A 57,671-nucleotide genomic window follows, 5' to 3' on the forward strand; every position below is an offset into this window, starting at 1 on the left:
GAATCCCGATGAGCTTACTCAAGTAAGTGATTCGGGTGAGCGAGAGCAGCCAACACACCTGCAAATCGAAGTATGAAGGGCACGCGGAGGTGGATTGTGAGTGCAGGACTGATCGTCGGAGTAGTGCTGGTATTCATGCTGTTGGGCTATTTAATTTATGCCCTGATCAATGCGGAGGCATTCTGATGGCCGCCTCCGCATTTTTACTGATCGCCAGTTTCTTGCTGGTGCTTTTTGCGCTGGCGAAACCGTTGGGAAGCGTGCTGGCGCGCTTAATTGATGGCGAACCGTTGCCCGTTGTCGGGAAAATGGATTCGCTGCTGCTGAATGTTTTGGGAACCGAAACCACCCAGGAAATGAGCTGGAAGCGTTATCTGGCCGCGATCCTGGCTTTTAACGGGTTAGGTTTATTGCTGCTGTTCGTCATCTTATTAACGCAAGGGAGTTTGCCGCTTAACCCGCAACAGCTACCGGGCCTTTCCTGGCATCTGGCGTTAAACACCGCCGTGAGTTTTGTTTCTAACACGAACTGGCAGTCTTATAGCGGCGAAACCACGCTGAGCTATTTCAGCCAGATGGTCGGTTTGACGGTGCAAAACTTCTTGTCTGCGGCAACCGGTATTGCGGTGGTATTTGCATTGATTCGCGCATTTTCCCGTCACAGCGCGACCACATTGGGGAACGCCTGGGTCGATTTAACACGCATCACGCTTTACATCCTGCTGCCGATTTCCCTGCTGATTGCGCTGTTCTTCATCAGCCAGGGCACATTGCAGAACGTCGCGGCGTATCAGCCATTTACCTCGCTTGAAGGCGTGCATCAAATGTTGCCGATGGGGCCGGTCGCTTCGCAAGAGGCGATCAAAATGCTCGGCACCAACGGCGGCGGCTTCTTTAATGCCAACTCCTCTCACCCGTTCGAGAACCCGACTGCGCTGACCAACTTTGTGCAGATGCTGGCGATCTTTTTGATCCCCACCGCGCTGTGTTTTGCGTTCGGTGAAACCGTCAGCGACAAGCGCCAGGGCCGCGCCATTTTATGGGCGATGGGCGTGATTTTTGTTATCTGCGTGGTCGTTGTGATGTGGGCTGAAACCAGCGGAAACCCGCATTTCATGCAGCTTGGCGCTGACAGCAATATCAATATGGAAGGCAAAGAGAGCCGCTTCGGCATTCTGGTCAGCAGCCTGTTTTCGGTGATTACTACCGCCGCATCTTGTGGTGCGGTCAACGCGATGCATGACTCCTTTACCGCACTCGGCGGCATGATCCCAATGTGGCTGATGCAGATTGGTGAAGTGGTATTCGGCGGCGTGGGTTCTGGCCTGTACGGCATGCTGCTGTTCGTGTTGCTGACGGTGTTTATCGCCGGGTTGATGATTGGCCGCACGCCGGAATATCTCGGTAAAAAAATCGACGTGGCGGAAATGAAAATGACCGCGATGGCGATTCTGGTGACGCCAACGCTGGTGCTGCTCGGCACCGCGCTGGCAATGATGACCGAGGCGGGTCGCAGCGGAATGCTTAACCCTGGCATTCACGGCTTTAGCGAAGTGCTTTATGCCGTGTCGTCTGCCGCCAATAACAACGGCAGCGCGTTCGCCGGGTTAAGCGCCAATACCCCTTTCTGGAACGTGCTGCTGGCGGTGTGTATGTGGTTCGGACGCTTTGCGGTGATTATCCCGGTGATGGCGATTGCTGGCTCGCTGGTCACTAAAAAATCACAGGCCGCAGGCGTCGGTACGTTGCCCACTCACGGCCCGCTGTTTATCGGCTTGCTGATTGGCACCGTGCTGTTAGTCGGCGCGCTGACCTTTATTCCCGCCCTCGCTTTAGGCCCGGTTGCGGAACACCTTTCCTTTGTGAATTTGTGATTAAGAGGCTTCCATGAGTCGCAAGCAACAGGCGCTATTTGAACCGTCGCTAATTCGTCAGGCGTTAATAGATTCCTTTAAAAAACTCACACCACAAGTGCAATGGCGCAACCCGGTGATGTTTATCGTGTGGGTCGGCAGTGTGATGACCACCGCGTTGGCGATTGCCATGTTTCACGGTTCTTTGCCGGGCGATGCGCCATTCACCGCCGCCATCAGCGTGTGGTTATGGTTTACGGTGCTGTTCGCCAACTTTGCCGAAGCGCTGGCTGAAGGCCGCAGCAAAGCGCAAGCCAACAGCTTGAAAGGCGTGAAGAAAACCAGTTTTGCACGCAAGTTACGCGCCCCGCATCACGACGCACAAATCGACCACATCCCCGCCGCCGATTTGCGTAAAGGCGACATCGTGCTGGTCGAAGCGGGGGATATCATCCCGTGCGATGGCGAAGTGCTGGAAGGCGGCGCGTCGGTAGATGAAAGCGCGATTACCGGCGAATCCGCGCCGGTGATTCGCGAGTCCGGCGGCGACTTTGCTTCCGTCACGGGCGGTACTCGTATTCTTTCCGACTGGCTGGTGATTCAGTGCAGCGTCAACCCAGGTGAGACGTTCCTTGACCGCATGATTGCGATGGTCGAAAGCGCGCAGCGCCGTAAAACACCGAACGAAATCGCGCTGACGATTTTACTGGTGGCGCTGACCATCGTGTTTTTACTGGCAACCACCACGCTGTGGCCGTTCTCGCAGTATGGCGGCGTGGCGGTGAGCGTCACGGTGCTGATTGCCCTGCTGGTTTGCTTGATTCCGACCACAATTGGCGGGCTGCTTTCAGCCATTGGCGTGGCGGGCATGAGCCGCATGTTGGGTGCAAACGTGATTGCCACCAGCGGCCGTGCCGTCGAAGCGGCTGGCGACGTGGATGTTTTGCTGCTGGATAAAACCGGCACCATCACGCTTGGCAACCGCCAGGCATCCGATTTCCTGCCAGCGCCCGGTATTGATGAAAAAACCCTGGCCGATGCGGCGCAGCTTTCGTCGCTTGCCGATGAAACGCCAGAAGGCCGCAGCATTGTGGTGCTGGCGAAACAGCGCTTTAACTTGCGCGAACGTGATGTGCAAAACCTGCATGCCACTTTTGTGCCGTTTACCGCGCAAACGCGTATGAGCGGCATCGATATCCAGGATCGTATGATTCGCAAAGGATCGGTGGATGCGATTCGCCGCCACGTTGAAGCCAACGGCGGCCATTTCCCGCCACAGGTTGATACGCTCGTTGAAGGCGTTGCCCGGTCTGGCGGCACGCCGCTGGTGGTCGCGGAGGGCGCGAATGTGCTCGGCGTGATTGCGCTGAAAGACATCGTAAAAGGCGGCATCAAAGAACGTTTCGCCCAGTTGCGCCAGATGGGGATTAAAACGGTGATGATCACCGGCGACAACCGCCTGACCGCTGCCGCGATTGCCGCTGAAGCGGGCGTTGATGATTTTCTGGCAGAAGCGACACCGGAAGCCAAACTGGCGCTCATTCGCCAGTATCAGGCCGAGGGGCGCTTAGTGGCGATGACCGGCGATGGCACCAACGATGCGCCGGCTTTAGCGCAAGCCGACGTAGCGGTGGCAATGAACTCGGGGACGCAAGCCGCGAAAGAAGCGGGCAACATGGTGGATTTAGACTCCAACCCGACCAAGCTGATTGAAGTGGTGCATATCGGCAAACAGATGCTGATGACCCGTGGCTCGCTGACCACATTCAGTATTGCCAACGATGTGGCGAAGTATTTCGCCATTATCCCCGCCGCCTTTGCCGCGACGTATCCGCAGTTGAATGCGTTGAATGTGATGCATCTGCACTCCCCTGCTTCGGCGATTTTAAGTGCGGTGATTTTCAACGCGCTGATCATCATCTTTTTGATTCCGCTGGCATTACGCGGCGTGAGCTACAAACCGCTGAGCGCCGCCGCCATGTTGCGCCGCAACCTGTGGATTTACGGCCTCGGCGGTTTAATCGTGCCGTTCATTGGTATTAAAGCTATCGATCTGTTCTTAACGGTTTGCGGACTGGTTTAAGAGGAAAAACAAATGACTACTTTACGCCCCGCTATACTTTTACTGATTTTACTGACTCTGATTACGGGCGGACTTTACCCGTTTTTGACCACGCTTTTGGGCCAATGGTGGTTCCCGGCGCAAGCCAACGGCTCGCTGATTTTTAAAGACAAAGTGGTGATCGGCTCAAGCCTGATTGGGCAGAATTTTACCGATGCGAAGTATTTGCAGGGCCGCCCTTCTGCCACCGCCGAAACACCTTATAATCCAATGGCCTCTGGCGGCAGCAATTTAGCCGGGAGCAATCCTGAGTTGGATAAACAAATTACCGAACGGGTGGCGGCATTGCGAGCGGCGAATCCGCAAGCCAACCCGGCGGTTCCCGTTGAACTGTTGACCACCTCAGCCAGCGGCCTGGACGGGCAAATTTCACCGGAAGCCGCAGCGTGGCAAATTCCGCGCATTGCCCAGGTGCGCAATTTGCCCGTTGAACAAGTGGCGCGTTTGGTCGCTGAAAATACCACGCAGCCGTTGGTCGGTTTTATCGGGAAACCAGTGGTGAATGTATTGCGGGTTAACCTGGCGCTGGATGCTCTCCAGGCGCCATAAAAAATGTCGGATGACGCTGCTGTACGACCTACAACTGCATTTCGTCGCATGAAAAAGGAGCTGTTATGTCGCAGGAACCGCTGCGCCCCAATCCAGATAAATTGCTGGAGCAGGTCAACCGCCCGTCGCGCGGCAAGTTAAAGATTTTCTTCGGCGCGTGTGCAGGCGTGGGGAAAACTTTCGCCATGCTTCAGGAGGCGCAGCGCCTGCGGGCGCAGGGGCTGAATATCCTGACTGGCGTAGTAGAAACGCACGGTCGTAAAGAGACAGCCGTGTTGCTGGATGGGCTGAATATTCTGCCTGCAAAGCGGATTCATCATCGTGGGCGTTGGGTGCAGGAATTTGACCTCGACGCGGCGCTGGCCCGCAATCCGGCACTGATTTTGATGGACGAACTAGCGCACAGTAACGCGCCCGGTTCACGCCACCCGAAACGCTGGCAAGATGTGGAAGAGTTGCTCGACGCCGGAATCGACGTGTTTACCACCGTCAACGTGCAGCATCTTGAAAGCCTGAACGATATTGTTGGCGGCGTAACCGGGATCCAGGTGCGGGAAACGGTGCCCGACCCGATTTTTGATGCCGCCGATGAAATCGTGCTGGTCGACCTGCCGCCGGATGATTTACGCCAGCGCCTGCACGAAGGGAAAGTGTATATCGCCGGCCAGGCCGAACGCGCCATCGAACACTTTTTCCGTAAAGGGAATTTGATTGCCCTGCGCGAACTGGCGCTGCGCCGCACCGCCGACCGCGTGGACGACCAAATGCGCGCCTGGCGCGATAACCAGGGCGAGGAAAAAGTCTGGCACACGCGAGACGCCATTTTGCTGTGCATCGGCCACAGTTCCGGCAACGAAAAGCTGGTGCGCACCGCCGCCCGGCTGGCGGCAAAATTAGGCAGCGTCTGGCATGCGGTTTATGTCGAAACGCCTCAACTGCACCGCTTACCGGAACATCAACGCCGGGCGATTTTAGCCTCGCTTCGTCTGGCGCAAGAACTGGGTGCAGAAACCACCACGCTTGCCGACCCGGCGGAAGATAAAGCGATTTTGCGTTACGCTCGCGAGCATAATCTCGGGAAGATTATTATCGGTCGCCGTAGCCATAAACGCTGGTTCAGCCGTGAATCTTTTGCCGACAAACTCGCCCGCCGCGCCCCAGACCTGGATTTGGTGATTGTGGCGCTGGACGACAAACCCGTCGCAGTTTCTTCCTCCGCACAAGACACCCGTAGCTTTGGCGAAAAATGGCGTGTGCAGCTTCGCGGCTGCGGTGTCGCCGTCGCGCTTTGTGCGGTGACAACGTTTATCGCTAATCAATGGCTAATGGGTTTTGATGCCGCCAACCTCGTCATGCTCTATTTATTGGGCGTGGTGATTGTGGCGCTGTTTTACGGTCGCTGGCCTTCGGTGCTGGCGACGGTGATTAGCGTGCTGAGTTTTGATTTATTCTTTATTGCTCCGCACGGCACGCTAGCGGTTTCGGATATTCAGTATTTGCTCACCTTCGCGGTGATGCTGACCGTTGGGCTGGTTATCGGGAATTTAACGGCGGGCGTGCGCTATCAGGCGCGCATCGCCCGTTATCGCGAGCAACGCACGCGCCATCTTTATGAGATGTCGAAAGCCCTCGCCGCCGAACGCACGCCAAAGGATATTGCCGCCACCAGCGAGCTGTTTATCAAAAACGGTTTTCACGCCCGTGCACAGCTTTTGCTGCCCGATGAGAGTGGCGTTTTGACCCGCGCCAACGGGCAAAGTGAGCCACAAAACTGGGACGAAGCCATTGCCCGCTGGAGTTTTGATAAAGGCCAACCCGCCGGGGCCGGGACGGATACCTTGCCCGGCGTGCCGTATCAAATTCTGCCGCTGAAAACGCCGGAAAAAACACTGGGGTTGTTAATCGTCGAGCCGAATAATTTGCGCCAGTTAATGATTCCCGAGCAGCAACGCTTGCTGGAAACCTTCACGCTGCTGACGGCTACGGCGCTGGAAAGATTGTTGCTGACAGCCAGCGAAGAACAGGCGCGGCTTTCCAGCGAACGTGAGCAAATTCGTAACTCGCTGCTCGCCGCCCTTTCGCATGATTTGCGCACGCCGCTAACGGTGCTATTTGGACAGGCAGAAATTCTTACGCTCGATCTGGCTTCCGAAGGGTCGAAACACGCCCCGCAGGCCAACGACATTCGCCAACATGTGCTGAATACCACGCGCCTGGTGAATAATTTGCTGGATATGGCGCGGATTCAGTCTGGCGGATTTAACCTGCGCAAAGAGTGGCTGACGCTGGAAGAAGTAGTCGGCAGCGCGTTAAAAATGCTGGAGCCAGGACTCGGTGGGCGGCATATTGCTTTGGCGTTGCCAGACCCGCTGTTGCTGATTCATGTTGATGGCCCTCTGTTTGAGCGAGTGCTGATAAACCTGCTGGAGAATGCCGTGAAATACGCCGGGTTTAAGGCGGAGATTGGCATTCGCGCGCAGGCTTCGGCTGATAAACTGGATCTGGAAGTCTGGGACAGCGGCCCCGGAATTCCTGCGGGCCAGGAACAAAAGATTTTTGATAAATTTTCACGGGGTAATAAAGAGTCGGCCATTCCTGGCGTGGGTTTAGGATTGGCAATTTGCCAGGCGATTGTTGAAGTCCACGACGGTAAAATTATTGCGGCTAATCGAGCGGAGGGCGGCGCCAGTTTCCATGTTATTTTACCTCTTCCCCCACCGCCTGAACTGGCTGAAATGAACGAGGCATTGTGATATCGGTTCTGATCGTTGAAGACGAAAAAGAGATTCGCCGTTTCTTGCGCACCGCGCTGGAAGCGGAATCGTTACGCGTGCATGAAGCGGAAACGCTGCAACGCGGCTTGCTTGAAGCCGCCACTCGCAAACCGGATTTAGTGATTCTCGACCTCGGTTTGCCCGATGGCGACGGGATTGATTTTATCCGTGATTTCCGCCAGTGGAGCCAGACGCCGATTGTGGTGCTTTCCGCGCGCAGTGATGAACAAGTTAAGATTGACGCGCTGGATGCCGGAGCCGATGACTATCTCAGCAAGCCGTTTGGCATTGGCGAGCTGCAAGCGCGTTTGCGCGTGGTTTTGCGCCGCCATGCAAGCCTTGCACAACCCGATCCGGTTTATCAGTTTTCAAATATCAGTGTGGATCTGGCGAGCCGCCGTATTACCCGCGATGGTGCGGAGATTCATCTCACGCCGATTGAGTTTCGCCTGCTCGCTACGCTTATCAATAACCATGGAAAAGTGCTGACCCAGCGTCAGTTGCTGAACCAGGTTTGGGGGCCGAATGCGGTGGAACACAGCCATTATTTGCGGATTTATATGGGGCATTTGCGGCAGAAGTTGGAAAACGATCCGGCGCGCCCGGCGCATTTGTTGACAGAAACGGGGATTGGTTATCGGTTTATGTTGTAGATCCGACACATAAAAAAAGCGCCTTGCGGCGCTTTTTCACTTTTGCGAATTACTTCGCGTTTTTCAGCACTTCGCTGACAATCTCTACCGCTTCTTTCTCAATTTGCTGGCGATGCTCAGCGCCTAAGAAACTTTCGCAATAGATTTTGTACGCATCTTCCGTACCGGAAGGACGCGCCGCAAACCAGCCGTTTTCAGTCATCACTTTCAGGCCGCCGATGGATGCGCCATTGCCCGGTGCCGCTGTTAAACGAGCGGTAATCGGGTCGCCCGCCAGAGTGCTGGCGCTCACCATTTCTGGGGAGAGTTTAGACAGCGCCGCTTTCTGCGCAGAAGTAGCAGAAGCTTGCAGACGGTTGTAGCTTGGTGCGCCGAAACGGGCAGCCAGTTCGTCATAATGCTGCTGCGGGTTTTTACCGGTTACTGCGGTAATTTCTGCGGCCAGCAGGCACATGATGATGCCGTCTTTATCGGTGGACCACGGTGTGCCGTCGAAACGCAGGAACGATGCCCCGGCGCTCTCTTCGCCGCCAAAACCGAAGCTGCCGTCAAACAGACCATCAACAAACCATTTGAAACCGACCGGGACTTCGACCAGTTTGCGGCCCAAATCGTTGACCACGCGGTCAATCATCGCGGATGACACCAGAGTTTTACCGACCGCAACATCTTTGCCCCACTGCGGGCGATGCTGGAACAGGTAGTTAATCGCGACGGCAAGGTAATGGTTCGGGTTCATCAGGCCCGCTGGCGTGACGATACCGTGGCGGTCGTAATCCGGGTCATTGGCAAACGCCAGGTCGAATTTGTCACGCAGCGCCAGCAATCCGCCCATCGCACATTCGGAGGAGCAATCCATACGGATCGCGCCGTCTTTGTCGAGATGCATAAAGCGGAAGGTTTGATCGACGTGATCGTTAACGATGGTCAGATCAAGGTTGTAATGTTTGGCGATGCGCTGCCAGTATTCGATGCCGGAGCCACCGAGCGGATCAACGCCCAGTTTCAGGCCTGATTTCTGGATGGCGGCCATATCAACGATATCCACCAGCCCTTCAATAAACGGCTGCACCAGATCTTGTTGCTGGATGTGGCCGCTGACCCATGCTTGATCAAGAGACAGACGTTTGACTTCTTTCAGGCCCGCAGCCAACAGCGCGTTGGCACGATCTTCAACTACTTTGGTGACGTTGGTATCAGCCGGGCCACCATTTGGTGGATTGTATTTGATACCGCCGTCATCTGGCGGGTTGTGCGAAGGCGTGATGACGATACCATCGGCCTGTGCGCCACCTGTTTTGTTATGCGTCAGAATCGCGTGGGAAATGGCAGGCGTTGGCGTGTAGCCATTCGCTTCCTGCACAATGACATCCACACCGTTTGCAGCAAGAACTTCCAGCACGGAGATAAACGCAGGTTCAGATAACGCGTGGGTATCTTTGCCAACGTAGCACGGTCCGGTAATGCCATTTTTTGCACGTTCTTCAGCAATCGCCTGAGCAATCGCCAGAATGTGAGGTTCGTTGAAACTATGACGTGCCGCACCGCCACGGTGGCCGGATGTACCGAATTTCACCGCGTGTTCGCTATTCCCCACTTCTGGCTTCAGCACGTAATACTGAGCTGTCAGTTGGGCTACGTTAATCAAATCGCTCTGTTGTGCTGGTTGTCCTGCACGAGGGTGGTTAGCCATTGGCCTTTCCTTCTGACGCGAGGTGTTAGATTGTGCCGCAAACCTTTTCAATCAATTCCGCCGGGAATTGCATTGATTGCATGATGTGTTCGATCATGCTGCATTTACGACCCGTATTGGTGTTGGTAATGACCCAGTATGGCGTTCCTGGAACATGCTTCGGTTTGGTCTGGTTGCCGTTTTGCAGCAGCGTTTGCTCGTTACCTGCAAAATAGACACGGGTGCGACCGTGCAGCGATTCGGTCGCTTCACCAAAAGCATGAGCATCTAAGGTATACAGAGTGGAAAGCACCATCATGAAACGGTTAACCGCTTTCTTTTGCTCTGCATATTCATCGGATAGCAGCAACTCACGCACCGCACGAACACGGTCACGCGCTTTGTTGGCGGGTTTAGCTTCCGGAGCCGCAGCAGCAGGAGCTGTCTGGCCGGTAGTTGCTGAGGTAGCAGGAGTTTGACCGGCGGTAAATTTCAACATGCGCCGTAAAATGTCGGACGCGCTCTCACCAATGTGCTGCGTGTGGCTGGCAATATAGCGATAGAGCTCGTCATCAACTTCAATTGTTTTCATCTTAATCCAGTGCGATATCTTTTCTGAATACAAGTTGTTGGGATTATATGGAAAAATCCCAACCTCGGGTAGCGCCAAACTTTTGTTACACCACAAAGTCAGACTAGACTGAATGTTTGCGGCACTGCGGGAGAATGCCGACTGTGGCAGAATGCCGTTATAATACCCTAACCCTACGAAGTAAAAAAAAAAGAACTTTGCCATGAAATTGAATGCACGCCTGCAAACTGCGCAACAATTGACTAGTTATTCCCCCATCGTCCTTATTCACGGTCTTTTTGGTAGCCTTGATAACCTCGGCGTACTCGCCCGGGATCTTGGGCAGGATCATGATCTGCTGCAAATCGATCTTCGCAACCACGGCTTATCGCCGCGAAGTGATGAGATGAATTACGCTGCGATGGCGCAAGACGTCGTCGAAACGCTCGATGAGTATGGTTTTCAGAAAGCTATTATTATCGGCCACTCTATGGGTGGAAAAGTGGCAATGGCGTTGACGGCTATTGCTCCTGAACGTATCGATAAACTGGTGTTGATTGATATCGCGCCGGTGGATTATCAAGTGCGTCGTCACGATGAGATTTTCGCCGCGATAAATGCAGTGAGCGCCGCAAATGCGAAAACGCGCCAACAAGCCGCAGTGATTATGCGCGAGCATTTAAATGAAGAAGGCGTGATTCAGTTCTTGTTGAAATCCTTTGCCGATGGAGAATGGAAATTCAACGTGCCGGTGCTGTGGGAGCAATATGAGAATATTGTCGGCTGGGAAAACATCCCGGCGTGGAACGAGCCTGCACTGTTTATCCGTGGCGGCGCGTCGCCTTATGTTGATGAATCACACCGCGAACAGCTACTTTCCCAGTTCCCGCAAGCGCGTGCGCACGTGGTGGCCGGTGCCGGTCACTGGGTTCATGCCGAAAAACCTGATGCTGTTTTGCGCGCTATCCATCGTTTTATCGACGAATCCACAGCAAACTGATTAAAAACAAACCGACTGGCCGCAAGTTGCGGCTAACGCGTTGGCGCGCAAGCCATGCTGATGTATGATTGCGCGCTAAATTGCGCCAGAGCACCCCGCTCCGTGCCACCTGAATTCCCTGTCAGTAGTCTAATCATGGCAAAAGAACAAACGGACCGTACTACATTAGATCTGTTCGCGGACGAGCGTCGCCCGGGGCGACCAAAAACAAATCCGCTAACGCGTGATGAGCAGTTGCGTATCAACAAACGCAATCAGCTTAAGCGCGATAAAGTACGCGGCCTGAAGCGAGTGGAGCTAAAGCTCAATAATGAGGCGGTAGATGCTCTCAACCAACTGGCTGAAGCGCGCAATATCAGTCGTAGTGAGCTGATTGAAGAGATACTACTCGCACAACTAAAGCAGCATCTTAGTTAGTTTTAGCGCTATGCCCTGTTATGCGATGTTGCAGTCTGTGCACACCGGGGCGATAGCAGTTTCCGCACCACGAAGTGTTCTGCTATGATTGCCCTATCTGTGGCCAAATAGCAGCCACCATACCATTAAGTATCAAGAGGTTATTTTACTCATGGCAATCGTAGGCATTTTTTTCGGCAGCGACACTGGTAACACCGAAAACATCGCGAAAATGATTCAAAAACAGCTCGGTAAGGAAGTTGCTGAGGTGCATGACATTGCTAAGAGCAGCAAAGAAGACCTGGAAGGCTTCGATATTCTGCTTCTCGGCATCCCAACGTGGTACTACGGCGAAGCACAGTGCGACTGGGATGATTTCTTCCCGACGCTGGAAGAAGTTGATTTTAATGGCAAACTGGTTGCGCTGTTCGGTTGTGGCGACCAGGAAGATTACGCTGAATACTTCTGTGACGCATTAGGCACAATCCGCGACATTATCGAACCACGCGGTGCGGCAATCGTCGGCCATTGGCCAACGGCGGGCTACCATTTTGAAGCCTCTAAAGGCCTGGCAGACGACGACCACTTTGTCGGCCTGGCAATTGATGAAGATCGCCAGCCAGAACTGACCGCTGAACGTGTTCAGAAATGGGTCAAACAAGTTTCTGATGAACTGAATCTGGCTGACATTATCAACGCCTGATTCTTGATGTGACGCAGCTGTTAAATGAGTTGCGTCACATTGATAGTTATTTCCGATTAAAATAATTGCTACAAATTTTTAACTTTTCAGTTTGTCCCTGTACAATGAACTCCTGATCAAATAGCTAGCAAGGCAAACAAATCGCGACTCAGCCGCCATTTTTTAGCTTGATTATGCATAATACTTGCGGTTCCCATTTAGAAGTGGCAGTTCTATAATGAGACGCATTCATCTTAACGCTCACCCTGAGTCCGAGCGAATCGTTAAGCAACAGGACAATTTCCGCATGACTGACAATAATACCGCATTAAAGAAGGCCGGCCTGAAAGTCACGCTTCCGCGATTAAAAATCCTTGAAGTGTTGCAGGGGCCGGTGAATCACCACGTCAGTGCGGAAGACCTCTATAAACGTCTGATTGATATGGGCGAAGAGATTGGTCTCGCCACCGTTTATCGTGTACTGAACCAGTTTGATGATGCAGGCATTGTGACTCGTCATAACTTCGAAGGCGGCAAATCCGTGTTCGAACTGACGCAGCAGCATCACCATGACCACCTGATTTGTCTGGACTGCGGCAAAGTTATTGAATTCAGTGATGATTCAATCGAAGCCCGCCAGCGCGAAATCGCATCACGTCATGGCATTCGTCTGACTAACCACAGCCTGTACCTTTACGGTCATTGCGCTGAAGGTGATTGCCGTACCGACGAAAACGCACACGAAATCAGCGAAAGGTAATCCGCATCTTTTGGCATCTGATTCAGGTGCCAGATGTAAAAAAAACCGGTGAAGAAGTTCACCGGTTTTTTTATTGCCTGAACACTAAGACTATTTGTTGTTAGCACGAATCTCTTGCCAGATTTTATCGCACTTGGCTTTGACCGCCTGGTCATTACCCGTACGAGTTGCCTGGATGCAGTTCTGGTAATCCAGGGTGCGCACCGTTTCTTTCTTGGCAAATTCCTGGTGCTCTTTTTCCTGGCCTAACACATTTAACACACTCTGGCAGGCCTGGATTTTATCCGGGTTGCCTTCTGCGGTGTTAATACAAGCGCTATATGCTTGTTTTAATTTAGTATCTTCCGGAGCCGTTTTAGGTTGTTGTTGTGCACAGGCACTTAAACCTAACGCCATCACCGTAATCAGAACGACCTTTTTCATGTTTGATATCCTTAAGAAAACCGGGCGTGTTTAGCGCCCGGAATCAAATCAGAAGATGGTGAATGGTGCGATAACGATGAATTTCACGTCACGCTCATCCTGGAAGATGTTGCCGTAACCACCGCCCCAGCTTGGGATGTCGGAATGGTTGTCGTATTGAGTGAAGTGCAGTTTGAACAAAGTACCTTTCGCACGGCCATCCTGAACGGTGTACAACGCATCAAGGCTATACGCAGACTCTTTCAGGCGGTTATCCGCATCGTAGTAACCGTCGGTAGTTGGCTTAGAGCTTGGTTTAGCATCCCATGCATAAACATAAGAAGCACCCACTGCCCAACCTGCCAGATTCCAGTTGCTCAGGTCATACATCGCACCTGCGAATACGGCTTTTTCGCCGTTGGCGTTGAAGTCAGAGCGGTTATCCCACCACACATCAAGACGACCGTTTGACGATGCGTAAGTTGGGGTCATACGTTGCAGGAAGTAACCCTGTTGGCCATCAGCCTTAACCATGGTTCCTTCAAGGCGCAGGTCAACCTGGCCGACTCTGTAACCCAGCGTTAATGCCTGCAACCATGCGGTGCCGTCATACAGATCGTTTACGCTGCCGTCGGAGACTTTGTCACGCGTGCCGTAGAACTGGTAGCTGGTAGTTAACGGGCTGCCAGCGATATCGAATTTATAGCTCGCTTTGGTGAAGTACTGGTCAACATAACCTTCGGCCTGGCCGAATGCGGCTTCGAGAACCAGGTCATTTTTAAAGTCATATTTCGCGCCAAGTGAATGTAAGTATTCAACTTTGGTGTTTTTATCGTTCTGATAGAACTTGTCCATTTCCAGGTGCCACGGAGCTTTATACTCGTTGGTCCACATGTAGGAGAAGCTCAGCGCGCCAGAATCGCCGTAGTCAAAATTAGCCCCGGCTTCCGCGCCCTGGTATGTACCCGGCATGAAGCTCCAGTGTGGGGCTAACAGCGTTTGACCGGTTGGCTGAATGTAACCGCCACGCGCCCAAACCGGGCCGTATTTGAATTTAGCGGCTGCTTTATAAAGGCTGATACCGCTCTTATCGCCGGAGTAGTCTTCGTCGTAAGCTTTGTTAGAAGAGGAAAATGCGATTTCGTTCGGGTGACCACTGTCGCCGTTTTCTGCCATTTCGATAGCAGTAAAGGCCGCAACGTCTAAACCAAACATGTCAGCGGCATAACCGGACTGGAAGTCCAGGTTTGCGTTCCAGGTGGAGTGCGCAAGGTTAGTTTCGTATTTATCCGTGGTGACGTCTTTACGGTCACGCTCACGCTGCCAGTAATAAACGCCGCCGGTCAGTGTTGAATCATCAATAAAACCTGCTGCTGTTGCCTGAGGGATAACAACTAATCCTGAAAGAGCCGTAACACCTGCGATTGCAAGCGCCAGCGCACTACGTTTGCCACTAAACGTACGCATAGAAAGTTCCTCTTTGACGAATTAATAATCGCTGGACGTTAAAAGACGTCATATAGCGAAAAAAGTAAAAATGCCTAACGGCTAAAGCGGTTATGAATATTTGCCCGCATGACTGCTGCCCTTAAGACTATTTTTCGCGACGCGAATTATCAACGACTTTGTAAGAGTTCATTCCGATATTATGACAGAGAGCACATAATTTATGAGTATTTGTAACAAATCTCATTCTGAGAGTTTTCGACCAACATTTAAGAAAAATGGAATATAAAACTCCAGGTGAGAGCGCTCACATTCGTAAACCAAGAGTTTTTTATGTTCTTAGATTGACCGTGGAAAAGAGACAGAAAAGAGGGTAAATAACATTAATTCGCAACGCGAATGTGAAGAAATGTTTAAATGAATGATTATAAAGCGAAAAAAAACGCCGCGATTTGCGGCGTTTTTGTCGGATATTGACTTACTATGCAGGCGGTTATTCGCCCATTTTGGCCCACGTATCACGCAGCCCGACGGTACGGTTAAATACCAATTTATCCGCTGTTGTATAACGGCTGTCGAGGCAGAAATAACCTTCGCGCTCGAACTGATAGGCTTTGCTGATTTCAGCATTTTTCAGGCTTGGTTCGACAAAACCTTGCTTGATAATCAGTGATTCCGGGTTAATCGTTGCCAGGAAATCTTCTGCAGCCCCTGGGTTTGCCACACTGAACAGACGGTCGTAAAGACGAATTTCTACTGGCAGAGCATGTTCAGCACTCACCCAGTGGATAACGCCTTTCACTTTACGGCCATCTGCCGGGTCTTTGCTTAATGTTTCCGGATCGTATGAGCAATGCAGCACGGTGATGTTCCCTGCTTCATCTTTCTCAACACGATCGGCTTTGATCACGTAAGCATTGCGCAGGCGAACTTCTTTACCCAGCACCAGGCGTTTGTACTGTTTGTTGGCTTCTTCACGGAAGTCAGCGCGATCGATATAAATCTCACGGCTAAACGGCACCTGACGGCTACCCATTTCTGGTTTGTTCGGATGGTTAGGCATGGTGACCATTTCTACTTCGCCTTGCGGGAAGTTTTCGATGATCACTTTTACCGGATCCAGAACAGCCATCGCGCGCGGTGCGTTTTCGTTCAGGTCGTCACGGATACAAGATTCCAGTGCCGCCATTTCAACGGTGTTGTCCTGCTTCGTCACACCAATGCGCTTACAAAACTCGCGGATAGATGCCGCGGTATAACCACGACGACGCAGACCAGAAATAGTTGGCATACGTGGGTCATCCCAACCCTCTACAACCTTCTCAGTTACCAGCTGGTTCAGCTTACGCTTAGACATGATGGAGTATTCGAGATTCAGGCGAGAAAACTCGTACTGACGCGGATGCGCAGGGATCGTGATGTTATCCAACACCCAGTCGTACAGACGACGGTTGTCCTGGAATTCCAGCGTACACAGGGAGTGCGTAATGCCTTCCAGCGCATCGGAAATGCAGTGGGTGAAGTCGTACATCGGGTAGATGCACCACTTGGTGCCGGTCTGGTGGTGATCGGCAAACTTAATACGATAGATGACCGGATCGCGCATCACGATGAACGGCGACGCCATGTCGATTTTCGCACGCAGGCACGCAGTCCCTTCGGCGAATTCACCGTTACGCATTTTCTCAAACAGCGCGAGGTTTTCTTCAACGGTACGGTCACGATACGGGCTGTTTTTACCCGGAGCGGTCAATGAGCCGCGATATTCACGGATTTGTTCCGGCGTCAGCTCATCCACATATGCCAGACCTTTATTGATCAGCTCAACCGCATAGTTAAACAGCTGGTCGAAATAATCTGAGGAATAGCGCACGTTGCCCGACCAATGGAAACCTAGCCATTCAACGTCGTGCTTGATGGAGTCTACGAATTCGATGTCTTCTTTTACCGGGTTGGTGTCATCGAAACGCAGGTTGCACTGGCCTTGATAATCTTGTGCGATACCAAAGTTCAGGCAGATGGATTTTGCATGGCCGATATGCAGATAGCCGTTTGGCTCTGGCGGGAAACGGGTGCAAATGCTGGTGTGCTTACCATTGGCCAAATCTTCATCAATAATCTGGCGAATAAAGTTAGTTGGGCGGGCTTCTGCCTCACTCATCGCGGGTTCCTCTGTGCAAAAACTTTAGTTATCGGCACATGATCTTATAAGCAAGCGCCGGAAACAACCTTTAGTTGCATAAATAAGGGTATCGGCGTGGCTGTGACGGGAGGGAATAAAAAAGCGGCTGGAGAATTATTCTCCAGCCGCTAAAGGCACAATCTATGACTCAGGAGCGATTATTTGCCTTTAATTTCGTACAGAGGTGTTTGGCCTGCAACGACTGAACCTTGCGCCTGGATAACCAGACCGCTGTAGTCGTCGATGTTGCTGCAAACAACCGGGCTAATCATGGAGCGAGCATTAGCGTTCAGGAAATCAAGATCCATTTCCAGAATCGGCTGGCCTGCAACCACTTCAGCACCCTCTTCTACCAGGCGAGTAAAGCCCTGACCGTTCAGTGCAACAGTATCAATGCCCATATGGACAACGATCTCAGCGCCTTTTTCGGTTTCAAGACAGAACGCATGGTTCGTGTTGAAGATTTTTACGATAGTACCGGCAGCTGGCGCGACAACTGTTTTTTCAGTTGGCTTAACCGCAACACCATCACCTACCGCTTTGCTGGCGAAGGCTTCGTCTGGAACCTGCTCCAGAGCAACCACATCACCCGTTACTGGTGAAACCAGAGCCGCGATAGTGACCGCGTTTGGTACAGCCTGCGGTTTTGCAGCAGCAACTGGCGCAGCGCTCGCAGTGGCGGCAACTGGTGCAGCAGCAGCAACGTCGCCCGCAGTTTTCATGGAGTTCGCAATCTTCTCAGCCACGAAGCCGACGATGATTTGTACGCTGGTTTTGTTCAGACGAATAACACCGGTTGCACCCAGACGTTTAGCCAACGCTTCATTAACCAATGAAGAGTCTTTCACGTTCAGACGCAGACGAGTGATACACGCATCAATACCGGTCAGGTTAGCAGAACCGCCAACGGCTGCGATGTACTGACGAGCAAGCTCGGATACATCTTGATTCGCGTTGGTGCTGACATTCACGTCCTGGCCATCAGCTTCATCACCTGCAACAGCCAGTTCACGACCTGGAGTCAACAGATTGAATTTGTTGATAGTGAAACGGAAGACCACATAGTAAATCACGAAGAACACGAGACCTTGTGGGATCAGCATGTACCAGTGAGTCGCCAGTGGGTTACGGGTTGAAAGCACCATATCCACCAGACCCGCACTGAAGCCGAAACCAGCAATCCAGTGCATGCTCGCCGCGATGAATACGGAGATACCGGTCAGCACTGCGTGAATCAGATACAGAACTGGAGCCACGAACATGAAGGAGAATTCCAACGGTTCGGTGATACCAGTAAAGAAGGCAGCAAATGCACCCGCCATCATGATACCCAATACTTTGGCTTTATTTTCAGGACGCGCGCAGTGGTAAATTGCCAGTGCAGCACCTGGAAGGCCGAACATCATGATTGGGAAGAAACCAGCCTGATAACGACCAGTAATACCAACGATACCTGTACCTTCAGCGATAGATTTAGCACCGCCCAGGAATTTAGGAATGTCGTTGATACCAGCAACATCGAACCAGAACACGGAGTTCAGGGCGTGGTGCAGGCCAACAGGAATCAGCAAACGGTTGAAGAACGCATAAACACCTGCGCCAACGGAACCCATTTTCTGGATGTGCTCACCGAAGTTAACCAGGCCACTAAACACAACTGGCCAGATGAACATCATGATGAAGGCAACGGCAATCATCACAAAGGAAGTGATAATCGGAACCAGGCGGCGTCCGCTGAAGAAGGACAACGCTTTCGGCAACTCGACGCTGCTGAAGCGGTTGTACAACTCTGCGGAGATAATCCCCACCAGGATACCCACAAATTGGTTTTGGATTTTAGAGAACGCAAACGGAACCTGATCGACCGGAATGTGTTTGATCATGGCAACAGCCGCTGGCGAGCAGAGCGTTGTTAAAACCAGGAAACCGACAAAGCCGGTTAGTGCAGCAGCACCATCTTTATCTTTGGACATACCATAAGCCACACCAATGGCAAACAGAACGCCCATATTGTCGATAATAGCAGCACCAGATTTGATGAGTAACGCTGCTAATGCGCTATCACCACCCCAGCTAACCGGGTCAATCCAGTAGCCAACACCCATTAATATGGCTGCGGCGGGTAATGTGGCAACCGGCACCATAAGCGCGCGGCCAACCTTTTGCATGTAACCTAGAATACTCACGTTAATTCCCCCTATGAGACCCCGTTAAGGCTCGTTCAAAGCAGTTTTATTATTGTTTAACAAACCTTGAAAGCATGGCGAAGATTCACCAACCTTCTGAGTGTGTGAAAAATTAATTCGTATCGCAAATTAAACACCCTTTTTTTGTGATTAAAATCACCAAATATTGTTATTACACTCCCCTTTGGCTAGCTATCGACTAAAACTTATTTTATCATCCGAAAAATCAAGACAGATTGATCCCGTCTTCGCCAGTTTGAAACTGCGTTACCCTTAAAGGGTTCGGACATTCAATCTTTCTAATAACGTTTTCTATTAACTTATGAGGTGAATGATGAGACTGATTCCCCTGGCTACCCCAGCTCAAGTTGGCAAATGGGCAGCACGCCATATCGTTAAGCGTATCAATGCGTTTAATCCGACAGCAGATCGTCCTTTCCTGCTGGGCCTGCCAACTGGCGGTACTCCACTTGAAGCGTATAAAGCGCTGGTAGAGATGCACAAAGCGGGCCAGGTTAGCTTTAAAAACGTCGTCACCTTTAATATGGATGAATACGTTGGCCTGCCAAAAGAGCATCCAGAAAGCTATCACACCTTTATGCACCGCAATTTCTTTGACCACGTTGATATCCCAGCAGAAAACATCAACCTGCTGAATGGTAACGCCGAGGATGTTGACGCAGAATGCCGTCGTTATGAAGAAAAAATTCGCTCATACGGCAAAATTCACCTGTTCATGGGTGGAGTGGGCAACGACGGTCATATCGCATTCAACGAGCCGGCTTCTTCTCTGGCCTCTCGTACCCGTATCAAAACCCTGACTCATGACACCCGTGTTGCAAACTCCCGTTTCTTTGATGGTGATGTTTCTCAGGTTCCAAAATATGCACTGACCGTAGGCGTGGGCACGCTGCTCGACGCTGAAGAAGTGATGATTTTGGTTCTCGGTCATTTGAAAGCGCAAGCGCTGCAAGCGGCTGTGGAAGGTAACGTGAATCACATGTGGACCATTAGCTGTCTGCAACTGCACCCTAAAGCAGTGGTTGTTTGTGATGAGCCGTCCACCATGGAACTCAAAGTGAAGACGCTGAAGTACTTCAATGAGCTCGAAGCAGAAAATATCAAAGGTCTTTAAATACTAACTTATACCCTAAATAATTCGAGTTGCAGCCAACACCCCTGCAACTTGAAGTATGACGGGTATACCGGGGGTAACTATGTTTGCACTAACTCACGGTCGGATTCATACCGGCCATGAAATTCTTGATGATCACGCGATTGTTATCGCGAACGGCCTGATTGAACGCGTTTGCCCGCGCTCAGATCTCCCAGCGGGTATTGAGACTCGTGATGTGGGTGGTGCAATCATCGCCCCCGGTTTTATTGATGTGCAGTTGAATGGTTGTGGTGGTGTGCAGTTCAACGATTCAGCTGACGCGGTAACGGTTGAAACGCTGGAAATCATGCAGAAAGCCAACGAGCGTTCTGGCTGTACTAGCTACCTGCCAACACTTATCACCGCCAGCGATGACCTGATGAAGCAAGGCGTGAAAGTGATGCGCGAATACCTGGCGAAGTATCAGCACCAGGCGCTCGGTCTGCATCTTGAAGGCCCATGGCTGAACATGGTGAAAAAAGGCACGCACAACCCAAGTTACGTGCGTAAACCAGACGCTGAACTGGTCGATTTCCTGTGCGAAAATGCAGATGTAATCACTAAAGTCACTCTGGCTCCAGAAATGGTCGAGCCTGAAGTCATTACCAAACTGGTTGCGGCGGGTATTATCGTCTCTGCCGGGCACTCCAATGCCACCGTAAAAGAAGCGAAAGTTGGCTTCCGTGCGGGTATTACCTTCGCCACCCACCTGTTTAACGCGATGCCATACATTACTGGCCGCGAACCGGGTCTTGCTGGTGCAATTTTTGATGAGCCAGATGTTTACTGCGGTATCATTGCCGATGGTTTACATGTGGACTATGCCAACATTCGTACGGCGAAAAAGGTTAAAGGCGATAAGCTTTGCCTCGTGACCGATGCCACTGCTCCGGCAGGCGCAAATATCGACGAGTTCATTTTCGCTGGAAAAACAATATACTACCGCGACGGTTTATGTGTAGATGAGAACGGTACGCTGAGCGGTTCTGCCCTGACGATGATTGAAGGGGTACGTAATCTGGTTGAGCATGCTGGCATCGCATTAGACGAAGTGTTGCGCATGGCTGCGCTCTACCCTGCTCGCGCAATGGGCGTAGACCAGCATTTAGGCACTATTGAAGCAGGGAAAGTCGCCAACCTGACGACCTTTACCCGCAATTTTAAAATCACCAAGACCTTTGTTAATGGTAACGAGGTCGTAACTGAGTAATTAAGGCATGACGACTGGCGGACAGGCTCAAATTGGTAATGTCGATCTGGTAAAACAGCTGAATAGCGCGGCGGTATATCGCCTGATTGACCAACATGGGCCAATCTCTCGCATTCAAATTGCCGAGCAGAGCCAGCTAGCACCGGCCAGCGTCACGAAAATTACTCGTCAGTTAATTGAGCGCGGACTGATCAAAGAAGTGGATCAGCAGGCTTCCACCGGGGGCCGCCGCGCTATCTCAATTATCACTGAAACCCGCAATTTCAACGCTATTGGCGTGCGTCTTGGACGCCATGACGCCACCATCACCCTGTTCGATCTCAGCGCAAAACCACTTGCCGAAGAGCATTACGCTCTGCCGGAACGCACTCAGGAAACGCTCGAACACGCGTTGCTGAATGCCATTTCCCAGTTTATCGAACTGTACCAGCGCAAAATGCGTGAACTGATTGCTATCTCCGTGATTCTGCCGGGCCTGGTGGATCCTGATAGCGGCGTGATTCGCTATATGCCGCATATCGAGGTCAACAACTGGTCGTTAGTCGATAGCCTTGAAAAACAGTTCAAAGTCACCTGTTACGTCGGCCATGATATCCGCAGCCTGGCGCTTGCTGAGCACTACTTTGGTGCAACTCACGACTGCGATGACTCCATTTTGGTGCGTGTTCACCGTGGTACGGGCGCGGGAATCTTGTCCAACGGGCGCATTTTTATTGGTCGTAACGGTAACGTCGGCGAGATTGGCCATATTCAGGTCGACCCTTTAGGCGAGCGTTGCCACTGCGGGAACTTTGGCTGCCTGGAAACTATTGCAGCCAATGCCGCGATTGAACACCGTGTGCGCCACTTGCTCGAGCAGGGCTACAACAGCCGCCTGACGCTTGAAGATTGCGATATTACCGCGATTTGCAAAGCCGCTAACAAAGGCGATGCGCTGGCCTGTGAAGTCATTGAGCATGTGGGCCGTCACCTGGGCAAAGCCATCGCCATTGCGATTAACCTGTTTAACCCGCAAAAAGTGGTGATTGCCGGTGAAATCATTGAAGCCGAAAAAGTGCTGTTGCCTGCCATTGAAGGCTGCATTAATACGCAGGTATTGAAAGCGTTTCGCAAGAACTTGCCTGTGGTGCGTTCAAAATTGGATGACCGTTCAGCCATTGGCGCGTTCGCACTGGTTAAACGCTCGATGCTAAATGGTGTTCTGCTTCAACGTTTGCTGGAAAGTTAATCCAGCCAGCAGCCTTTTTACGCTATAGTTACGCCTTCCTGAAATGTGAGCAAGAGTAGTTAATGACCATTCAGAATGTAATTTGTGATATTGACGGCGTGCTGATGCACGACAACGTCGCCGTACCTGGTGCGAATGAATTCTTAGCCCGCATCATGGATAAAGGGATGCCGTTGGTACTGCTGACCAACTATCCATCGCAAACAGGGCAAGACCTGGCTAACCGTTTTGCTTCCGCCGGTATCGATGTTCCTGATAGCGTGTTTTATACCTCCGCAATGGCAACTGCCGATTTCCTGCGTCGCCAGGAAGGGAAAAAAGCCTACGTCGTCGGTGAAGGCGCATTGATTCATGAGCTGTATAAAGCAGGCTTTACCATCACAGATATTAACCCTGACTTTGTTATTGTTGGTGAGACGCGTTCCTATAACTGGGAAATGATGCACAAAGCCGCTTATTTTGTGGCGAACGGTGCACGTTTTATTGCGACCAACCCTGATACCCATGGCCGTGGCTATTATCCGGCGTGTGGTGCGCTCTGCGCGGGTATCGAGAAAATTTCTGGTCGCAAACCCTTCTGCGTTGGCAAGCCAAGCCCGTGGATTATCCGTGCGGCGCTCAATAAAATGCAGGCGCATTCCGAGCACACGGTGATTGTCGGCGATAACCTGCGCACCGATATTCTTGCAGGCTTCCAGGCGGGTTTAGAAACCATTCTGGTGCTGTCCGGCGTTTCCACGCTGAACGACATTGATGCCATGCCGTTCCGCCCTTCGTGGATTTACCCGTCTGTTGCCGAAGTCGATATTATCTAATTAATGATTCGCCCGGTTTTCGCCGGGCGTTTTGCCGATTCAACAATCTTTTTCCCCTTCTCTGAATGCCAGCCTGGCGATTTCACCAAAAATTGCAGATCCGCTAATAATTGCGCTCATTTCATCATCATTTTTCAGTAATCAACAATCACCATTGAACTATTTACCCCTTAAAGTCTAAAGGACTTGCATTCCCGTCAATGATTGAGCATTTTCATATTCATGCAACGCAACAATACAATTTAATGGCTCAAAGAAGCATTACGGAGAGAGTTCTATGTGTTCAATTTTTGGTGTTCTGGATATTAAGACCGATGCGGTCGAACTGCGTAAGAAAGCGCTCGAGTTATCTCGCCTGATGCGCCACCGTGGCCCAGATTGGTCCGGTGTTTATGCACATGAAAAAGCCATCCTTTCTCACGAACGTCTCTCTATTGTTGACGTAAATGCGGGCGCTCAGCCGCTTTACAACAAAGCCAAAACTCACGCTCTGGCCGTTAACGGTGAAATCTACAACCACCAGGCGCTGCGCGCTGAATATGGTGATCGTTACGAATTCCAGACCGGTTCTGACTGCGAAGTGATCCTGGCGCTGTATCAGGAAAAAGGCCCAGAGTTCCTGGATGACCTGCAAGGCATGTTTGCTTTCGTTCTGTATGACGAAGTGCAGGACGCTTACCTGATTGGCCGCGACCATATCGGCATCATCCCGTTGTATATGGGCCATGACGAACACGGCAACATGTATGTGGCTTCTGAAATGAAAGCGCTGGTTCCCGTTTGCCGCACTATCAAAGAGTTCCCGGCTGGCAGCTACCTGTGGAGCAAAGACGGTGAAATCCGCAGTTACTACCAGCGTGACTGGTTCGAATACGATGCGGTGAAAGACAACGTCACTGACAAAAACGAATTGCGTCAGGCGCTGGAAGACGCGGTGAAAAGCCACCTGATGTCTGACGTGCCGTATGGCGTATTGCTCTCTGGCGGCCTGGATTCATCGGTTATTTCGGCTATCACCAAGAAATTTGCCGCGCGCCGCGTAGAAGATGAAGAGCGTTCTGAAGCCTGGTGGCCGCAGTTGCACTCATTTGCTGTGGGCCTGGTCGGTTCGCCTGACCTGAAAGCCGCGCAAGAAGTGGCAAATCATTTAGGTACTGTGCACCACGAAATTCATTTCACGGTGCAAGAAGGCCTCGATGCGATCCGCGATGTTATCTATCACATTGAAACTTACGATGTGACCACCATTCGCGCTTCTACCCCAATGTATTTGATGTCCCGTAAAATCAAAGCCATGGGCATCAAGATGGTGCTGTCCGGTGAAGGTTCTGATGAAGTATTTGGCGGCTACCTGTACTTCCATAAAGCGCCGAACGATAAAGAACTGCATGAAGAAACTGTTCGTAAGCTGCAAGCGCTGCATATGTTTGACTGCGCGCGTGCCAACAAAGCGATGTCAGCCTGGGGTGTGGAAGCTCGCGTACCGTTCCTGGACAAGAAATTCCTCGATGTTGCGATGCGCATTAACCCGAAAGACAAAATGTGCGGCAACGGCAAAATGGAAAAACATATCCTGCGTGAATGTTTTGAATCTTATTTGCCAGCCAGCGTGGCATGGCGTCAGAAAGAGCAATTCTCTGACGGAGTAGGTTATAGCTGGATTGATACTCTGAAAGAAGTCGCTGCGGCTCAGGTCACCGATCAACAACTGGAAACCGCAAGCTACCGTTTCCCATACAACACGCCAGGCTCTAAAGAAGCGTATTTGTATCGTGAAATCTTTGAAGAGTTATTCCCGCTGCCAAGCGCTGCACATTGCGTTCCTGGCGGTCCATCAGTGGCCTGTTCTTCTGCTAAGGCTATTGAATGGGATGAAGCGTTCAAAACAATGAATGATCCATCAGGTCGTGCGGTGGGTGTTCACCAGTCAGCTTACAAATAAGCGAACAAAATTAATGACACGGGCCTACGGGCCCGTTTTTGTTTCTGCAAGATTCCTTATCGCTTATCCGGGCTTTTCCCTCACATAAAACCACGAAATAACCGATTTTTGACGAATATTGCATCAAGCTGTTCGTAAGCTAATCAAACAGACAATTTACGCCAATTTTCGGGAAAAAATTGTTGACGCTAGAAGGCCAACTACGCATAATGCGCCCCGCAACGCCGATAAGGTTACGCAGAAAAAAGAAGGCTACTTAGCTCAGCTGGTTAGAGCACATCACTCATAATGATGGGGTCACAGGTTCGATTCCCGTAGTAGCCACCATTAATTCTTTTTTTAGCGCGGGAGTGGCGAAATTGGTAGACGCACCAGATTTAGGTTCTGGCGCCGCAAGGTGTGCGAGTTCAAGTCTCGCCTCCCGCACCATTTAACGCGTTGCACGGATGGGGTATCGCCAAGCGGTAAGGCACCGGTTTTTGATACCGGCATTCCCTGGTTCGAATCCAGGTACCCCAGCCAATTTTTTTGACATAGCAGTTTTCGAAATAGCACGTTAGTTTTGTGCGCCCTTAGTTGGGGTATCGCCAAGCGGTAAGGCACCGGTTTTTGATACCGGCATTCCCTGGTTCGAATCCAGGTACCCCAGCCATTCGAAAAAGCATTCAGTCGAAGAAATAGTTTTAAAATTTGGCTACTTAGCTCAGCTGGTTAGAGCACATCACTCATAATGATGGGGTCACAGGTTCGATTCCCGTAGTAGCCACCATATTTTTGGGGTATCGCCAAGCGGTAAGGCTCTGGTTTCTGATACCAGCATTCCGAGGTTCGAATCCTCGTACCCCAGCCAAAATGAAAAGCTCGCTCAGGCGAGCTTTTTGCTTTTCTGCGTTTAGAAATGTTCAAATAAAAAAGAGCGGTTTCCCGCCCTTCTCCGCAATTCATAATCCTAATGCATACTTCAACGCCTGGCGTTTGAGTACACCACCGCGTTCGGCTGCCATTAATCCTAAGTTACGAATCACCCGCAGCGGCCCTAAACTATTGCTAAAACCGGCGTAAAAAAGATCCATACCGCTTTGCATCAGGAAGTTATCCGCCTGCCTGCGCGTCTGGTAGCGCTTCAACACTCGCGCATCTGCCCAGTTTTCACCATAACTGCGCGCGTTAAGCATCACATCCAGCAATGCGTCTACATCCCGATATCCGAGGTTTACGCCCTGCCCCGCTAATGGGTGAATGGTATGTGCAGCATCACCAATTAATGCCAGACCTTGCTGGGTATATTGCAACGCGTGGCGTCGTGTCAGAGGAAATGCGCCGCTGGCGACCGGCATCACTTTTCCTAAGCGTGCCGGGAAGCTCGCTTCAATCGCTTTTTGCAGTTGCGGCATCGTCATATTCTGCAACTGGCGAATACGTGCCGGTGAGTCGTACCACACCAGCGACGCCCAGTTATCAAACAGCGGTAAAAATGCGTGCGGGCCGTTTGGCGTAAAATGCTGCCAGGTGCTGTCACCCGGCTTTTGTTCACACTTCACGGTAATCAACATGCAAGACTGGCGATATTCCCAGGCATGAATCCCGATTCCCGCCCAATGGCGAACCTGAGAGTTTGCACCGTCTGCACCAATCACCATCGGCGCTGTTAACGTCTGCCGTTCGGCAAACTGTAGCGTCCAATGCCCTGCTTCTTTATGCATACCTGTGAGTTGCGCCGGACAAATCAAAGTGACGTTGGAATGCGCTTCAAGTGCCTGCCACAACGCAAGTTGCAGCACGTGGTTTTCAACCATATAGCCAAGCTCTGGCAGACCCAATTCCTGCGCATTAAAGCTGACGTGTGCGCTTTCCCACTCCCAGGTTTCGAGCTGGCGATACGCATGGCTACGCATTGAGCGAATTGCATCCCAGACGCCGAGTGATTTCAACAAACCGACCGAAGCGCTACTAATAGCCGAAATGCGCACATCGGGCTGGCTTGTGGCATCAAAAGCAGCGGGTGCCTGATGCTCAATCACCGCCACCTTGAAACCATTTTGTGCAAGACCGAGCGCCGCAGCCGCACCGACCATACCGCCGCCGACCACCGCAACATCAATTGACTGGTTCAACATGATGATTTTGTCCTTAAATTGTCTATGCTGATTCTACCGGATTTTTACCCAAGTTTCGTAGGCTGGTCACATCAAGGCCAAAGCATTACAATACGCCGCCTGAATTCCTGGCTTTAACTGAGCAATGGCAAGTCGATGACAAAAAAACTCCATATCAAAACCTGGGGCTGTCAGATGAACGAATACGATTCATCGAAGATGGCCGATCTGCTGAATAGCACCCATGGCTATACGCTGACAGATAACCCAAAAGAAGCGGATGTATTGCTGCTTAATACTTGTTCCATCCGCGAAAAAGCCCAGGAAAAAGTCTTCCATCTGCTTGGCCGCTGGAAACTATTAAAGCGTAAGAATCCCAATATTATCATTGGTGTTGGCGGCTGTGTGGCTTCCCAGGAAGGCAAACTAATTCGCAGCCGTGCCCATTATGTTGATATCGTTTTTGGGCCGCAGACACTGCACCGCCTGCCGGAAATGATCAACAAAGTGAGTGGCAACCGCAGCCCCATTGTTGATGTCAGCTTCCCGGAAATCGAAAAGTTTGACCGTCTGCCAGAGCCAAAAGCTGAAGGCCCGACCGCTTTCGTTTCTATTATGGAAGGCTGCAACAAATATTGTACTTACTGCGTAGTCCCTTACACACGCGGTGAAGAAATTAGCCGTCCGTGTGACGATGTTTTGTTCGAAATTGCGCAGCTTGCCGCACAAGGCGTGCGTGAAGTGAATTTGCTCGGCCAGAACGTGAACGCTTATCGCGGGCCGGCTTTCGACGGTGAGATTTGTTCTTTCTCGGAACTTCTGCGCCTGGTTGCGGCAATTGACGGCATTGACCGCATTCGCTTCACCACCAGCCATCCGATTGAATTTACTGACGATATCATCGAAGTTTACCGCGATACGCCAGAACTGGTGAGTTTCCTGCATCTGCCGATTCAATGCGGTTCTGACCGCGTCCTGAATTTGATGGGCCGTACCCATACCGCGCTGGAATACAAATCGATTATTCGTAAACTGCGCGCCGTGCGTCCTGACATTCAAATTAGTTCTGATTTCATTGTGGGTTTCCCTGGCGAAACCCAGCAGGATTTCGAGCAAACCATGAAAGTCATTGGCGATGTGAATTTTGACGTGAGTTATAGCTTCGTCTTTTCTTCGCGCCCGGGTACACCAGCCGCCGATATGGTTGATGACGTGCCAGAAAAAGAGAAATTGCAGCGCCTCTATATTCTGCAAGAGCGTATCAACCAACAGGCCATGGAATATAGCCGTAAGATGGTTGGCACCACTCAGCGTGTCCTTGTCGAAGGGACATCACGCCGAAACATTATGGAATTGACCGGACGTTCCGAACACAACCGTGGCGTCAACTTTGCGGGCACCCCGGATATGGTCGGTAAATTTGTTGATGTCGAAATCACCGAAGTGGCGACCAACAACTCCCTGCGCGGGAGAGTGGTTCGCACCGAAGACGAAATGGGGCTGCGTATCGCGCAATCGCCTGAGTCAGTGATTGCCCGCACTCGCAAAGAGAACGAAATCGGCGTCGGGATTTATCAGCCATAATTCCACTCAATGCCAGCGGGTTCGCTAACGCCGTGAACCCGCTGGCATTTTCATTTGTTGCACTTGCATTCGGAAGCATCCACCCAAATATCAAAAACCAGGCTTGCGCCATCTGCCCACGCCGTAAATAATCTTTTTATGGCCTGCAATTATGCAGCAATACATTCTACTGGCCCTGTGCGACCCCGAGGATAAGTTTGAATATCGAGACACGTGAAATTACGCTAGAACCCGCAGACAATGCGCGTCTGCTAAGCCTGTGTGGCCCATTTGATGACAACATCAAGCAGCTTGAGCGTCGGCTGGGTATCGAGATCAACCGCCGCGACTATCGCTTCAAGCTGACGGGTCGTCCAATTCTGGTCAACGCCGCCGCAGATATTCTGCGCGATTTATATGTCGATACCGCGCCGCTGCGTGGTGAGATTCAGGACATCACTCCAGAGCATATCCACCTCGCGATTAAAGAAATCCGCGTGCTGGAACAGTCTGCTGAGAGCGTGCCTGAATACGGCAAAGCGGTGAATATCAAGACTAAACGTGGCGTGATCAAGCCGCGTACCCCGAACCAGGCGCAATACATCGCCAACATTCTGGATCACGACATCACCTTTGGTGTTGGCCCTGCGGGTACGGGTAAAACTTATCTGGCGGTAGCGGCGGCAGTTGATGCGCTGGAACGCCAGGATATTCGCCGTATTTTACTGACCCGACCGGCGGTTGAAGCTGGCGAAAAACTGGGCTTCTTGCCGGGTGATTTAAGCCAGAAAGTCGATCCTTATTTGCGCCCGCTGTATGACGCCCTGTTTGAAATGCTCGGTTTTGAGCGCGTTGAAAAGCTAATAGAGCGCAACGTAATCGAAGTCGCCCCGCTGGCGTATATGCGTGGCCGTACGCTGAACGATGCGTTTATCATTCTGGATGAAAGCCAGAACACCACCATAGAACAGATGAAGATGTTCCTGACCCGTATTGGCTTCAACTCCAAAGCGGTGATTACCGGCGATGTCACCCAAATCGATTTGCCAAAAAACCTGAAATCCGGCCTGCGCCACGCCATTGAAGTGCTGGCTGAAGTCGATGAAATCAGCTTTAACTTCCTGAATAGTGAAGACGTGGTACGCCATCCGGTTGTGGCACGTATTGTGAATGCCTATGAAGCGTGGGAAAACGCTGAGCAGGTTCGTAAAGATGAACTCGCGGCAGAACGCAAGCGAGAAGCGATGGCGATTAACGCCGCCGCCCAGGAGAGTAAATGAGTCAGGTAATACTGGATTTACAGGTCGCATGTGAAGAAGCAAGCGGCCTGCCTACAGAAGTGCAATTTCAGACATGGCTTGATGCGGTTATTCCACAATTCCAGGAAGAATCAGAAGTCACCATTCGCCTGGTAGACGACGCTGAAAGCCATGATTTGAACCTCACTTATCGTGGGAAAGATAAATCCACCAATGTGCTCTCGTTCCCGTTTGAAGCGCCTCCGGGCATCGAACTGCCGCTGTTAGGCGACCTGATTATTTGCCGTCAGGTAGTGGAGCTAGAAGCCAAAGAGCAGCAAAAACCATTAGATGCGCATTGGGCCCATATGGTCATTCACGGCAGTTTGCATCTGCTTGGCTATGACCATATTGAAGATGAAGAAGCCGAAGAGATGGAATCCCTGGAAACAGAGATAATGCTTGCTCTTGGGTATGCTGATCCGTACATTGCCGAGAAAGAATAGTCTGCGTACGGTTTTACTCTACGCAGCAAATACAGACAGGCAGCGCACCACAAAACTGCCTGTTTATCAGTAACGAACATGAGGTAATAAAACCTAACGCCATGAGCGACGACAACTCCCAAAACAGTGACACACCTGCCAGTAAGAAGGGATTCTTTTCCCTGATTCTAAACCAGCTATTCCACGGTGAACCTAAAAACCGTGACGATCTGCTGACACTCATCCGTGATTCTGAGCAAAACGATCTGATCGATCAAGATACCCGCGACATGCTTGAAGGCGTCATGGATATCGCTGACCAACGCGTCCGCGACATCATGATCCCTCGCTCGCAAATGGTAACGCTCAAACACAACCAGACGCTGGACGAGTGCCTCGATGTGATCATCGAATCCGCACACTCCCGCTTCCCGGTGATCAGTGAAGACAAAGATCATATCGAAGGGATTCTGATGGCTAAAGATCTGCTGCCGTTTATGCGCAGCGATACTGAGCCATTTAGCATGGAAAAAGTGTTACGTCAGGCCGTTGTTGTGCCGGAAAGTAAGCGTGTTGACCGGATGCTCAAAGAGTTTCGTCAGCAGCGCTACCACATGGCGATAGTGATTGATGAGTTTGGCGGCGTCTCCGGGCTTGTCACCATCGAAGATATTCTCGAACTGATTGTTGGGGAAATTGAAGATGAATACGACGACGAAGAAGATGGCGATTTCCGCCAGTTGAGCCGCCACACGTGGACGGTTCGTGCTCTGGCCTCCATCGAAGATTTCAACGACACCTTTGCGACCCATTTCAACGATGACGAAGTGGACACCATTGGTGGACTCGTAATGCAGGCCTTTGGCCACTTACCTGCTCGTGGCGAAACCATTGAAATTGATGGTTATCAGTTCAAAGTCGCGATGGCAGATAGCCGCCGTGTGATTCAGGTTCATGTCAGAATTCCGGACGACTCGCCACAACCGAAACTGGAAGATTAATTCAAAGATGGCTATAGCCCTACTCCTTCAACGCCAGCGTGTGCGTCTGCTGCTGGCGCTGCTTTTTGGTGCCTGCGGAACGCTGGCTTTTTCCCCTTACGATTTCTGGCCCGCTGCCATTGTTTCTTTAGCAGGGCTTCAGGGGCTGACACTTAATCGCCGCGCCATTCAGAGCGCGTGGATTGGTTTCTTCTGGGGGCTGGGGCTATTTGGCTCAGGCATTAACTGGGTATATGTCAGTATCGCGCAATTTGGCGGGATGCCAGGCCCAGTTAACATCTTCCTGGTGGTTCTGTTAGCGGCTTATTTATCGTTGTATACCGGTTTGTTTGGTGGGTTCCTCAGCAAACTTTGCCCGAAAACGACGTGGTGGCGCGTAGCGATTGCCGCTCCGATGCTATGGCAACTCACCGAGTTCCTGCGCGGCTGGGTATTAACCGGCTTCCCGTGGCTACAGTTTGGTTATAGCCAGATTGATGGCCCGCTGAAAGGCATCGCGCCGATTCTTGGCGTAGAAAGCGTGACCTTCCTGCTAATGATTATCAGTGGCCTGCTGGTGTTTGCGTTGCACGAACGCAACTGGCGTCCGGCCGTGATTGCCGCAGCATTATTGGTTCTGCCATGGCCGCTGCGTTCTATTCAGTGGTATCAGCCGCAACCCGAGCGCACCGTTGATGTGGCGATGGTTCAGGGTGATATTCCGCAATCCCTGAAATGGGATGAAAACCAGTTGCTGAATACGCTGAAAATTTATCTCGATAAAACTCAGCCACAGATGGGGAAATCCCAGCTGATTATCTGGCCGGAATCTGCGATCCCCGATCTGGAAATCAACCAACAGCAATTCCTGACGATGATGGACGATCTGCTGCGCTCGAAGCACAGCTCGTTGATTACCGGTATTGTTGATGCGCGTTTGAATAAACAGAATCGCTACGATACTTACAACACCATTATCACGCTGGGCGAAGGCAATCAGTACAGCTACAACAGCGCCGATCGTTACAACAAGAATCACCTGGTGCCGTTCGGTGAGTTTGTGCCGCTGGAATCCATCCTGCGCCCGCTGGCTCCGTTCTTTGATTTACCGATGTCGTCATTCAGCCGTGGCCCGTATTTACAGCCGCAGCTTTCGTCCAACGGAATCAAGCTCACGCCTGCGATTTGCTATGAAATTATTCTTGGCGAACAGGTGCGTGATAACTTCCGCCCGGATACCGATTTCCTGCTGACGATTTCCAACGATGCGTGGTTCGGTAAGTCAATTGGCCCGTGGCAGCATTTCCAGATGGCGCGGATGCGTTCGCTGGAACTGGGTCGCCCGCTTCTGCGCAGCACGAATAACGGCATCACCGCCGTGATTAATGCAAATGGCGACATCGATGCGATGATCCCGCAATTTACGCGTGAAGTGCTGGAAGCGAAGGTGACGCCAACGCGCGGTATCACACCGTATGCCCGCTTCGGCGACTGGCCGCTGTGGGGCGCGACACTGATATTTGGTTTCGCCTCTGTTCTGCTGGCGCTGCGTACCCGCCGTAAATCTTAAATCCTCATCATCCTAAAAAGGTCAGCGATTGCTGGCCTTTTTTATTTCTGGCACAACCTTTGCAAATAATTACTCATCAGAAGCCTACAAAATGCTGACTATGCGCCCTATGGATAGCAGGAAGCATTGAGTTGCACCAAATGATGACATTACGAGCACCAATGTAGTGCAACGTAATATTTTTGCCTTTAAACGGTGCGGCACGCTTCGCAAAAACAAACATCTGAGTAGCAAAATCTTTACATTCAGCTAGGTTAGATGTTAACAAAAGAATAAGTTTCACCCTGTTTTAGTAACACACAACAACAAATTATACCTGTTAGCATTCGAGTTGCAGCCAGGCGGCAAAAGAGTGAATCCCCAGGAGCTTACTAAAGTAAGTGACTGGGGTGAACGAGAGTAGCCAACACCCCTGCGGCTCGAAGGATGACAGGTAAAAAATACATCAGGTACCAATGCCCTGTGGCATTAAGAAAAGGAGTGGGTAATGCAATTACGTAAACTAGCCTCGGCTTTGTTGGTTATGGGAATCGGCGCCGGTGTCGCACACGCTGAAGATGCGAAACCTGCCGCTCAGCAAAGTACCCTTGATAAAATTGCCGCTAATGGTGTCATCGTTGTCGGTCACCGTGAATCTTCCGTTCCTTTCTCTTATTACGATAACCAACAGAAAGTGGTCGGCTATTCACAGGATTACTCCAACGCCATCGTTGAAGCCGTGAAGAAAAAGCTCAACAAGCCTGACCTGCACGTTAAGTTGATTCCGATTACTTCCCAGAACCGTATTCCATTGCTGCAAAACGGCACTTTCGATTTTGAGTGTGGTTCCACCACCAACAACCTCGAGCGCCAGAAACAAGCTTCGTTCTCTGACACAATTTTCGTGGTTGGTACGCGTCTGCTGGTTAAGAAAGGCGGCGCAATCAAAGACTTCGCTGACCTGAAAGGCAAAGCGGTGGTCGTAACTTCCGGGACCACTTCTGAAGTTCTGCTGAACAAGCTGAACGAAGAGAAGAAAATGGATATGCGTATTATCAGCGCCAAAGACCACGGTGACTCGTTCCGTACCCTGGAAAGCGGTCGCGCCGTTGCCTTTATGATGGATGACGCATTGCTCGCGGGTGAACGTGCTAAAGCGAAGAAACAGGACAACTGGGAAATCGTAGGTACTCCGCAATCACACGAAGCGTACGGTTGTATGCTGCGTAAAGACGACGCTGATTTCAAAAAGCTGATGGATGACACCATCGCTCAGGCACAAACCTCAGGCGAAGCCGCCAAATGGTTTGATAAATGGTTTATGAACCCAATCCCACCGAAAAACATCAACATGAACTTTGCTCTGTCTGACGACATGAAAGCCTTGTTCAAAACACCAAACGATAAAGCACTTAACTAACTAGAACCAGGGGCCGGGATGACCCAGCCCTCCCGATTGACGAACTGAAGCTCGGACAGACTATGCGTCGGATGGCCGTTCCCCATCCGGCGTGAAAGTACCCAATAAATTACAGGCAACGACCTGAAATACGGGTACAAGCTTCTCATCAATCTTCGAGGGTAGCGTAGCTCGCTACCCTCAATTTTTTCTCGGAGTACGTTATGTCTATAGACTGGAACTGGGGAATATTTCTACAGCCCGCCCCGTTCGGCAACACCACCTATTTGGGCTGGATCTGGAATGGCTTCCAGGTCACCGTCGCCCTGTCCATCTGCGCATGGATCATCGCTTTCCTCGTCGGATCTTTATTCGGCATCTTACGTACTGTCCCGAATAAATGGCTGTCGGGGATGGGCACGCTGTATGTGGAATTATTCCGTAACGTGCCGCTTATCGTGCAGTTCTTCACCTGGTACTTAGTGGTGCCGGAATTGCTGCCCGAAGACCTCGGCATGTGGTTTAAATCTGAACTCGACCCGAATGTGCAATTCTTCCTGTCGTCGATGATTTGCCTTGGCTTGTTTACCGCCGCTCGCGTATGCGAACAGGTTCGCGCGGCAATTCAATCACTGCCGCGTGGGCAGAAAAATGCCGCACTGGCGATGGGCCTGACGCTGCCGCAAGCCTATCGCTATGTCCTGCTGCCGAATGCCTATCGCGTAATCGTTCCGCCAATGACGTCTGAAATGATGAACCTGGTGAAAAACTCGGCCATCGCTTCAACCATCGGTCTGGTCGATATGGCGGCGCAGGCGGGCAAATTGCTCGATTATTCCGCGCACGCCTATGAATCCTTTACCGCCATTACGCTGGCGTATGTGCTGATTAACGCCGTAATTATGCTGGTGATGTATGTGGTGGAACGCAAAGTTCGCCTGCCTGGCAATATGGGAGGCAAATAAACATGTACGATTTTGACTGGACGTCCATCCTTCCCGCCATGCCTTATCTGATGCAGGGGCTGATTATCACCCTGAAAATCACGGTGACGGCGGTTATCTTCGGTATCGTTTGGGGAACGTTGCTCGCGGTGATGCGCCTGTCGCCGATTAAGCCAGTGGCCTGGTTTGCCAGCGCTTACGTCAACGTTTTCCGCTCTATTCCACTCGTCATGGTTCTGCTGTGGTTCTACCTGGTGGTGCCTGGATTTTTGCAAAAAGTTCTTGGGCTTTCCCCGCAAACCGATATTCGTTTAATTTCCGCGATGGTGGCGTTCTCGATGTTTGAAGCCGCCTACTATTCCGAGATTATCCGCGCGGGTATTCAAAGCGTGTCACGTGGGCAGTCCAACGCTGCGCTGGCGCTGGGGATGACGCACTGGCAATCGATGAAATTGATTATCCTGCCGCAGGCGTTCCGCGCCATGGTGCCGCTGCTGTTAACGCAAGGCATCGTGTTATTCCAGGATACTTCGCTGGTGTACGTTTTGAGCCTGGCCGACTTCTTCCGTACCGCTTCAACCATTGGTGAGCGCGACGGAACCCAGGTTGAAATGATCTTGTTTGCCGGTGCAGTTTATTTCGCAATCAGTTTGAGTGCTTCGCTGTTGGTCAGCTACTTGAAGAAAAGGACAGTGTCATGATTTCCCTGAAAAATGTTTCTAAATGGTATGGTCACTTTCAGGTGCTGACCGACTGCTCAACGGAAGTGAAAAAAGGCGAAGTGGTGGTCGTTTGTGGGCCATCTGGTTCCGGTAAATCCACGCTGATTAAAACAGTGAATGGCCTGGAACCCGTGCAGAAAGGCGAGATTGTGGTTAACGGCACACAAGTGAACAACAAGAAAACCAATCTGGCTGAATTGCGTTCGCACGTCGGCATGGTGTTCCAACACTTTGAGCTTTTCCCGCATCTGTCGATTATTGAAAACCTGACGCTGGCTCAAGTCAAAGTGCTGAAACGCAACAAAGAAGAGTCGCGCAAGAAAGGGCTGAAATTGCTCGAGCGCGTTGGGTTGACCGCACATGCGGATAAATTCCCGGCGCAGCTTTCCGGCGGCCAACAGCAACGTGTGGCGATTGCTCGTGCCTTGTGTATGGATCCGGTGGCGATGCTATTCGACGAACCGACTTCCGCACTTGACCCTGAGATGATCAACGAAGTGCTGGACGTGATGGTTGAGCTGGCGCACGAAGGGATGACGATGATGGTAGTGACGCACGAAATGGGCTTTGCCCGCAAAGTGGCGAACCGCGTGATCTTTATGGATGAAGGGAAGATTGTCGAAGACTCGAATAAAGAGGATTTCTTTAACAATCCACAGTCTGAACGTGCGAAAGATTTCCTGGCGAAAATCCTGCATTAACGGCATTAATCCCCAGGCAATCACCGGCTTGTCGATGATTGCCTGGTTTCTACACATCGAGAAAATCAGGGTTCAAATGGCCGACGGCTGAACTGGTTATGCCCGCATTTAGGACAAACGGGCAAAACATCGGGAGTATAAATCGCCAGGTGGAAATGGCAGTTCTCGCACACCAGGTTCCCCAGCCCGACAACTTCACCGCTGTGATAAACACCGTGATGATTCAAATCCTGGAAAACTTCGCGCCACTCGAGCTGCGTTTTATCGGTGATATCCGCCAGCTCCTGCCAGAGACTTTCTTTAATGACGCGCATAAACACGCTGTCGGTAAATTCATCCTGGCTTTCGTTGTAGCTTCGGGCAAATTCTTCTAAATCACGGCGTACTGCACGCGTCACTTCATCAACTTCGGTTCGGGTCAGCTCCCCGGTTTCGTTCATGCGTTTACGCGCGCTGGCGACCAGTTCGTCAATATCGCGCTCTCCGTTACGTAACCGTTCGGTGAGTGAGGCCACCAGTTCACGGTAAAATTGAGCAACCTTGTTCATCGTCTGCCTGCCTCCTTGAAGAGATTCCTGCGTTCAGTGTCATGTAACCTACTCTAATAGTAGACCTTAATCGGCCATCGCTTTGTTAGTTTGCCCACAAGCAAGGTAAATAACTGCAAATGAGAAATGCCCACACAGGCTGTTGAAAGGCTGTTTTGCCGCTGTCTTATCGGCTATGCTATGCCGATCTGAAATTAATAGTTAAAGCTACAACCTGTAGCTGTCTTTCATCACAGGACCACTGGCTGCCATGCAAGAGCAATATCGCCCGGAAGAGATAGAATCCAACGTTCAGCTTCACTGGCAAGAGAAGCGTACTTTTGAAGTTACCGAAGACGAAGGCAAAGAGAAGTATTACTGCCTCTCGATGCTCCCCTATCCTTCTGGCCGACTACACATGGGCCACGTTCGTAACTACACCATCGGTGACGTTATCGCGCGTTACCAGCGTATGCTGGGCAAAAACGTGCTTCAGCCAATTGGCTGGGATGCGTTTGGTCTGCCAGCTGAAGGGGCGGCGGTAAAAAATAACACCGCACCTGCGCCGTGGACTTACGACAACATCAATTACATGAAGAACCAGCTCAAAACGCTGGGCTTTGGTTATGACTGGAGCCGCGAGCTGGCGACCTGTACCCCGGAATATTACCGTTGGGAACAGCAATTCTTTACTCAGCTGTACAACAAAGGCCTGGTTTACAAAAAAACCTCCGCGGTGAACTGGTGTCCGAATGACCAGACTGTTCTGGCAAACGAACAGGTTATCGACGGTTGCTGCTGGCGTTGTGACTCTAAAGTTGAGCGTAAAGAGATCCCTCAGTGGTTTATCAAAATCACCGCTTACGCTGACGAACTGTTAAACGATCTGGATACGTTGGATCATTGGCCTGATCAGGTCAAAACCATGCAGCGTAACTGGATTGGCCGTTCTGAAGGCGTTGAGATTACTTTCGACGTTGAAAACAGCGCCGAGAAGCTGACCGTTTACACCACCCGCCCGGACACCTTTATGGGTGTGACTTACCTGGCAGTGGCTGCCGGTCACCCAATCGCCCAACAGGCGGCGCTGAACAACCCAGAACTGGCTGAGTTCGTTGACGAATGCCGTAACACCAAAGTTGCCGAAGCTGAAATGGCGACCATGGAGAAGAAAGGCGTTGCCACTGGCGTTAACGCGATTCACCCACTGACTGGCGAATCTGTTCCAGTTTGGGTAGCAAACTTCGTGCTGATGGAATACGGCACCGGCGCAGTGATGGCTGTTCCAGGCCACGACCAGCGCGACTGGGAATTTGCGACCAAATACGGCTTGCAGATCAAACCGGTAATTCTGAATGCTGACGGCAGCGAGCCTGACTTGTCTGCATCCGCCATGACCGAAAAAGGCACACTGTTTAACTCTGGCGAATTCGACGGTCTGGACTTCCAGGCTGGTTTCAACGCCATTGCCGACAAACTGGCTGCCAAAGGTGTGGGCGAGCGTAAAGTTAACTACCGTCTGCGCGACTGGGGTGTTTCCCGTCAGCGTTACTGGGGCGCACCAATTCCAATGGTGACTCTGGAAGACGGCACCGTAATGCCAACCCCAGAAGATCAACTGCCAGTTATCCTGCCAGAAGATGTCGTAATGGACGGTATCACCAGCCCAATTAAAGCCGATCCTGAGTGGGCGAAAACCACGGTTGATGGCAAACCTGCGCTGCGTGAAACCGATACATTCGATACCTTCATGGAATCTTCCTGGTACTACGCGCGTTACACCAGCCCGCAGTACGACAAAGGCATGCTGGATTCCAAAGCGGCAAACTACTGGCTGCCAGTTGATATCTACATTGGTGGTATCGAACACGCCATCATGCACCTGCTTTATTTCCGCTTCTTCCACAAACTGATGCGCGACGCGGGCATGGTGACCTCTAACGAGCCTGCCAAACAGTTGCTGTGTCAGGGCATGGTTCTGGCAGACGCCTTCTACTACACCGGTGTTAATGGTGAGCGTAACTGGGTTTCCCCGGCGGATGCGATCGTAGAACGTGACGAGAAAGGCCGTATTATCAAAGCCTGCGACGCACAAGGCAATGAACTGGTCTATGCTGGCATGAGCAAAATGTCGAAGTCGAAAAACAACGGCATCGACCCACAAGTGATGGTTGAACGCTATGGCGCGGACACCGTTCGCCTGTTCATGATGTTTGCATCACCTGCTGATATGACGCTGGAATGGCAAGAATCTGGTGTTGAAGGGGCGAACCGCTTCCTGAAACGTGTCTGGAGACTGGCTTACGAGCACACCAGCCGTGGTGCAGCGCCTGCGCTTGATGTCGCCGCTTTGAACGAAGATCAAAAAGCATTACGTCGTGATGTTCATAAAACTATCGCGAAAGTGACTGATGATATCGGTCGCCGTCAGACCTTTAACACCGCTATCGCAGCCATCATGGAATTGATGAACAAACTGGCGAAAGCACCGCAGGAAAGCGATCAAGACCGTGCATTGATGAACGAAGCGCTGGTGGCTGTTGTTCGCATGCTTTATCCGTTCACCCCGCACGTCTGCTTCGATATGTGGCAGTCACTGGGCGGTGAAGGCGATATCGACAATGCGCCATGGCCACAGGCTGATGAATCTGCGATGGTCGAAGATTCTGTGCTGGTTGTGGTGCAAGTTAACGGTAAAGTTCGCGGCAAAATCACTGTTCCAGCAGAAGCAACGCAGGAACAAGTGCAGGAACGCGCAGGTCAGGAACATCTGGTTGCGAAATATCTTGAGGGTGTGACCGTGCGTAAAGTGATTTACGTTCCGGGCAAACTGCTCAACTTGGTTGTGGGCTAAGCGCAGGAGGAACCGTGCGACATCCCTTTATCAGCTTGTTAGTGACTTTGGCGGTGCTTGTCACCGCCGGGTGTGGTTTTCACCTGCGTGGCACCACGCAGGTTCCGGCACCATTGAAAACGATGATCCTGAACTCGGGTGATCCTAACGGCCCGTTGGCGCGTGAAGTTCGCTCTCAGTTGCGTCTTAACGGCGTCACGCTTGTGGATGATACCGGTACGGGTGTTCGCAAAGATATTCCATCCCTACGCTTGCTGGGCAGCTCGATTGGCCAGGATACAGCTTCCATCTTCCAGGATGGGCGTACCGCGGAATATCAAATGGTGATGACAGTTTCAGCACAAGTGCTGATTCCGGGCCACGATATCTACCCGATCAGTGCCAAAGTGTATAAATCATTCTTTGATAACCCGCTGACGGCTCTGGCAAAAGATGCCGAGCAAGACTTGCTTATCAAAGAGATGTACACCAATGCGGCGCAACAGCTGATCCGTAAGCTGATGAGCGTGCAAGCCGCTGATGTTGCAGAAACAGAAGCTGCCGAAAAACCGGTGACCGATAAAACTTCGACGCCAGCAACTAGCAGCACTCGCACCTCAACGACGCTTTCGGCCACATCTGGTAGCCAATGATTCGTTTGTACCCTGAACAACTCCGCGCGCAGCTCAATGAAGGGCTGCGCGCGGCGTATCTGCTGCTCGGAAACGACCCGCTACTCCTTCAGGAAAGCCAGGATGCGATTCGCCAGACGGCGAGCACTCAGGGCTTTGAAGAACATCACACCGTTCAGATTGATGCCAGCACCGACTGGCAAGATCTGTTCTCAATTTGCCAGGCGTTAAGCCTGTTTGCCAGCCGCCAGACGCTACTGTTGCTGTTGCCAGAAAACGGCCCTAACGCCGCGATCAACACGCAACTTGAAATGCTGGTTTCCCTGTTGCACGACGATATCCTGCTGATGGTGCGTGGTAATAAATTCACCAAAGCGCAGGAAAACGCCGCATGGCTGGGGAAACTTGCTGACCGTAGTGTGATTGTCACCTGTCAGACGCCTGAACAAGCTCAATTGCCACGTTGGGTTGCCCAACGTGCGAAGCAAATGAATTTGAATCTGGATGAAGCGGCTAACCAGCTGCTTTGCTACTGCTATGAAGGCAACTTGCTGGCGTTATCACAAGCGCTGGAACGCCTGTCATTGATTTGGCCGGATGGCACGCTGACACTGCCGCGCGTCGAGCAGGCAGTTAACGACGCGGCGCATTTCACGCCATTCCATTGGGTCGATGCGATCCTGGCAGGCAAAAGTAAGCGCGCGTTGCATATCCTGCAACAACTGCGCCTGGAAGCCAGTGAACCGGTGATTTTGCTGCGCACGATTCAACGTGAATTGCTGCAACTGGTCAATCTTAAACGCCAGTCCGCGCAAACTCCGCTGCGCACTTTGTTTGATCAGCAACGCGTATGGCAAAACCGCCGCGCACTGGTCACTGAAGCACTGAATCGTCTATCGACAGAACAGCTTTTCCAGGCTGTGCGTTTGCTTAGCCAAATCGAAATGACGCTGAAAAAAGATTACGGACAATCGGTGTGGGCTGAACTCGAAGGGCTTTCCCTGCTGCTGTGTCATAAAGCCATGCCGGAAATTTTTATTGATGGCTAACAGCAAATCGCGTTTATCTGCCCTGTATGGCGGGACATTCGATCCCATACATTACGGGCATTTAAAACCGGTTGAAGCGCTGGCAAAGCAGGTCGCTTTGCGGCAAGTGACCATCATGCCAAACAATGTGCCGCCGCATCGCCCGCAACCATTGGCAAACAGCCAGCAGCGCAAAACCATGGTTGAACTTGCCATCGAAGGAAATCCTTTATTCAGGCTCGACGACCGCGAGCTACAGCGCGAAACGCCCTCTTACACCGTTGAAACACTCGAACAACTGCGCAAAGAAATTGGCGCTGAACAACCGCTGGCTTTTATTATCGGCCAGGATTCGTTGCTCAGCCTGCAACGCTGGCACCGTTGGGAAACGCTGCTGACGTTATGTCATTTACTGGTTTGCCAGCGTCTGGGATATTCTTTGGCGATGAATACGCCTGCTGAACAACAATGGCTTGATGAACACCAGACTTCATCCGTCGAACAACTTCACAGCCAGCCAGCGGGGAAAATTTACCTCGCGCAAACACCGATGGTAGATATTTCTGCAACGCTCATCCGCCAGCGCCTGGAGCAGCATTTGCCCTGCGATGATCTGCTTCCCCCGGCAGTCGCTGAGTTTATTCGCCAGAACCAGCTTTATTGCTAAGAACCCTTTTTAACGCCTCCAGCAACTTGTCGTTATCCGCAGCGCTTTTGATTGCCACACGATAATAACGCGCATCCAGCCCCGGATAATTCGCGCAATGGCGAATCAAAATATGCTCTTCCAGCAGCGCCCTTTGCAGTTCTAATCCGTCAACATCGCAACGCAGGAAAATATAATTCGCCCGTGGCGGCCAGACGGTAATCCCATGCAGTAGGTTCAGCCCGTTAAATAAACGGGGTTGTTCCGCACGCAGCCAACGATAGCTCGCGTCTATATAAGCCCGATCGTTAAGAATCACCTCTCCAGCCAGTGCCGCAAAAGCGTTAATCGTCCAGGGTTCTCTGAGTTGACGAATACGCCCAACGGTTGTGGTGTCCGCACTGACCAGATAACCCAGCCGCAGCCCGGCAATAGCAAAAAATTTGGTGAGGGATCGCAAAACATAAAGCTGGGGGAAACTCGCAAGCTGGGGAATTAAACCTGGCTCGTCGGGCAGAAAATCCATGAACGCTTCATCGACGATCAGCGCAATATTGTTTTCCTGGCAGCGCTGCGCTATAGCCAAAAGTAAAACGTTATCAAGCAAAAGTCCGGTCGGATTATTCGGTGTGCAGAGAAACAGGCAATCGAGATCGGGCGTTAAAGCAGAAAGTAATGATTCATCAGGCTGCCAGCCTTGTTGTTCAGAAAGTGGGAAATCAACTATCTCGCAGCCGACGCGAGCTAATGCACGACGATATTCCGCAAATCCAGGCGTCAATAATAATGCCTTGCGCGGGGCGAGTTGCTGAACCAGATTAAAAATCAGCTCCGTTTCGCCATTTCCTGCCAGCACCCATTCTGTCGGAACTTTATGATGGTCAGCCAAAGCCTGATGCAGCGCGCGATATTCAACGTCGGGGTAACGCTCCGCCAGGGCCAGGTTTTCAGTGATCGCCATTTTTAAAGAATCAGGCATGCCTAACGGATTGATATTCGCACTAAAGTCAGTCAGGGAACTTGCATCCACCCCAATCGCGGCAGCCGCTTCTATAATATTGCCACCGTGTTGACTACTGAACGCCATATTGCCCCCATAAAACTGACCTCAAAACAAGAAACGCAATGATACACTGATGCCCGCGGAGGATGAGATGAAATTATGGTTAGTGCGCCATGGGCAAACCCAGGCAAATTTGGACGGTTTATACAGCGGTATTTCTGAAACTCCGCTCACTGAGAAAGGCATCACTCAGGCTGAAGCGGTCGGCGAAATGTTAAGTCATGTTGCCTTTGAAAAAGTGCTTTGCAGCGAACTGAGCCGTGCGCAACACACGACTCAGTTGATTCTCCAGCAACAAGAAATTGCCGTGATTACCGAGCCGCGTCTTAACGAGATGAATTTTGGTGACTGGGAAATGCGCCATCATCGCGATTTACAGCGTTTAGATGCCGAAAACTATGCGGCCTGGTGTAACGACTGGCAGAACGTGGTGCCGAATAACGGCGAAGGTTTCCAGCTTTTCTCACAGCGTGTTTGCGAGTTCGCCTCATCTGTCTTAATTCAGCCAAAAGCAGAGAATATTCTGATTGTGAGTCATCAGGGTGTACTCAGTTTGCTTATCGCGACCCTGCTCAACATGCCGCCTGCCTCGCTGTGGCATTTTGTGATTGAACAAGGCGCATGGAGTTGCGTAGAAATTAACGACAGCTTCACGACGCTCAGAACTCTTAATAATCGCGCTGTTTATTCCCCGCCATCCTAAGTTGTATGCGTTACAGTTATCGTCAACCATTGACACTACAGTCCAGGCTGTTATGCTCCGCTGCCATAATTTCCTGCCCGCAAGCATGACTTTCCAAAATAGTTTTACAAAAATGGCGATGCAAACCAGGTCACTCGGTGGGATGATACCCCGCTTTGAGCGCCGCATTGCCGACTTATCGGTAAAACTGCCCTCTTTAATGGGTTTTTATGCGGGCAACATCGAACACACTCTACTTCTCCCAGGGGGAACACTTGCAGGGTAAAGAATTTCAAGATTTCATCGTCGATAAAATTGACGATCTCAAAGGCCAGGACATCGTCGCTCTGGATGTTCAGGGTAAATCAAGCATCACTGATTGCATGATTATCTGTACCGGCACTTCTAACCGCCACGTGATGTCCATTGCTGAACATGTTGTTGAATCATCCCGCAAAGCCGGTTTTGATGCGCTGGGTGTGAAAGGCATTAACGCAACTGACTGGGTTGTCGTTGATCTGGGCGAAGTCATCGTCCACGTGATGCAAGAAGAAAGCCGCCAGCTGTACGAACTGGAAAAGCTCTGGGGTTAATGCGTGAAGCTGCAACTGGTCGCCGTTGGCACAAAAATGCCTGACTGGGTACAAACCGGCTTTACCGAGTACCTGCGTCGTTTTCCCAAGGATATGCCATTTGAACTGGTAGAAATTCCTGCGGGTAAACGAAGCAAAAACGCCGATATCAAACGCATTCTCGAAAAAGAAGGCGAAATGATGTTGGCAGCCGCCGGCAAGGGCAACCGTATTGTCACGCTGGATATCCCTGGGCAACCATGGGATACGCCGCACCTTGCCGTGCAGCTTGAACGCTGGAAACAGGATGGTCGAGATGTCAGCCTGCTGATTGGCGGCCCTGAAGGACTCGCCCCGGCATGCAAAGCTGCCGCAGAACAAAGCTGGTCGCTTTCGAATCTGACAATGCCTCACCCTTTAGTGCGGGTGCTGGTTGCCGAAAGCCTGTACCGCGCGTGGAGCATTACGACCAACCATCCTTATCACCGTGAGTAGATATCGTCAGGTAGAACAAAGCTGCGGATGAAATTACAGAATTCTTTTCGTGACTATACAGCTGAGTCTGCGCTATTTGTGCGCCGGGCGTTAGTCGCGTTTCTTGGTATTTTGGCGCTGAGCGGTGTGCTTGTCGCCAACCTTTATAATTTGCAAATCGTCCGTTATACCGACTACCAGACTCGTTCCAACGAAAACCGAATCAAACTGGTTCCTATCCCGCCAAGTCGCGGCATTATCTACGACCGCAACGGCACGCCACTGGCACTCAACCGCACCATCTACCAGGTGGAAATGATGCCGGAGAAAGTGGATAACGTGCAGGATACGCTGGAAGCCCTGCGCTCGGTGGTGGATTTAACCGACGAAGATATCGCCAACTTTAAGAAAGAGCGGGCTCGCTCCCATCGCTTCACCTCTATTCCGGTCAAAACCAACCTCACCGAAGTGCAGGTTGCCCGTTTTGCCGTGAATCAATACCGCTTCCCGGGCGTTGAAGTTAAAGGCTATAAACGCCGCTTCTACCCCTATGGCTCAGCGCTGACCCACGTTATTGGCTACGTTTCCAAAATCAACGATAAAGACGTTGAGCGTCTGGACAAAGACGGCAAACTGGCGAACTACGCGTCTACGCATGACATCGGCAAGCTGGGTATTGAGCGATATTACGAAGAAGTTCTTCATGGCCAGACCGGCTACGAGGAAGTTGAAGTCAACAACCGTGGTCGCGTGATTCGTCAGCTTAAAGAAGTGCCGCCGCAGGCCGGTCACGATATTTATCTGACAATCGATCTGAAACTACAGAATTATATTGAAACGTTGCTGGCGGGCAGCCGCGCCGCAGTGGTGGTCACAGACCCGCGCACCGGCGGCATTCTGGCGCTGGTTTCGATGCCGAGTTACAACCCGAACTTGTTCGTTGATGGCATATCGAGCAAAGACTATTCCGGGTTACTGAACGACCCGAATACGCCGCTGATCAACCGCGCGACGCAAGGGGTTTATCCACCGGCTTCGACGGTGAAACCGTATATGGCCGTGTCGGCTTTGAGCGCGGGCGTTATCACCAAAAACACCTCTCTGTTTGACCCTGGCTGGTGGCAGTTACCCGGTTCTGAGAAACGCTATCGTGACTGGAAAAAATGGGGCCACGGACGCCTGAATGTCACCAAAGCGCTGGAAGAATCTGCGGATACCTACTTCTATCAGGTCGCTTATGACATGGGTATCGACCGCATGGGCGAGTGGATGCGCAAGTTTGGCTATGGTCATTACACGGGTATCGATCTTTCCGAAGAACGCGCCGGTAACATGCCAACGCGTGAGTGGAAGCAGAAACGTTTTAAAAAGCCGTGGTATCAGGGTGACACCATTCCTGTTGGTATCGGCCAGGGTTACTGGACGGCGACACCGATTCAGATGAGCAAGGCGATGATGATCCTGATTAACGACGGCATCGTGCGCGTTCCTCATTTCCTGATGAGCACCGTTGAGAACGGCAAAAAAGTTCCGTGGCAGCAACCTATACAACCGCCAGTGGGTGATATCCACTCTGGTTACTGGGAAATTGCCAAAGACGGGATGTATGGCGTTGCCAACCGCGCTAACGGTACGGCTCACAAATATTTTGCCAATGCCCCGTATAAAGTCGCAGCGAAATCAGGGACCGCGCAGGTGTTTGGCCTGAAAGCCAACGAAACTTATAACGCCCACAAAATCGCTGAACGCTTGCGCGACCATAAATTGATGACTGCGTTTGCTCCATACGATAACCCACAGGTTTCCGTCACCATGATTCTGGAAAACGGCGGCGCAGGCCCCGCTGTAGGCACCATCATGCGCCAAATCCTCGACCACATTATGCTCGGGGATGACAACACGGTACTGCCAACTGAAGCACCGGCAGCAGCAGGAGCAGAAGACCAATGACCATGACTGATAATCCCAATAAAAAGTCGTTCTGGGACAAAATCCATATCGACCCGCTCTTCCTGGTGACCATCCTGGCGTTGCTTATCTTCAGTGCGCTGGTTATCTGGAGCGCCAGTGGCCAGGACATGGACATGATGGAGCGCAAGATTGGCCAGATCCTGATGGGGCTGGTCGTGATGATTGTGATGGCGCAAATCCCGCCGCGTGTTTACGAGGGATGGGCGCCGTATCTTTATATCGTCTGTATCATATTGCTGGTGGCGGTGGATGCGTTTGGTGCGATTTCTAAAGGCGCACAGCGCTGGTTGGATCTCGGTATTGTGCGTTTCCAGCCTTCTGAAATTGCAAAAATTGCCGTGCCGTTGATGGTTGCGCGCTTCATCAACCGTGACGTCTGCCCGCCAACACTGAAAAACACCGGTATCGCGCTGATCTTGATTTTCATGCCAACGCTGCTGGTTGCGGCTCAGCCTGACCTCGGTACTTCGATTCTTATCGCCGCATCGGGCCTGTTCGTGCTGTTCTTATCAGGAATGAGCTGGAAACTGATTGGCGTCGCCGTTTTGCTGGTCGCCGCATTTATCCCGATTTTGTGGTTCTTCCTGATGCACGATTACCAACGTGCGCGCGTAATGATGCTGTTGGATCCCGAAACTGACCCACTCGGAGCGGGTTATCACATAATTCAGTCTAAAATAGCCATTGGCTCTGGCGGTTTGCGCGGCAAAGGCTGGCTGCACGGTACGCAGTCGCAGCTTGAGTTTTTACCCGAACGTCATACCGACTTTATCTTTGCGGTACTCGCAGAAGAACTCGGTCTGGTAGGGGTTCTGGTCTTGCTGGCGCTGTATCTGCTGCTCATTATGCGTGGCCTGATTATTGCCGCTCGCGCACAAACCACATTTGGCCGCGTGATGGCCGGTGGGTTAATGCTAATTTTATTCGTATATGTGTTTGTTAACATTGGCATGGTTAGTGGTATCTTACCGGTGGTCGGCGTACCTTTGCCGCTGGTGAGTTATGGGGGCTCAGCCCTGATCGTTCTGATGGCCGGGTTTGGTATCGTGATGTCGATACATACCCACAGAAAAATGTTATCAAAAAGCGTGTAAGTGGATGAGGTGCGTAATGGTTAAGCGTTGGCTTGGGATCTGTGTTGTGGCTGCAATACTGGCGGGTTGTACGTCTGACGACGGCGACCAACAGCAGGTAAACCAACAACCGCAACCGGCGGTGTGTAATGGCCCGGTGGTTGAAATAAGTGGTGCTGACCCGCGCTTTGAACCGTTGAATCCTTCGGTGAACCAGGATTACGAAAATAACGGTAAGAGCTACAAAATCGTACAAAACCCGGCAAACTTCAGCCAGGCTGGCCTTGCGGCTATTTACGATGCTGAACCGGGGAGTAATCTCACCGCATCTGGTGAAACGTTTGATCCCAACGCTTTAACGGCGGCACATCCTACGCTGCCGATTCCAAGCTATGCGCGAATCACCAACCTCGCGAATGGCCGCATGATTGTGGTGCGCATTAACGACCGTGGCCCATATGGTAATGACCGTGTGATTTCATTGTCTCGCGCCGCAGCCGATCGCCTGAACAACTCGAATAACACCAAAGTGCGTATCGACCCGATTGTTGTCGCGCCGGATGGAACAATGTCCGGCCCGGGTACCGAGTGTACGACCATCGCGAAGCAAACTTACGCCCTGCCCGCTCGTCCGGATTTAAACACCGGAATGGGAAGTGCGACTTCTGCTCCGATGGATGCACCGCAGGGTGATGTTCGCGCTATCAGCAATTCCACGCTGCAAAGTGAAGACTCTACCGGCGCGCCGGTCAGCAGCAGCGGTTTCCTGGGCGCTGCAACACCACTGGCACCGGGCGTAATTGAAAGCGAGCAGCCAGCGCCTGCGCCTGCTGCCGTAGCAGCACCGGTGCAACAAAATGCTCCAGTTACCGCTCCAGGCTCAGTCCAGGGCACCGCACAAACTGCTGCGCCTGCCGCAGCTACAGCCGCTTCCGGGCGTTATGTAGTTCAAGTCGGTGCAGTAAGCGACCAGGCTCGCGCCGCGCAATGGCAGCAGAAACTGAGCCAGCAATTTGGCGTACCCGGCAAGGTTTCCAGCAATGGGACGATGTACCGCGTACAACTTGGGCCATTCACCAGCAAAACTGAAGCCAGCGCGCTTCAACAACGCCTGATGAGCGAAGCCCAACAGCAATCCTTCATTACTAACGCAACCGCTATGTAAGCGGTTGTGTCTGGCATCCGCTCTGGGTCAGTTAATGTAAATTTCATTAACAAATGATGCGCAAAGACGGATGCCAGCAAAAATCGCTTTTGCTATAGTAAGGCACTTTTTTTTTATTCCCATCACGGATGTCGTTGTTCTAATCATGAATACAGCCCCTTCTTTTCGTTTTGTTAAACGCTTGGCGCTTACTACGGCCCTGACCCTTACGGCAATAACTGCCGCACACGCTGACGACCTGAATATCAAAACGATGATTCCAGGTGTGCCGCAGATTGATGCAGAAGCGTACATCCTGATCGATTACAACTCAGGTAAGGTTTTGGCTGAGTCCAACGCTGACACCCGCCGTGATCCAGCCAGCTTGACCAAAATGATGACCAGCTACGTTATCGGTCAGGCAATGAAAGCCGGGAAATTTAACGAAAGCTCGATTGTGACTGTGGGACAGGACGCATGGGCAACCGGCAACCCGGTATTTAAAGGTTCCTCGTTGATGTTCCTGAAGCCAGGTATGCAAGTTCCTGTCTCTCAGCTGATTCGCGGTATCAACCTGCAATCTGGTAACGATGCTTGCGTTGCAATGGCCGATTTCGTGGCTGGCAGCCAGGATTCATTCGTTGGCCTGATGAACAGCTATGTTTCTGCTTTGGGCCTGAAAAACACCCACTTCCAGACCGTCCACGGCCTGGATGCAGAAGGCCAATACAGCTCAGCGCGCGATATGGCGCTGATTGGCCAGGCGTTAATTCGTGATGTGCCAAACGAATACTCAATCTACAAAGAAAAAGAATTCACCTTTAACAATATCCGCCAGACAAACCGTAACGGCTTGCTGTGGGATACCAGCCTGCATGTTGACGGCATCAAAACCGGCCATACAGACGCTGCAGGTTACAACCTGGTGGCTTCGGCAACCGAAGGTCAGATGCGCCTGATTTCTGCCGTACTGGGCGGACGCACCTACAAAGGCCGTGAAACTGAAAGCAAAAAACTGCTGACCTGGGGCTTCCGTTTCTTTGAAACTGTCTCGCCACTGAAAGCGGGTAAAGAGTTTGCTTCTGAGCCAGCCTGGTTTGGTGACAATGACCGTGCATCGCTGGGTGTGGATAAAGACGTCTACCTGACGATTCCACGTGGCCGCATGAAAGATTTGAAAGCCAGTTATGTGCTTAACACTACTGAGCTGCACGCGCCACTGCAGAAAAACCAGGTGGTCGGCACTATCAACTTCCAACTGGATGGCAAAACTATCGAACAGCGTCCGCTGGTCGTGCTTCAGGAAATGCCAGAGGGTAACTTCTTCAGCCGAATCATTGATTATATTAAATTGATGTTCCATCATTGGTTTGGTTAATAATTGAACACTTGAAAGAGTGGAAGTCGTCCCCATATACTACGAATCAAAGCAACTCCCGCCCCTGCTGGCGGGAGTTATTATTTTTAATGCCGTAACGCTGGAGCTACCATGAAAACCAATCTGAAAGAATTGCTCGAATTCCCGACTCCTTTTACTTACAAAGTGATGGGTCTGGCGAAGCCTGAGCTGGTTGATTTGGTCGTTGAGGTGGTGCAGCGCCACGCACCTGGTGACTACACCCCACAAGTTAAACCGAGCAGCAAAGGTAACTACCATTCTGTCTCCATTACCATTACTGCGACCCATATTGAACAAGTTGAAACTCTGTACGCAGAACTGGGTGATATCGAAATCGTTCGTATGGTGCTGTAATTCGTACCCTGCCCGGCCTTCTGGTCGGGCATGTGATATATTCCCATCACTTTTCAACCTGCCGGAGACGATGTTTTGTCTCAAGATACAATTCAAATCCGCCAACTTGGCCTGCAACCCTACGAACCCGTTTCGCGGGCGATGCACGAATTCACCGATACCCGAGATGAAAACACTGCCGATGAAATCTGGCTAGTTGAGCATGAGCGCGTGTTTACCCAGGGCCAGGCGGGGAAAGCTGAACACGTGCTGGTGCCGGGTGATATTCCGGTCATTCAAAGCGACAGAGGCGGCCAGGTGACTTATCACGGCCCCGGTCAGCAGGTCATGTATGTGTTGCTCAACCTGAAACGCCGCAAACTCGGAGTTCGGGAACTGGTAACGGTACTTGAGCAAACCGTGGTTAAAACCCTTGCTGAACTAAACATAGAAGCCTATCCACGTGCTGATGCACCGGGTGTCTATGTTGACGGGCGTAAAATTTGTTCACTGGGTTTACGCATCCGCAAAGGCTGCTCATTCCACGGGTTAGCATTGAATATCGACATGGATCTCAGCCCGTTCTTGCGCATCAACCCTTGTGGATATGCCGGGCTGGAAATGACGCAAGTCAGTGCTTTACGTCCAGGAATTTCGCTAAATGATGTGCAACCATTGCTTATTAATAAATTCATCGAATTATTGAATCATCCGCCCGTCGAATATATTCACGATTAATATATATTATTCTGATAACTGCATCGCCTGTGATGCAGTTTTTATATGCCAGATGTTTAGCACCGCTTTACTTTATTTCTTATTTTGTATAATTTCATCCGGATAAATAAAAAATCAAAATTGAATATAACTTTCCAGTCTCTCTGGATAGTTCGCTACGGCAATGGAGTTTTGTATCATGGAAAGAAATCAAGAAGACGATTACCCGACATTTAAAGCATTACGTAATATCGACCTTAATTTATTAACCGTCTTTGAAGCAGTCTATGTGCACAAAGGGATCGTCAATGCTGCCAAAGTGTTAAATTTAACGCCGTCAGCGATAAGTCAGTCCATCCAGAAACTCAGATCCACATTTCCCGACCCGCTGTTTATCCGCAAAGGGCAAGGCGTCACACCGACTGCCTACGCAGCGCACCTGCACGAGTACATTAGCCAGGGGTTTGAGTCGATTCTGTGCGCGTTAGACGTCAATAATAACTACGATAAAGAGCGCACCATAACTCTTGCGAGTACGCCCTCACTGGGTGCGTTACTGATGCCAAGAATTTATTGCGCTATACAAAAGGTCAATCCGAAATTATCTATTCGTAATGTCCCGATTGCCGAAAGACAGCTTTCACAATTCCAGGCTGATATTGCTATCGATACCCGTCCCCACCATAGCCCGGGTATCAGTAGTTATAACCTTTATAATGACCGCCTGGTGGCCGTTTGTCGCCACGATCATCCCACAGCAGAATTATTATTTAGCGGTAATAACATTCACGATGTGAATTATACATTTTTGATAATGCAGGATGATCTGTTAGTTGACCTGCGCCAGGTGATTAATAATGTTTTACCCAACCGCCAAATAACATTTAGCAGTTATAACTTCTTAACAATAGCTTCAATGCTGACGAGCAGCGATCTAATTGGTTTTATGCCCTTCAGAGTTTTTGAACTCTATTCCCGCATCTTCCCGCTTAAAATGGTGGAATGCAGTATTTTTACTGGCACAACGGTCACGACAACTATGCACATCAATAAACTTAGTGCACGTGATGCGGTGCTACAGGAAGTGATCGATTCTATCCTCCAGGAATTTGAAGCCGCATAGTGATAACGACCTCTTGCCTGACGCTTTGAGGTCGATTTGCTAATTGTTAACGTAGAAAAGCGCACAAACCAACAAATCATTTACAATTCTTTCCCCGTTTACGGCTTTGCCAGGCTGATTTATCCCCTCCAGTGATGATATACTGCGCGCGCTATTAAAAAATAGTTGATAAATAAAACATTCGATTAGCCTGATTCGTTATTAGCAACTGGAATTTCTACGATATGAGTAAACCTATTGTAATGGAACGCGGCGTTAAGTACCGCGACGCCGATAAAATGGCTCTGATCCCGGTTAAAAACGTGGTGACTGAGCGCCAGGAGCTGTTAAGAAAACCAGAATGGATGAAGATCAAACTTCCATCTGATTCCACCCGAATTCAGGGTATCAAAGCGGCAATGCGTAAAAATGGTTTGCACTCCGTGTGTGAAGAAGCCTCCTGCCCTAACCTGGCTGAATGCTTCAACCACGGCACCGCGACCTTTATGATCCTTGGCGCAATTTGTACTCGTCGTTGCCCATTCTGCGATGTGGCTCATGGTCGCCCTGTCGCGCCAGATGCCAACGAACCAGGCAAACTCGCCCAAACTATCGCAGACATGGCGTTGCGCTACGTGGTTATCACCTCTGTTGACCGTGACGACTTACGTGACGGCGGCGCGCAGCACTTTGCCGATTGCATCAGCGCAATCCGCGAAAAGAACCCAAGCATCAAAATCGAAACATTAGTGCCCGATTTCCGTGGTCGTATGGATAAAGCACTGGAAATCCTGACCGCTACGCCGCCAGATGTGTTTAACCACAACCTGGAAAACGTTCCGCGTATCTACCGTAAAGTCCGTCCAGGCGCTGACTACAATTGGTCACTGAAACTGTTAGAGCGTTTCAAAGAAGCGCACCCTGATATCCCAACTAAATCAGGTTTGATGGTCGGTTTAGGCGAAACAAATGCTGAAATCGTGGAAGTTATGCGTGATTTACGTCGCCATGGCGTAACCATGTTGACGCTGGGGCAATATTTGCAGCCAAGCCGTCACCACTTACCTGTTCAGCGTTACGTCAGCCCTGACGAGTTTGAAGAGATGAAAGCCGAAGCACTGGCGATGGGCTTTACTCATGCGGCTTGTGGCCCATTTGTGCGCTCTTCTTACCACGCGGATCTGCAAGCCAAAGGCATGGAAGTGAAATAACGATGTAACAAATCGTTACTTTTAAATTGCAGCTTGCACAAAAAAACCGGCATTTGAGATGCCGGTTTTTTTATGTCTGGTCAAAAGTTGCTTCGTGATCAGTCTTTATGCGAAATGCGGTCAGCGGGGGCATCAGCATTATTGGCTGACTTCACACTGGTGTCATCTTCGCTCATTGCTTTCTTAAAGCCCTTGATTGCTGAGCCAAGATCGCCACCCAGGGTGCGCAACTTCTTGGTGCCAAATAACAAAACAATCAGCACACCCACTACCAGCAACTTTGTAATACTAATCTCACCCATAACAACCTTCTTTAATCATGCGTGCCGTGAATACGGCGAATAATACACTGAGACAATTAACGGTCATTTTCTCGTGCGATACAATAGCAATCTGTAACAAGTTGGATCAAGATCAGCTTAAAAAACAATCACAGCAAATGCGGTACTGCAAACCGACGGTTTTTCAGTACCGGCAACATCGCCCTGACTTCGTTTAAATACTGTTTTTCCAACTCAGCGTAAATCAATGCAGGCCGTTGATTCGCCGCAGCAATCACCACGCCAAGTGGATCAACAACCTGGCTGTGGCCGATATTCTTATTGCCACATTCACCGGAGGCCACAACGTAGCATGTTGTGTCGAGCGCGCGAGCGGCAAGAAGCGTTGACCAGTGCATTTCTTTATTCGGGCCACGCAACCACGCGGCGGGCAAGACTAAAACTTCCGCTCCCGCCAACGCCAGGCTCAAAGCCATCTCCGGAAAACGCAAATCGTAGCAGGTCATTAATCCCACCTTAAATCCTGCAACCTCAATCAGTGGTGGCAAAGTATTCCCGGCATCAACAAGCCGCGATTCTTGCATATTAAACGCATCATAAAGATGAAGTTTCTGATAATGAGCAATCACTTCCCCACCGCGAATCGCCAACAAAGTATTGGCGGCGCGTCCTGCTGTGGTTTTAATGTGTAGCGTCAGAATCGTGGTTAATGCGTTATTACGGCTTTGCTCGCAAAGTGGCTGGATAAATGCCTCGTGAATGGACTGCGCGGACTTCACTGATAAATCCGGGTCATTATCATCACGCGCCAGTATCGCTTCTGGCAGCACAAGCAAATGCGCGCCTTGCGCATTGGCGGCGGCCATACTGTTAAGACATGTTTGCACGTTTTCCTGCCAAAGGTGACTCACGGCAAACTGCCCTATTGCAACTTTCATTGTGGTTTCTCTCCAGCCTGCGAATAAATCATTATACCCAGTGTGAAACTTCTCGTGCTGACGTTACACTCAAGCACTTTAATGAGAACGAACAGGAAACTCACGTGTTGCAGATGCTATTAGCCGTGTTTATTGGCGGCGGAACGGGGAGCGTTGTGCGCTGGTTATTAAGCATGAAACTCAACCCTGTCCATGGTGCCATTCCGGTAGGAACACTCACCGCAAACCTGGTGGGCGCGTTTATTATCGGACTGGGTTTGGCGCTGTTCACCCGCATGACTCATCTCGATCCCATCTGGAAATTGTTAATCACTACCGGATTTTGCGGCGGTTTAACCACCTTTTCGACCTTCTCCGCTGAAGTGGTTTTCCTGCTTCAGGATGGACGCCTTGCCTGGGCTGCATTAAACGTTCTGCTGAACCTTGCCGGCTCGTTAATAATGACCGCCCTCGCATTTTGGATAGTTTCTTTAGCTTATGGTCACTGATTAGCCACGCGTTAAGGTTAGCTTAATTTTTGTCTGCCACTCTGGTCGAAAATGAGTGTGGGGCAAAACAATGAAAGAACGTATGGCGGGTTGGACGGCGGTGCTGATGAGCACGCTAATTGTGATGTGCTTTGTGAAAGTTTATCTATTTTCCTGAATTTAGACCAAAAAAAACCCGCCTTAGCGGGTTTTTATATTCTACTGGTAAAGCCTTAGATAGGCATTACGTTTGCAGCAGATGGGCCTTTGGCACCGTTAGTGATTTCAAACTCAACGCGCTGACCTTCAGCCAGGGTTTTGAAACCATTGCTCTGGATTGCAGAGAAGTGTACGAACACGTCTTTGCTACCATCTTCCGGAGTAATGAAGCCAAAGCCTTTTGACTCGTTAAACCACTTAACGTTACCTTTAATCTTAGACATCTAAATTACCTTTACATGAAAAACGACACAAATGCTGTGTCGGGCATCAGTACACCAATTGTGGTGGATTTTGTCCAGCCCCGAATTGAGAAAAATTGCTAAAAATTGCTACCTCTTTTAAAAACTGTGCAGTAGCCCTTGTTTTTGAAAGGTAGATAGCAAGAGCACCTGTTGTGCATGATTTCAGCGATTGCGACCCATCAGAATTGGAAACGCAACCAGGCAAAGTAAACGTTACCGTTGTTATAGGTTCCGGGAATATAGGTCATCTGGAACGTGGCCGGGCCATAACCCACAGACGCCAGAGGCAAAATTACCGGAATCGGAATGTAGTTCCAGTTATCACGCGCCGTCGCACCCAGCGTGTAACCCAGCCCCAGATGGAAATTCTCATCCGCCAGCGGGCGCCAGGTTTTCTCCCAGCCATAACCGCCGATAGGTTCCCATTTGTTATAGGAATCTTTGAACACCATCAGATACAAACCATTCCAGTTACCGCTCTCGTCCCAGCGGCTTTGGCCAAAACCAATCCCCCACGGGCGTTCGTTATAACGATCGGTTTTTTCTTTATCGTAGGCAAAACGCGCATGCCAGGTGATAGCAGGCACGTATAAATCATAATGTTGCGGTTCATTCCATGTTTGCGAAACGTTATCCGTCAAAGTATCCCAGGCGTGACTCAATACATTAGTTTCATTCGCTAATGCCGCAGGCAATGTCACCAATGATGACAAGAAAATAATAAAAGAGATGACCGTTTTTTTTGTTAAAGCCACATTGATTTCCACTTCAAAATCCAATAGACAACCTAACAAATTATATATGAACAAAAGCTAAATAAATCTTTAGTAAATTCCTA

Annotated in this window: 53 protein-coding genes and 6 tRNA genes; 46 read left to right on the forward strand and 13 right to left on the reverse strand. The window is 51.0% G+C overall.

Translation table 11 applies throughout. The features are described from left to right. Window positions 1–96 precede the first annotated feature (96 nt). The 6 genes from kdpF (at window position 97) to kdpE (ending at window position 7,951) form a co-directional block, all read left to right on the forward strand. Entirely contained in the window at window positions 97–186 is a 90-nt protein-coding gene (kdpF, locus tag D6029_RS19095) for a K(+)-transporting ATPase subunit F (RefSeq protein ID WP_120066070.1), read from the forward strand. Then, entirely contained in the window at window positions 186–1,874 is a 1,689-nt protein-coding gene (kdpA, locus tag D6029_RS19100) for a potassium-transporting ATPase subunit KdpA (protein WP_120066298.1), read from the forward strand. Before kdpF ends, kdpA begins: the two co-directional genes overlap by 1 nt. Window positions 1,875–1,887: 13 nt before the next feature. Next, the gene (gene kdpB / locus D6029_RS19105) at window positions 1,888–3,936 is read left to right on the forward strand and encodes a potassium-transporting ATPase subunit KdpB (RefSeq protein ID WP_120066299.1); all 2,049 of its coding nucleotides are present in this window, start codon (window positions 1,888–1,890) and stop codon (window positions 3,934–3,936) included. A 12-nt stretch (window positions 3,937–3,948) separates the two neighbouring features. Beyond that, window positions 3,949–4,524: a potassium-transporting ATPase subunit KdpC gene (kdpC, locus tag D6029_RS19110; RefSeq protein WP_120066300.1), complete on the forward strand. Its 576-nt coding sequence runs from the start codon at window positions 3,949–3,951 to the stop codon at window positions 4,522–4,524. 65 nt (window positions 4,525–4,589) lie between these two features. Continuing rightward, window positions 4,590–7,277: a two-component system sensor histidine kinase KdpD gene (gene kdpD / locus D6029_RS19115; protein WP_120066301.1), complete on the forward strand. Its 2,688-nt coding sequence runs from the start codon at window positions 4,590–4,592 to the stop codon at window positions 7,275–7,277. Further along, complete coding sequence (gene kdpE / locus D6029_RS19120) at window positions 7,274–7,951, forward strand: two-component system response regulator KdpE (RefSeq protein ID WP_120066302.1); 678 nt, start codon at window positions 7,274–7,276, stop codon at window positions 7,949–7,951. The genes kdpD and kdpE overlap by 4 nt, the downstream gene beginning before the upstream one ends. A 49-nt stretch (window positions 7,952–8,000) precedes the next feature. Here kdpE and pgm read toward each other — a convergent pair whose 3' ends face one another. Both pgm and seqA read right to left on the reverse strand, forming a co-directional pair. After that, window positions 8,001–9,644 (reverse strand): phosphoglucomutase (alpha-D-glucose-1,6-bisphosphate-dependent), encoded by a 1,644-nt coding sequence (gene pgm / locus D6029_RS19125; RefSeq protein WP_120066303.1) that lies wholly within the window; start codon window positions 9,642–9,644, stop codon window positions 8,001–8,003. Between the two features lie 25 nt (window positions 9,645–9,669). Beyond that, on the reverse strand, window positions 9,670–10,215 hold the full coding sequence (seqA, locus tag D6029_RS19130; protein WP_120066304.1) for a replication initiation negative regulator SeqA: 546 nt from the start codon (window positions 10,213–10,215) through the stop codon (window positions 9,670–9,672). Window positions 10,216–10,417: 202 nt separating this feature from the next. Between seqA and ybfF the strand changes: the two genes are divergently transcribed. The 4 genes from ybfF (at window position 10,418) to fur (ending at window position 13,032) form a co-directional block, all read left to right on the forward strand. Continuing rightward, complete coding sequence (gene ybfF, locus D6029_RS19135) at window positions 10,418–11,194, forward strand: esterase (protein WP_120066305.1); 777 nt, start codon at window positions 10,418–10,420, stop codon at window positions 11,192–11,194. Between the two features lie 135 nt (window positions 11,195–11,329). Then, a complete protein-coding gene (gene ybfE, locus D6029_RS19140; protein WP_120066306.1) occupies window positions 11,330–11,611 on the forward strand; it encodes a LexA regulated protein in 282 nt (93 codons plus the stop codon). Between the two features lie 151 nt (window positions 11,612–11,762). Further along, window positions 11,763–12,293 carry a flavodoxin FldA gene (gene fldA / locus D6029_RS19145; protein ID WP_034494043.1) on the forward strand — a complete coding sequence of 177 codons (531 nt, stop codon included), beginning with the start codon at window positions 11,763–11,765 and terminating at the stop codon, window positions 12,291–12,293. A 286-nt stretch (window positions 12,294–12,579) separates the two neighbouring features. Beyond that, the gene (gene fur, locus D6029_RS19150; protein ID WP_115630127.1) at window positions 12,580–13,032 is read left to right on the forward strand and encodes a ferric iron uptake transcriptional regulator; all 453 of its coding nucleotides are present in this window, start codon (window positions 12,580–12,582) and stop codon (window positions 13,030–13,032) included. Window positions 13,033–13,122: 90 nt separating this feature from the next. On the opposite strand, the gene chiQ is transcribed toward fur, so the two are convergent. From chiQ to nagE, 4 genes are all read right to left on the reverse strand, one after another. Then, window positions 13,123–13,455, reverse strand: coding sequence for a ChiQ/YbfN family lipoprotein (chiQ, locus tag D6029_RS19155; RefSeq protein WP_120066307.1), 333 nt, complete (start codon window positions 13,453–13,455; stop codon window positions 13,123–13,125). 48 nt (window positions 13,456–13,503) lie between these two features. Beyond that, window positions 13,504–14,901, reverse strand: coding sequence for a chitoporin ChiP (chiP, locus tag D6029_RS19160; RefSeq protein WP_120066308.1), 1,398 nt, complete (start codon window positions 14,899–14,901; stop codon window positions 13,504–13,506). Window positions 14,902–15,373: 472 nt separating this feature from the next. Further along, a complete protein-coding gene (glnS, locus tag D6029_RS19165; RefSeq protein WP_120066309.1) occupies window positions 15,374–17,041 on the reverse strand; it encodes a glutamine--tRNA ligase in 1,668 nt (555 codons plus the stop codon). Between the two features lie 179 nt (window positions 17,042–17,220). Continuing rightward, window positions 17,221–19,248, reverse strand: a complete 2,028-nt coding sequence (gene nagE / locus D6029_RS19170; protein WP_120066310.1) for an N-acetylglucosamine-specific PTS transporter subunit IIBC — start codon at window positions 19,246–19,248, stop codon at window positions 17,221–17,223. 334 nt (window positions 19,249–19,582) lie between these two features. Between nagE and nagB the strand changes: the two genes are divergently transcribed. The 11 genes from nagB to D6029_RS19225 all read left to right on the forward strand — a co-directional run bounded on the left by nagB (window position 19,583) and on the right by D6029_RS19225 (window position 26,449). Further along, window positions 19,583–20,383: a glucosamine-6-phosphate deaminase gene (nagB, locus tag D6029_RS19175; protein ID WP_120066311.1), complete on the forward strand. Its 801-nt coding sequence runs from the start codon at window positions 19,583–19,585 to the stop codon at window positions 20,381–20,383. 82 nt (window positions 20,384–20,465) lie between these two features. Beyond that, entirely contained in the window at window positions 20,466–21,614 is a 1,149-nt protein-coding gene (gene nagA / locus D6029_RS19180) for an N-acetylglucosamine-6-phosphate deacetylase (protein WP_120066312.1), read from the forward strand. Between the two features lie 7 nt (window positions 21,615–21,621). After that, the gene (nagC, locus tag D6029_RS19185; RefSeq protein WP_120066313.1) at window positions 21,622–22,842 is read left to right on the forward strand and encodes a DNA-binding transcriptional regulator NagC; all 1,221 of its coding nucleotides are present in this window, start codon (window positions 21,622–21,624) and stop codon (window positions 22,840–22,842) included. Between the two features lie 62 nt (window positions 22,843–22,904). Beyond that, a complete protein-coding gene (locus tag D6029_RS19190; protein WP_120066314.1) occupies window positions 22,905–23,657 on the forward strand; it encodes an HAD-IIA family hydrolase in 753 nt (250 codons plus the stop codon). Window positions 23,658–23,934: 277 nt separating this feature from the next. Continuing rightward, on the forward strand, window positions 23,935–25,599 hold the full coding sequence (gene asnB, locus D6029_RS19195; RefSeq protein ID WP_120066315.1) for an asparagine synthase B: 1,665 nt from the start codon (window positions 23,935–23,937) through the stop codon (window positions 25,597–25,599). A gap of 250 nt (window positions 25,600–25,849) precedes the next feature. Then, a tRNA-Met gene (locus D6029_RS19200) sits at window positions 25,850–25,926 on the forward strand. A gap of 17 nt (window positions 25,927–25,943) precedes the next feature. Further along, window positions 25,944–26,028: transfer RNA gene (locus tag D6029_RS19205), tRNA-Leu, on the forward strand. Between the two features lie 18 nt (window positions 26,029–26,046). Continuing rightward, window positions 26,047–26,121: transfer RNA gene (locus D6029_RS19210), tRNA-Gln, on the forward strand. 55 nt (window positions 26,122–26,176) lie between these two features. Then, window positions 26,177–26,251, forward strand: a tRNA-Gln gene (locus D6029_RS19215). Between the two features lie 40 nt (window positions 26,252–26,291). Next, window positions 26,292–26,368: transfer RNA gene (locus D6029_RS19220), tRNA-Met, on the forward strand. Between the two features lie 6 nt (window positions 26,369–26,374). Then, window positions 26,375–26,449: transfer RNA gene (locus D6029_RS19225), tRNA-Gln, on the forward strand. Between the two features lie 91 nt (window positions 26,450–26,540). Here D6029_RS19225 and ubiF read toward each other — a convergent pair. Then, the gene (ubiF, locus tag D6029_RS19230) at window positions 26,541–27,716 is read right to left on the reverse strand and encodes a 3-demethoxyubiquinol 3-hydroxylase (protein WP_120066316.1); all 1,176 of its coding nucleotides are present in this window, start codon (window positions 27,714–27,716) and stop codon (window positions 26,541–26,543) included. A 135-nt stretch (window positions 27,717–27,851) separates the two neighbouring features. On the opposite strand from ubiF, the gene miaB reads away from it, so the two are divergent. From miaB to D6029_RS19275, 9 genes are all read left to right on the forward strand, one after another. Then, window positions 27,852–29,279, forward strand: a complete 1,428-nt coding sequence (miaB, locus tag D6029_RS19235) for a tRNA (N6-isopentenyl adenosine(37)-C2)-methylthiotransferase MiaB (RefSeq protein ID WP_120066317.1) — start codon at window positions 27,852–27,854, stop codon at window positions 29,277–29,279. Window positions 29,280–29,476: 197 nt separating this feature from the next. Next, on the forward strand, window positions 29,477–30,538 hold the full coding sequence (locus D6029_RS19240; RefSeq protein WP_120066318.1) for a PhoH family protein: 1,062 nt from the start codon (window positions 29,477–29,479) through the stop codon (window positions 30,536–30,538). Further along, window positions 30,535–31,002 (forward strand): rRNA maturation RNase YbeY, encoded by a 468-nt coding sequence (gene ybeY / locus D6029_RS19245; protein ID WP_120066319.1) that lies wholly within the window; start codon window positions 30,535–30,537, stop codon window positions 31,000–31,002. The genes D6029_RS19240 and ybeY overlap by 4 nt, the downstream gene beginning before the upstream one ends. 101 nt (window positions 31,003–31,103) lie before the next feature. Continuing rightward, window positions 31,104–31,982: a CNNM family magnesium/cobalt transport protein CorC gene (gene corC / locus D6029_RS19250; RefSeq protein WP_034494022.1), complete on the forward strand. Its 879-nt coding sequence runs from the start codon at window positions 31,104–31,106 to the stop codon at window positions 31,980–31,982. Window positions 31,983–31,989: 7 nt separating this feature from the next. Further along, window positions 31,990–33,531, forward strand: a complete 1,542-nt coding sequence (gene lnt, locus D6029_RS19255; protein ID WP_120066320.1) for an apolipoprotein N-acyltransferase — start codon at window positions 31,990–31,992, stop codon at window positions 33,529–33,531. A gap of 487 nt (window positions 33,532–34,018) precedes the next feature. Continuing rightward, window positions 34,019–34,930 (forward strand): amino acid ABC transporter substrate-binding protein, encoded by a 912-nt coding sequence (locus D6029_RS19260; RefSeq protein ID WP_120066321.1) that lies wholly within the window; start codon window positions 34,019–34,021, stop codon window positions 34,928–34,930. A gap of 203 nt (window positions 34,931–35,133) precedes the next feature. After that, complete coding sequence (locus D6029_RS19265; RefSeq protein ID WP_120066322.1) at window positions 35,134–35,874, forward strand: amino acid ABC transporter permease; 741 nt, start codon at window positions 35,134–35,136, stop codon at window positions 35,872–35,874. Between the two features lie 2 nt (window positions 35,875–35,876). Then, window positions 35,877–36,554, forward strand: coding sequence for a glutamate/aspartate ABC transporter permease GltK (gene gltK / locus D6029_RS19270; protein ID WP_120066323.1), 678 nt, complete (start codon window positions 35,877–35,879; stop codon window positions 36,552–36,554). Further along, window positions 36,551–37,276 carry an amino acid ABC transporter ATP-binding protein gene (locus tag D6029_RS19275; protein ID WP_064517051.1) on the forward strand — a complete coding sequence of 242 codons (726 nt, stop codon included), beginning with the start codon at window positions 36,551–36,553 and terminating at the stop codon, window positions 37,274–37,276. The genes gltK and D6029_RS19275 overlap by 4 nt, the downstream gene beginning before the upstream one ends. A 65-nt stretch (window positions 37,277–37,341) precedes the next feature. On the opposite strand, the gene D6029_RS19280 is transcribed toward D6029_RS19275, so the two are convergent. Beyond that, window positions 37,342–37,824: a zinc ribbon-containing protein gene (locus D6029_RS19280; RefSeq protein WP_120066324.1), complete on the reverse strand. Its 483-nt coding sequence runs from the start codon at window positions 37,822–37,824 to the stop codon at window positions 37,342–37,344. A gap of 250 nt (window positions 37,825–38,074) precedes the next feature. Here D6029_RS19280 and leuS point away from each other — a divergent pair, with 250 nt between their 5' ends. The 4 genes from leuS to nadD are packed head-to-tail and all read left to right on the forward strand — an operon-like array spanning window position 38,075 to window position 42,963. Further along, complete coding sequence (gene leuS / locus D6029_RS19285) at window positions 38,075–40,657, forward strand: leucine--tRNA ligase (RefSeq protein WP_120066325.1); 2,583 nt, start codon at window positions 38,075–38,077, stop codon at window positions 40,655–40,657. A 14-nt stretch (window positions 40,658–40,671) separates the two neighbouring features. Beyond that, window positions 40,672–41,289 carry an LPS assembly lipoprotein LptE gene (gene lptE / locus D6029_RS19290; RefSeq protein WP_120066326.1) on the forward strand — a complete coding sequence of 206 codons (618 nt, stop codon included), beginning with the start codon at window positions 40,672–40,674 and terminating at the stop codon, window positions 41,287–41,289. Then, complete coding sequence (holA, locus tag D6029_RS19295) at window positions 41,286–42,317, forward strand: DNA polymerase III subunit delta (protein WP_120066327.1); 1,032 nt, start codon at window positions 41,286–41,288, stop codon at window positions 42,315–42,317. Before lptE ends, holA begins: the two co-directional genes overlap by 4 nt. Next, entirely contained in the window at window positions 42,310–42,963 is a 654-nt protein-coding gene (gene nadD / locus D6029_RS19300; RefSeq protein WP_120066328.1) for a nicotinate-nucleotide adenylyltransferase, read from the forward strand. The genes holA and nadD overlap by 8 nt, the downstream gene beginning before the upstream one ends. On the opposite strand, the gene cobD is transcribed toward nadD, so the two are convergent. Next, window positions 42,935–44,029, reverse strand: a complete 1,095-nt coding sequence (gene cobD / locus D6029_RS19305; RefSeq protein ID WP_120066329.1) for a threonine-phosphate decarboxylase CobD — start codon at window positions 44,027–44,029, stop codon at window positions 42,935–42,937. The genes nadD and cobD overlap by 29 nt on opposite strands. A gap of 67 nt (window positions 44,030–44,096) precedes the next feature. Here cobD and D6029_RS19310 point away from each other — a divergent pair, with 67 nt between their 5' ends. The 11 genes from D6029_RS19310 to lipA all read left to right on the forward strand — a co-directional run bounded on the left by D6029_RS19310 (window position 44,097) and on the right by lipA (window position 54,683). Next, complete coding sequence (locus D6029_RS19310; RefSeq protein WP_120066330.1) at window positions 44,097–44,708, forward strand: adenosylcobalamin/alpha-ribazole phosphatase; 612 nt, start codon at window positions 44,097–44,099, stop codon at window positions 44,706–44,708. A gap of 254 nt (window positions 44,709–44,962) precedes the next feature. After that, window positions 44,963–45,280, forward strand: coding sequence for a ribosome silencing factor (rsfS, locus tag D6029_RS19315; RefSeq protein ID WP_034493995.1), 318 nt, complete (start codon window positions 44,963–44,965; stop codon window positions 45,278–45,280). A 3-nt stretch (window positions 45,281–45,283) separates the two neighbouring features. Further along, the gene (gene rlmH, locus D6029_RS19320; RefSeq protein WP_034456714.1) at window positions 45,284–45,754 is read left to right on the forward strand and encodes a 23S rRNA (pseudouridine(1915)-N(3))-methyltransferase RlmH; all 471 of its coding nucleotides are present in this window, start codon (window positions 45,284–45,286) and stop codon (window positions 45,752–45,754) included. Between the two features lie 27 nt (window positions 45,755–45,781). Beyond that, complete coding sequence (gene mrdA / locus D6029_RS19325) at window positions 45,782–47,683, forward strand: peptidoglycan DD-transpeptidase MrdA (protein WP_120066331.1); 1,902 nt, start codon at window positions 45,782–45,784, stop codon at window positions 47,681–47,683. Window positions 47,684–47,685: 2 nt separating this feature from the next. Continuing rightward, on the forward strand, window positions 47,686–48,798 hold the full coding sequence (mrdB, locus tag D6029_RS19330; protein WP_120066357.1) for a peptidoglycan glycosyltransferase MrdB: 1,113 nt from the start codon (window positions 47,686–47,688) through the stop codon (window positions 48,796–48,798). A gap of 16 nt (window positions 48,799–48,814) precedes the next feature. Beyond that, window positions 48,815–49,942: an endolytic peptidoglycan transglycosylase RlpA gene (gene rlpA / locus D6029_RS19335; protein WP_120066332.1), complete on the forward strand. Its 1,128-nt coding sequence runs from the start codon at window positions 48,815–48,817 to the stop codon at window positions 49,940–49,942. Between the two features lie 145 nt (window positions 49,943–50,087). Next, window positions 50,088–51,299 carry a D-alanyl-D-alanine carboxypeptidase DacA gene (gene dacA / locus D6029_RS19340; protein WP_120066333.1) on the forward strand — a complete coding sequence of 404 codons (1,212 nt, stop codon included), beginning with the start codon at window positions 50,088–50,090 and terminating at the stop codon, window positions 51,297–51,299. A gap of 111 nt (window positions 51,300–51,410) precedes the next feature. After that, a complete protein-coding gene (ybeD, locus tag D6029_RS19345) occupies window positions 51,411–51,674 on the forward strand; it encodes a DUF493 family protein YbeD (protein ID WP_120066334.1) in 264 nt (87 codons plus the stop codon). A gap of 75 nt (window positions 51,675–51,749) precedes the next feature. Continuing rightward, complete coding sequence (gene lipB, locus D6029_RS19350; RefSeq protein WP_120066335.1) at window positions 51,750–52,391, forward strand: lipoyl(octanoyl) transferase LipB; 642 nt, start codon at window positions 51,750–51,752, stop codon at window positions 52,389–52,391. Window positions 52,392–52,569: 178 nt separating this feature from the next. Continuing rightward, complete coding sequence (locus D6029_RS19355) at window positions 52,570–53,493, forward strand: YbeF family transcriptional regulator (RefSeq protein ID WP_244212430.1); 924 nt, start codon at window positions 52,570–52,572, stop codon at window positions 53,491–53,493. A 224-nt stretch (window positions 53,494–53,717) separates the two neighbouring features. After that, window positions 53,718–54,683: a lipoyl synthase gene (gene lipA, locus D6029_RS19360; protein ID WP_034493979.1), complete on the forward strand. Its 966-nt coding sequence runs from the start codon at window positions 53,718–53,720 to the stop codon at window positions 54,681–54,683. A gap of 98 nt (window positions 54,684–54,781) precedes the next feature. On the opposite strand, the gene tatE is transcribed toward lipA, so the two are convergent. Both tatE and D6029_RS19370 read right to left on the reverse strand, forming a co-directional pair. Next, the gene (tatE, locus tag D6029_RS19365) at window positions 54,782–54,985 is read right to left on the reverse strand and encodes a twin-arginine translocase subunit TatE (RefSeq protein WP_120066337.1); all 204 of its coding nucleotides are present in this window, start codon (window positions 54,983–54,985) and stop codon (window positions 54,782–54,784) included. 128 nt (window positions 54,986–55,113) lie between these two features. Continuing rightward, window positions 55,114–55,902, reverse strand: coding sequence for a deaminated glutathione amidase (locus D6029_RS19370; RefSeq protein ID WP_120066338.1), 789 nt, complete (start codon window positions 55,900–55,902; stop codon window positions 55,114–55,116). A gap of 104 nt (window positions 55,903–56,006) precedes the next feature. Between D6029_RS19370 and crcB the strand changes: the two genes are divergently transcribed. After that, the gene (gene crcB, locus D6029_RS19375) at window positions 56,007–56,390 is read left to right on the forward strand and encodes a fluoride efflux transporter CrcB (RefSeq protein WP_120066339.1); all 384 of its coding nucleotides are present in this window, start codon (window positions 56,007–56,009) and stop codon (window positions 56,388–56,390) included. Window positions 56,391–56,602: 212 nt separating this feature from the next. Here the strand turns inward: crcB and cspE are convergent, their stop codons facing one another. Next, the gene (gene cspE, locus D6029_RS19380; protein ID WP_004100146.1) at window positions 56,603–56,812 is read right to left on the reverse strand and encodes a transcription antiterminator/RNA stability regulator CspE; all 210 of its coding nucleotides are present in this window, start codon (window positions 56,810–56,812) and stop codon (window positions 56,603–56,605) included. Window positions 56,813–57,012: 200 nt separating this feature from the next. Beyond that, window positions 57,013–57,588 carry a lipid IV(A) palmitoyltransferase PagP gene (gene pagP / locus D6029_RS19385; protein ID WP_272482848.1) on the reverse strand — a complete coding sequence of 192 codons (576 nt, stop codon included), beginning with the start codon at window positions 57,586–57,588 and terminating at the stop codon, window positions 57,013–57,015. Window positions 57,589–57,671: the final 83 nt, after the last annotated feature.

Source organism: Buttiauxella izardii (assembly GCF_003601925.1).
In the GTDB taxonomy this organism is placed as follows: domain Bacteria; phylum Pseudomonadota; class Gammaproteobacteria; order Enterobacterales; family Enterobacteriaceae; genus Buttiauxella; species Buttiauxella izardii.

Bases quoted from the DNA above. Each gene is read 5' to 3' on its own strand.
- cobD (WP_120066329.1), bottom strand. From the start codon at position 44,029: ATGGCGTTCAGTAGTCAACACGGTGGCAATATTATAGAAGCGGCTGCC.
- miaB (WP_120066317.1), top strand. From the start codon at position 27,852: ATGACAAAAAAACTCCATATCAAAACCTGGGGCTGTCAGATGAACGAA.
- tatE (WP_120066337.1), bottom strand. From the start codon at position 54,985: ATGGGTGAGATTAGTATTACAAAGTTGCTGGTAGTGGGTGTGCTGATT.
- ybeY (WP_120066319.1), top strand. From the start codon at position 30,535: ATGAGTCAGGTAATACTGGATTTACAGGTCGCATGTGAAGAAGCAAGC.
- lnt (WP_120066320.1), top strand. From the start codon at position 31,990: ATGGCTATAGCCCTACTCCTTCAACGCCAGCGTGTGCGTCTGCTGCTG.
- fur (WP_115630127.1), top strand. From the start codon at position 12,580: ATGACTGACAATAATACCGCATTAAAGAAGGCCGGCCTGAAAGTCACG.
- kdpA (WP_120066298.1), top strand. From the start codon at position 186: ATGGCCGCCTCCGCATTTTTACTGATCGCCAGTTTCTTGCTGGTGCTT.
- ybeD (WP_120066334.1), top strand. From the start codon at position 51,411: ATGAAAACCAATCTGAAAGAATTGCTCGAATTCCCGACTCCTTTTACT.
- mrdA (WP_120066331.1), top strand. From the start codon at position 45,782: ATGAAATTACAGAATTCTTTTCGTGACTATACAGCTGAGTCTGCGCTA.
- ybfF (WP_120066305.1), top strand. From the start codon at position 10,418: ATGAAATTGAATGCACGCCTGCAAACTGCGCAACAATTGACTAGTTAT.
- D6029_RS19190 (WP_120066314.1), top strand. From the start codon at position 22,905: ATGACCATTCAGAATGTAATTTGTGATATTGACGGCGTGCTGATGCAC.
- D6029_RS19275 (WP_064517051.1), top strand. From the start codon at position 36,551: ATGATTTCCCTGAAAAATGTTTCTAAATGGTATGGTCACTTTCAGGTG.
- kdpD (WP_120066301.1), top strand. From the start codon at position 4,590: ATGTCGCAGGAACCGCTGCGCCCCAATCCAGATAAATTGCTGGAGCAG.
- kdpC (WP_120066300.1), top strand. From the start codon at position 3,949: ATGACTACTTTACGCCCCGCTATACTTTTACTGATTTTACTGACTCTG.
- rlpA (WP_120066332.1), top strand. From the start codon at position 48,815: ATGGTTAAGCGTTGGCTTGGGATCTGTGTTGTGGCTGCAATACTGGCG.
- glnS (WP_120066309.1), bottom strand. From the start codon at position 17,041: ATGAGTGAGGCAGAAGCCCGCCCAACTAACTTTATTCGCCAGATTATT.
- D6029_RS19370 (WP_120066338.1), bottom strand. From the start codon at position 55,902: ATGAAAGTTGCAATAGGGCAGTTTGCCGTGAGTCACCTTTGGCAGGAA.
- nadD (WP_120066328.1), top strand. From the start codon at position 42,310: ATGGCTAACAGCAAATCGCGTTTATCTGCCCTGTATGGCGGGACATTC.
- kdpB (WP_120066299.1), top strand. From the start codon at position 1,888: ATGAGTCGCAAGCAACAGGCGCTATTTGAACCGTCGCTAATTCGTCAG.
- D6029_RS19310 (WP_120066330.1), top strand. From the start codon at position 44,097: ATGAAATTATGGTTAGTGCGCCATGGGCAAACCCAGGCAAATTTGGAC.
- holA (WP_120066327.1), top strand. From the start codon at position 41,286: ATGATTCGTTTGTACCCTGAACAACTCCGCGCGCAGCTCAATGAAGGG.
- D6029_RS19265 (WP_120066322.1), top strand. From the start codon at position 35,134: ATGTCTATAGACTGGAACTGGGGAATATTTCTACAGCCCGCCCCGTTC.
- D6029_RS19355 (WP_244212430.1), top strand. From the start codon at position 52,570: ATGGAAAGAAATCAAGAAGACGATTACCCGACATTTAAAGCATTACGT.
- dacA (WP_120066333.1), top strand. From the start codon at position 50,088: ATGAATACAGCCCCTTCTTTTCGTTTTGTTAAACGCTTGGCGCTTACT.
- asnB (WP_120066315.1), top strand. From the start codon at position 23,935: ATGTGTTCAATTTTTGGTGTTCTGGATATTAAGACCGATGCGGTCGAA.
- gltK (WP_120066323.1), top strand. From the start codon at position 35,877: ATGTACGATTTTGACTGGACGTCCATCCTTCCCGCCATGCCTTATCTG.
- seqA (WP_120066304.1), bottom strand. From the start codon at position 10,215: ATGAAAACAATTGAAGTTGATGACGAGCTCTATCGCTATATTGCCAGC.
- chiP (WP_120066308.1), bottom strand. From the start codon at position 14,901: ATGCGTACGTTTAGTGGCAAACGTAGTGCGCTGGCGCTTGCAATCGCA.
- ubiF (WP_120066316.1), bottom strand. From the start codon at position 27,716: ATGTTGAACCAGTCAATTGATGTTGCGGTGGTCGGCGGCGGTATGGTC.
- leuS (WP_120066325.1), top strand. From the start codon at position 38,075: ATGCAAGAGCAATATCGCCCGGAAGAGATAGAATCCAACGTTCAGCTT.
- fldA (WP_034494043.1), top strand. From the start codon at position 11,763: ATGGCAATCGTAGGCATTTTTTTCGGCAGCGACACTGGTAACACCGAA.
- D6029_RS19260 (WP_120066321.1), top strand. From the start codon at position 34,019: ATGCAATTACGTAAACTAGCCTCGGCTTTGTTGGTTATGGGAATCGGC.
- corC (WP_034494022.1), top strand. From the start codon at position 31,104: ATGAGCGACGACAACTCCCAAAACAGTGACACACCTGCCAGTAAGAAG.
- cspE (WP_004100146.1), bottom strand. From the start codon at position 56,812: ATGTCTAAGATTAAAGGTAACGTTAAGTGGTTTAACGAGTCAAAAGGC.
- chiQ (WP_120066307.1), bottom strand. From the start codon at position 13,455: ATGAAAAAGGTCGTTCTGATTACGGTGATGGCGTTAGGTTTAAGTGCC.
- mrdB (WP_120066357.1), top strand. From the start codon at position 47,686: ATGACTGATAATCCCAATAAAAAGTCGTTCTGGGACAAAATCCATATC.
- D6029_RS19280 (WP_120066324.1), bottom strand. From the start codon at position 37,824: ATGAACAAGGTTGCTCAATTTTACCGTGAACTGGTGGCCTCACTCACC.
- nagA (WP_120066312.1), top strand. From the start codon at position 20,466: ATGTTTGCACTAACTCACGGTCGGATTCATACCGGCCATGAAATTCTT.
- ybfE (WP_120066306.1), top strand. From the start codon at position 11,330: ATGGCAAAAGAACAAACGGACCGTACTACATTAGATCTGTTCGCGGAC.
- pgm (WP_120066303.1), bottom strand. From the start codon at position 9,644: ATGGCTAACCACCCTCGTGCAGGACAACCAGCACAACAGAGCGATTTG.
- nagC (WP_120066313.1), top strand. From the start codon at position 21,622: ATGACGACTGGCGGACAGGCTCAAATTGGTAATGTCGATCTGGTAAAA.
- lipA (WP_034493979.1), top strand. From the start codon at position 53,718: ATGAGTAAACCTATTGTAATGGAACGCGGCGTTAAGTACCGCGACGCC.
- nagB (WP_120066311.1), top strand. From the start codon at position 19,583: ATGAGACTGATTCCCCTGGCTACCCCAGCTCAAGTTGGCAAATGGGCA.